The following is a 57,671-nucleotide window of genomic DNA, read 5'->3' as shown; positions in this document are numbered from 1 at the left end:
CCGTTCGTTGAACTGGCTGCGGGGGAAATGATTTTTAAGGCTTATGCTGTCGCCGGCGCAGGCTACAATATCGGAATCCAGCTGCACCTGCGGCTTGTTCCGGACTACTACCTGTTGCTGATAATAAGCAGGCTGGCCTTGCCGGAATATCGTTAGCAGTACCGTAAAGTTACCCGGATTTCTGAATACATGGTTAGGGCTCAAACCCCTGGCAAAATTCTGGGCCCCGCTGCCGGTATCGCCAAAGTTCCAGGTTGCCGAATCGATGCCAAATGACAATGGTATGCTGAAATACAAAGGGTTTCCGGCACAGTTCCCAATATATTCGAAGCGGGGCGGATTAAAATAACCGGTAATGAAATTAGGCAACCCTTCGAAACTGTTGCTGGGCAACACGAGGTTTGGGCCGAACATCGTTAAATTACAGGAAGGGCCGGGCGCATTGGGTTGGGATATCTCGGCCAAAGCGTTCTGGCCGGGCCGGGCAATGTATATTTTCCCGTTAGGGGCCAGCTGCATGGCACCGTAATTGCTCATGGGGTTCAGGCTGGTTCTGGAAGCCAGAATTGATGCCGGATTACCACTATTAAGATTAAATTGCTGGATTAGCCAGGAATCGTTGGTGTAAAGTTTAGACTCATCCGGCGAAAATTCAAGGCCGTAATAGGGACGGGGACTTGGGTTGGTAAGCTGCAGCGGGTTAGATACCGATCCGGTTTTGTTGTCGAAATCGAAAAGATAGCACCCGTTGGAACCAAAGTTGCCGGCCAGGTAATTTCCCAGGGGCGAGGCTTTAAGATACCCGGTCTTGATGTTCTGGCTGCCCGCCACCGCCGGTAATACGCTGATAACCGGTGAAGCCGAAATACCGGAAGAAGTAACCAGAAAGGCAATAAATTCCTGCTGGGTAAGGCTGACATAACTCTGCACAATTACCCATACATCGCGGTTGTTAAAGTGTTTAACGGCAGTCAGCTTTTCAGAGACTGGTTTGGTGGCGCTGCCGTAAAGTGCTATATTCTTCTGCCCGGAAACAACTGCACCCAAAGGCCAGTTTGCTTCCATATCTACTACGCTGTAGCGCAGCCCGTTGGCCAGGTTATTCTGTACGGCATCGGTGGTGAAAACGTAATAGAGCGAGTCGCTGCCGGGTCTGGGTACAATAAGGCTCGATTGGGTCGAAGAAACGTGTCCCATCAGGCTATGGCCGTTGAGCATGATGTTGTTGCTGCGGTCCCAGATGGTTTCGCCGTTGGTGTAAAAAAGCAGTTGCCCGTTCTTATCCGAAATGCTGGCGCAGCCTTCTTCGGCGTTGGTCATGGCGCTGGTAAAAGTACTCACCGGGGAGCCCGTGCCACTGAATTCGAAGGAAGCCTGGTTGCCGAAATGCCAGTTATTTGCTTCGCCCTGCGCCAGGGCCATGGAAGCGGAGCAGCACAGCATTAAAATATAATATAGCTGTTTCATAGTTTTTCTGTTCAGGGAAGTACCGTTGTTAATGAACCACCTCGATCCAGCCTTTGCGGCTGATACCAGCTTCCGGTTTTCTTAAAAGGTAGTAGTAGATGCCGGCAGCCGGAGCTTTCTCCGGCCAGGTATTCCGGTAATTTTTATCTTCGAAGATCGGGGTTCCCCAGCGGTTGAAGATCTGGAGCTGCCAGCCTTCCGATATGATGCCGCGCAGCATGAGCTTGTCGTTCTGTCCGTCGTTGTTGGGGGTTATTATGTTAGGCAGAACCAGGAGTTCAGGGCATTCTTTAAATACCACCTGCACCGAATCGGTAAATTTGCAGCCATCATAAGGTACGGTAACTTTATACCAGCCTTCGCGGTTTGCCCATAAGGTAGAGTCAGTGCTGCCATCTCCCCATTTGTAGGTACTGCTGCGGTAACTGGTGCGGAGCTTAAGCGGCACAAACGCACAGGTTTCCAGCAGCTTCTGCTGAAAAATAACCGGACCCGGTTTCGGTAAAATGTTAACGGAATCGCGGTTTTTGCAGCCGTTTTCGTTCTCGACTTCCAGCCAGTAAATACCGGGTTTGGTTACTTTAATTTCCTGGGCGGAACTCCCGTTGCTCCATTGGTAGCGCGCCATCTCTTCCGGACCTTTAAGCTTGATTTCGCCTGTAGGGCAAATCCACTGGTCCATGCCAAGGAATACATTAGGCAAGGGGGCAATAGTAACCGGAATGGTGAGGCTGCGGGTGCGGTTATTGAGCAAAGTTACCGTTAAGGTTACATTATAGGTGTTGGGCTTGGTGAACTTATGGGTGGGGTTGTCCTGGGAGGAAGTGTTGTCCGGGCCGCTGTCCGGATCGCCGAAATCCCAACGGATGCCTTTTATCTGGCGGTTGATGATGGAGGAAAACTGGGTAAGGTCGCCGATGCAGCGGTATTTGAATTTAAATGCCGGAAGCCACAAATAGCTTTGGTTAAAGTTAGGCAGGCCCTGCTCGCTAAAGCGCACGGGCGTATGGGTATTAGCGTTCAATTTCAGGGAGTTGAGAAGGGGTTTCGATTTGCTACCCAGGCTGTCGGGTGCGTTGATCACGCCCAGGTATTGACGGTCTTTAGCATCGGCATCGGTATTGGCCACGTAGATCTTGCCGTCTATTCCGAGTTGTAAACTTGCTGCAAACAAAGAGCGCGTAATCAGAATCCCTTGCATCGAAAGCCTGATCGAGTCCGGATGCCCTTTCCCGGCCTGCAGGTTGAATTGCAGGATTTCCTGCGTTTCGCCCTGGGTGCTTACGTAGAGCTTGCTGCCGTCGCGGGAGAATTCTATTCCGTAAGCGCCGGGAAGTTTGCGGAGCCGGACCGGGTTGGAAACCACTCCCGATGAATCGTTAAAGTCATAAATTTCTATCAGGCTCGAATCCTGCATGGCAAGCGCCAGTTTCCGGCCGTCCGGAGAGGCTTTCATGCAGCCGATGGTCTTGTTATTCGGGAAACTGCCGGCGTGGGAAATGCCAACCCGGCTTATTACCGGCGGCCGGATCGCCGAAGCGCCCGGTTGCTGGGGTTTGGTTACCCGGTAAGCGTAAAAGTTGTCGTTCTGCGAACCGGAGCCATGCACAATAACCCAGGCATCGCGGGTATAGCGGTGATCTACGGCCGTAATTTTTTCGGAAACGGGACTTTGCAGCGGAATATTTTTAGCTACCACGTTTCCTACAGCATCGGCATCTACAATGGAGTAGCGCAGGCCGTTGCCGCCGCCTAAAGCATCTACCGTGAAAAGATAGTACCGGGAAGTGCTGTACGGTTCCTGCACAATTACCGAAGATTGTGAGGCCGATTGGTGGCCGGTAAGGAGCCAGCCATTCGACATTTTTACGTGGGATTTATTGAAAACAGTATCGCCGGCGGTATAAAAAAGCAGGTTGCCCAGGCTGTCGGAAATGGTGGCGCAGCCTTCGAGCGCTTTCATTTTGCCGTTGTCGCGTAGGAGGGTCTGGTTACTAGAAGTGAAGTAGAGGCCCGCTTTATTGCCGAAATACCAGTAACTGGCTTCCTTCTGGGCTTTTGCCGCAAAACCAATGAAATAACAGAAGAAAAAAAGCAGGTAAACAGGCGCCGGAGTTTTCATGCAACAATTTCGTAGAGTGGGAGCGGTTTGTAAACGGAAGACGTGCATAAGACCACAATCCGTTGCCTGAATAACAGAATTTATTTAATATTTTTCAAATAATGTTGTAGGAAAGTTTGTGTGGGTAGGAATGGTAGGGGGTAAAGCAAAAAAGTCCGGCCGCCTTTTCAGCAACCGGACTTTCCAGTAAATAATCATTCAGAAACCTATTCCGACTTCATTAGCTCCTCCAGGATCTTCTGCGCCGCCACCGAAATAACCGTTCCGGGGCCAAACACGCCCGCCACGCCTGCGTCGAAAAGAAACTGATAGTCCTGGGCCGGAATTACGCCGCCGGCAATTACCATAATGTCGGCGCGGTCCAGCTTTTTCAGTTCGCCGATCAGTTGCGGAATCAAGGTTTTGTGGCCGGCTGCTAAGGAAGAAACCCCGATGATGTGCACGTCGTTTTCGGCGGCCTGCAGGGCTACTTCTTCCGGCGTCTGGAACAATGGTCCTATGTCCACGTCGAAGCCTAAGTCGGCAAAGGAGGTGGCGATTACCTTGGAGCCGCGGTCGTGGCCGTCCTGGCCCATTTTGGCTACCATAATCCGTGGGCGACGGCCTTCGGCTTCGGCAAAGGCATCGGCCATTTTACGGGCGCGTTCAAAGTTTTCGTCGTCGGAAAGTTCGGCGGAATACACGCCGGAAATAGCTCTGATCACTGCTTTATGTCTTCCGTAAATTTTTTCTAATGCGCTGGAAATTTCCCCTAAAGTTGCTCTTACCCGCGCCGCTTCTACGGCTAATGCCAAGAGGTTTCCCTGGCCGGTACGCGCTGCTTCGGTTAAGTTGTCCAGGGCGTTATCTACTTCTTCCTGGTTGCGTTCAGCTTTCAGTTTTGCCAGACGTTCGAGTTGAGATGTTCTAACCGCGGTATTGTCGATGTCCAGGATCTCGATGTTGTGGTCTTCGCTTTCGAGCTGGTATTTGTTTACGCCTACAATTACATCTTTGCCGGAATCGATGCGGGCTTGTTTGCGGGCAGCTGCTTCCTCGATGCGCATTTTCGGCAGACCGGTTTCAATCGCTTTCGCCATTCCGCCGAGTTCTTCCACTTCCTCGATCAGGGCCCAGGCTTTGTCCGCCAGTTCATGCGTAAGCGCTTCCACGTAATACGAACCACCCCACGGATCTACGGTTTTGGTGATGTTGGTTTCCTGTTGCAGGTAGATTTGCGTATTGCGGGCAATGCGGGCGGAGAAATCGGTAGGCAAAGCAATGGCTTCGTCCAGCGCGTTGGTGTGCAAACTCTGGGTTCCGCCAAGTGCTGCAGCCAAGGCTTCTATCGTGGTTCGGGCAACGTTGTTGAAAGGATCCTGCTCGGTTAAACTCCAGCCGGAAGTCTGACAATGGGTTCGAAGCGCTAAGGATTTTTCGTTTTTCGGGTTGAATTGCTTGATGAGCTTGGCCCACAACATCCGGGCGGCGCGCATCTTGGCAATTTCCATAAAATGGTTCATACCAATAGCCCAGAAGAAGGAAAGGCGCGGGGCAAAGGTATCGATGTCCATGCCCGCTTTCAGGCCGGTGCGCACGTATTCCAGACCGTCGGCCAGCGTGTAGGCCAGCTCGATGTCGGCGGTGGCTCCTGCCTCCTGCATGTGGTAGCCCGAAATGGAAATGGAGTTGAACTTCGGCATGTTTTGCGAGGTGTATTCGAAAATATCCGCAATAATTTTCATGCTCGGCTCCGGCGGGTAAATGTAGGTGTTGCGCACCATGAACTCCTTCAGGATGTCGTTCTGAATGGTGCCGCTCAGCTGCTCCGGTTTCACGCCCTGCTCTTCGGCGGCCACAATGTAAAACGCCAGGATCGGCAACACCGCCCCGTTCATGGTCATGGAAACCGACATCTGATCCAAAGGGATCTGATCGAACAGGAGCTTCATATCCAGAATGGAATCGATAGCTACGCCGGCTTTCCCCACGTCACCCACTACGCGCGGATGGTCGGAATCGTAGCCGCGGTGCGTGGCTAAATCGAAAGCTACGGAAAGGCCTTTCTGACCGCCAGCCAGGTTGCGGCGGTAAAAAGCGTTACTGGCTTCAGCAGTAGAAAAACCGGCGTATTGCCGGATGGTCCAGGGGTTGCGCACGTACATGGTGCTGTACGGACCGCGTAAAAAAGGCGCAATGCCGGCGGCAAAATCCAGGTGCTCAAACGTTTTGGTATCCTCTTCGGTATAAAAACTCTTCAGTGGAATTTGCTCGGCAGTTTGCCAATCGGTTGGCTGGGCGGGCCCTTCGTGGGCTTCCTCCCAAACCTGGTTAAAATCTATCTTGGTAAAATCAGGCTTCATTTTCGATTTTTCGATTGTTCGATATTCGATTGTTCGACTTTTTATTAATTCGACTTCGGACTTTTTATTATTGTCATCCGGAAGCTGTTCAGCATTCGCTGTATTTTATCGGTTTTTTCAAGCAAAGTAGTAGCGTTTTCTGCAGGAATAAATCCAAAAGAATTGGCCAGTAAAACCTGGGTTTCAAGTTCAAAAGCGGAGCCTAAAGCAATATTCAAAAATTGCGCAAAATCTTTGTCAGTACTTCTGCCGGAGCCTTCCGCAATATTGGAAGGAATTGAAACGGCAGCCCGGTTTATCTGTGAAGTCAAACCAAATTTTTCTTCTGCCGGAAATAGCTTCGTAGTTGCATAAACCACTTTCGCCAATTCCATTGCTTCTTGCCAAACTTTCAGCTCCTTAAATCTATGCATTTGTTAGACTGTTCGATTGTTCGATACTCGATTTTTTGCTAGACTGTTCGATTGCTCGATACTCGATTTTTCGACTTTTTTCATAAATTACAAACTAAGAATTAAAAAGTCGAAAAATCGAGTATCGAAAAATCGAAAAATCTAATCCAACGGATTTTCCTCGTGTACCATTTTCTGCTGGATGCAGGAGATGATGGAATCCATGTTGCAGCCCTGGAAAATGTACTGGTCGAAGCCTTTGCTCATCATTTCCTCTTCCATGTGTTGCGGGGTGGCGGCCAGAATTAAAATTGGCTTGTGGGCGTGGTTTTTGATCCGGGTTGTCAGGGCCTGGTCGAAATACTGGTATTGTTCGTCGGAGCCGGAAAGCACTACTACTTTGGCGGCATCGTTCTGCAGCACATTCAGGGCAGCTTCTATGGTTTCGAAATGGAAAACGTGGGTTTCGAAGTTGGCGCAATCGAAGAATTCTTTGGCAAAAGAGGCGTGCAGGTGTTCAGTTATTTTGGTGCCGATAACGGCAATTACCGCCCGCGCTTTCTTCTGCTTCTTCCGGAAGTGCAGCTCCGAGGCCAGGCGCATGATCTCGAACGGATAGGCGGCCCGGCTGGTATCGAAGTACTTGCTTTGCATGAGTTGCTCCGGATCGAAATCTACTTTCTCGTGCAGGTTCGGGTATTTGTTCGTGCCTACTAAAATGTTTTCGCGGATCGTATAAGCCCGGAATTTCTCTTCGGTTACTTTCTTGATTTCAGCCGCAATAAAGCCGCTTTCCAGCGCCTTCCGGAAACCGCCTTTGCTTTCCAGGGTCTGGAAGATCTGCCAGGCATTTTCCGCAAGCTCTTTGGTTAAGGCTTCCAGGTAATAAGAACCGGCAGCCGGATCGATGGCTTTATCGAGGTACGATTCTTCTTTCAGAATTACGGAAATGTTGCGGGCAATGCGTTCCGAAAAATCGTCCGGGGTTTTATAGATCTTATCGAACGGCGCCACGGAAATAGAATCGGAACCACCCAGAATAGCGCTCATGGCTTCGGTGGTGGTGCGGAGCAGGTTTACGTGCGGATCGAATACCGTTTGGTACCAGCGCGAAGTGGAGGAGTGCACGCGCAGACGGGAGGCAAGTTCGCCGGCCAGACCGTAGCTGTTTACCAGGGCGCTCCAGAGCAAACGCAGGGCGCGTAACTTCGCAATTTCGAAGAAATAATTGGTGCCGGCGGCTAAATGCATTTGAATATGGCCGATCACTTTTTCGGCCGGAACGCCTGCTTTTTCGGCGCAATCCAATACGCTAACGGCGGCGCTTAAGGCAATGGCAATTTCCTGGCTTACCGAAGCGCCTTTGTTGCTGAACTGGTGACCGCTGATGGTTACCGGGTATAAATTAGGTGCATCTTTCACCAGTTCCAGCATTTTCGGAATGGCAGCGTAAGGCGGGAAACCGAAAGGCTGGTCGTCGATGGGTTCGAACTGGATAAAACCTTTTAGTAAGTTCAGGTCGATGTTCAGGTCGCGGGCTGCCTGCAGGTATTGGTGCAGGTAGGTTTCCGGCGAAACCGGGAAGGTAAAGCTGATGGCCGAACCCTGCACGCCGGGCTGACCGAGTAAATAGACGAAATCGAAATCCAGGGATTCGCGGAGCACAAAGTGCAGGCCGTCGGCGCCGCGCTGCAGGGCGGTGATCCCTTTATCGATGAACGGCCGGCTGTCTTTGCGCACGTAAATGGTCTGGATGTTTTCCCAGCAATTATCGCGGGTGCGGGCGGTGCGTTCGTACGGGAAATCGTCGGGCTTTTGGGTGCGGTTTTCCGGCAGGTCGGCTTTGGTATAGAAGGGCTTTACGGTAAGGCCGTCTTCGGCTTTCCAAAACAGCGACTGATAAGGCACATCGCGGAGGTCTTTGCGGATGCGGGCTTCCCAGGCTTCGGCGGAAACCGGTTCAAAGCCGGGGAAAAGAGGCGTTTTTGCGTTCGCTTCGGTCATGGAGTATTACTTTTTGCAGCGGTAAAGATACGGTTTTTAGCTTGCCTGCACCGAAATTCAGCGAACAAATGCTAAAGTTTCGGCAATCGGGCCGTCGCTTGCGTACAAGGCACAATTAACTTTTTCCCATGCAAACCATACCGAATTTATACATTGGCACCAGTGGCTGGAGTTACCGCTGGAAAGGCCTTTTTTACCCGGAAGACCTGCCCAGCGCCGATTTCCTGCCTTTTTACGCCGGCCACTTCAACACCACCGAAATAAACAGCAGCCACTACCATTATACCATGGTTAAAACCATCGAAAAATGGCTGGCCACCACGCCCCCGGAATTCCGGTTCGGTGCCAAAATGCACAAGGATATTACCCACAATAAACGCCTGCTCGATACCGGTCCGGAACTGGAAAAGTGGATGAGCCGCTATTTGCTGATGGGCGAACGCCTGGGGCCGGTACTGGTACAGATCCCGGCCAGCCTTCGCTTCGACAGGCCGCTGGCGGAAGACTTCTTCCGGTTGCTCCGCGACAAGTACCCCGACCAGCTTTTTGCCTTTGAAGTACGGCACAAAAGCTGGCTCGAAGAAGAACCCCTGGACCTGCTCCGCGACTACGAAATTGCCTTTGTAATTGCCGATTCGCCGCGCTGGCCGAAGCTCGACATTACCACCACCGACAAAGTTTACCTTCGCCTGCACGGCCAGGAACGCCTCTACTCCGGCCCGTACTCCGACGAAGCCCTGGAACGCTACGCCTTTATGATAAACGACTGGCTCCTGGACGGCAAGGAAGTGTGGGTTTATTTCAACAACACCATGTTTGGGAGTGCTATTACGGATGCGAAGCGGTTGCAGGAGATTGTTGCGAATATTTAATGTGCTAATGTGTTAATTTGTTAATGTGCTAATGAGGGATTTGAAAATTTGAAGATTTGGAGATGGGTAAATTAGAAAATCAGGGAATGTGAAAATTGGGAAATGAGGGGATCGGGAAAGTATGGGGTCGGCTGATGTAAAAGCGAAATGTCTGGATTTAGCAGAAAGCAAGTCCCCCTTTGGAGGGGGTAGGGGGAGGACAGGAGAATTATTTGAATTTTTAAAATCAGATAATGTGAAAATCCTCCCCCAGCCCTCCCTCCTTTGTCGGGACGGGCTCTCCAAAGGGGGGACACGCCGATTTGCCGGATGGCTGCTTAAATATTTTGCGCCTGCCCTTAACACCATGTAGCATGTTTTGCGGAAAGCAGTATCTTTGAGCTTTAACAATATCTGTTTAGTCCGAACTTATGAAAAAATATTTACTACCCTTCCTGTTCCTCATCCTTGCTTTGCCGGCTTTCTCCCAGTTTGTGCACCGGAGTACTTTACTTGGAACTGGTTTTACCAATACTGCTGCTCAAGGAATGGCATGCGCCATTTCCGCAGATGGCAATGTAGCTGTAGTTGGCGCCGAAGCTGATAGTTTAGGCAAAGGTGCAGCATGGGTATACACCCGAAATGGTCATCAGTGGAGTCAAATGGGTAAAAAGCTAATTCCAAATGATGCAGTTGGACAGTTTGTTTCTTTTGGTTCAAGCACCGCAATTTCTGCTGATGGGAACACTATTGCCATAGGTGGTTATTATGAAAATAGCCAGAAAGGGGCCACTTGGATTTTTGTGCGGAATGGAAACAGATGGGTACAGCAAGGTCCTAAATTGTTTGGAACTCAAGGTACAAATGCTAGTTGGCAAGGCGAATCAGTTGCTTTATCAGCTGATGGGAATATACTTTTAGTAGGTGGCAGTGAAGATAATGGAGGAAGAGGTGCAGCCTGGTTTTTTCAGCGTATTGGCACTAACTGGTCACAGCAAGGAAATAAAATAACTGTGAGCCCAAACAATGGGTCGTTACTTGGAGGTTCTGTAGCACTTTCTGCAGATGGGAATACTGCCTTAATTGGCGCTAGCTTAGAAGGAACAACCACAAATAAACAAGGTTATGGGTATTATTATAAACGAACTGGCAATACTTGGAATTTTGTCCAAAAGGTTACTGATGCTACAATAATAAATGGCAGAATAGGTGAAGGAGTCGCATTATCTGGAAATGGGCAAGTGGCAGTATTAGGTGCACCTTCTTACAATTCCAGAACAGGTTTAATAATTATCTATCGATATAACCAAACTAATCAACAGTGGGGGCAGGAATATATAATAAATCCAGTAGGGGCAACGGTAGATGCCCGATTTGGAAGAAAAGTTTCCCTTTCTAAAGGTGGTGATACTCTTGTGGTATCTGGTTATATTGATAATAATTGGGAAGGTGCAGTTTGGACCTATGTCAATAATAATGGAATATGGAGTCAATTAGGAAATAAAATCACCTCACCAATTAGTGGAGGAACCCAACCTCAATTCGGTCGCTCTGTAAGTCTTTCAGCTGATGGTAAGCTTTTACTAATTGGTCGGCCTAATGGAAGTGCCCAAGGAGCAGCCTTCATTTACAGCGACTCTTCTTTTGTAATGAGCACAAATAAAGAACTGCAGCCGGAACTAAGCCTTTACCCAAACCCGGTAAAAGATTTCCTGCAACTGCCTGCCGGCACTTCTTTCAGCCAAGTTACCGTTTCCGATCTCAGCGGCAAAGTTCTCCTTCAGCAAACCACTCCAACGCATCGCCTGGATTTGAGTACTTTTTCGGCCGGAATCTATATCGTTTCCCTGCAACAAAAAGATAAGGTGCGGCATGTAAAAATAGTGAAGGAGTAGGAAATTTGAAGATTTGTAAAAGCGTAAAATTGTAAATGCGGAAACGCTATCTAAAAGCATAAAAAAAAACCTGAAGCATGCTTCAGGTTTTTTTTTATTTGTCTGGCTTACCGGAATCTCCGGCTGCCGTTTACCTGGCCTTCGCCGGCGAACATGTGTTTTTTAGGGACTCTTTTTTTAGCGAAGGTTTTTTTGTACTTCTGTTCGCTGTACGTGATCTTGGCTTTTGGCTGGTTTTTATGTTTTCGTGGTTTGCTTCCCTCGTCGGCCTCCGCCAGCGTTAAGCTGAACATAAAGACCATTCCTAACAGTAACGTTTTCATAGTATTTACAAATTAAAATGTTGGGTATTCATGTAAAGCTGTAAACGTTCTGTTCATAATATTTTGCGTTTGGTTTAAGGTTCATATAGTTTTAAGTTAAGGGAGCAGTAAAACTCCTTTAACCGGCTATACGCAACCTTTTATCTGGCGGTAAACCAAACGGCAGAAAGCAAAGCGGATGTTTTTCGGGTGCTACATTTTTCTTGGAAAAAGTCTGTTTCAGGAAAGATAGGCGTTTGTTATTAACCCGTTGAGGGCTACTAATTTAAAGGTCGGAAAACCGGGGATGAAATTAATCGGTGTAGCGGTTCAGCCCGTTCACCCGTCCTTCGCCGATGAACATGTGGGTTTTCGGTTTGAATTTTTTCACCACGCTTCTTTGAATTTTCTTGTCTCCGCGGTACACAATTTTTTTCCGGGACTTGATATAGAATTTCTTGGTGCCTTCCCCGGAAAAGTTTCCGGAAAAATCCGGCAGGGTAAGCAAAATAGCCAGCGATAGTAATAAAGTTCTCATAGTAAGACAGGTATAAATGAAACAGACAATTGTGTCCCGAATTGGGATTTATACCGGAAGTGCAGGCTGAAAAAGAGTGGCTGTAAAAACCGAAGTTTTGCTATTTAATACGGGAAAGAATGGCTTTAGGAATATTTAATTGTATTATTGTAATAATAATTTAGGATATAGGTGGTTTTATTAGGGTAAAGGTTATTAATTCAATTGTTATCTGTTGAAAAGGTATAGGAACAGCGCGGTAAACCCTGTACTTTAGTACTGGTTTCTGAAAGCGGAACCTTGTACCTTTGTTTAATAGGTTTCTAAAGAAATTCCATGCGCGTTTTCCCGCTCCGAATCGTTTTACTTTCCCTGGTCCTAAGCCTGGCTACGGCCTGTCAGCGCACCTGGCACCCGCAACCCAAACTGCAGAAATCGCTGCTGGGCGTTTCCGATAAAATTGCCGCCGACCCGGCCGCCGAAAAAACGATCGCGCCTTACCGGCAACAGGTAACCAGCCGCATGGCCGAAGTAATTGGCGTGGCGCCGCAGCCTTTGGAGAAATTGCCGGTAGAATCGCCGGTCGGGAATTTTGTAGCCGACCTGCAGCGCACCCAGGCCGAGAAAATAACAGGTCGTCCGGTAGACATTGGCCTGATGACAAGCGGCGGCATCCGCACTCCTTTAAAACAAGGCAACCTGACCTTAGGCGATGTGTTCGAGCTGATGCCTTTCGAAAATGAACTGCTGGTGATAACCGTAACGAGTCCGGCCCTGCAGCAACTCCTGAATTATGCTACGCAACCGCACATTTACAAAGAAGCCGGCAAAGTAATTTCCACTTCCAACGTAACCTACAGCATTAAAAACAACCAGCCGCAGGAGGTCTTTATCGGCGGTCAGCCCTTAGATTCCATCAAAACCTACACCATAGCCTTATCCGATTACCTGGCCAACGGCGGCGACAACCTGGGCTTCCTGAAGAACCCGGTAAAAACCGAAAAAACCGGCGCTTTACTTCGTGATATAATTGTGAAAGAAATCCGCGAACTTACGGCGCAAGGCAAAGTGGTAGAAGCGAAGGTTGAAGGAAGAGTTAACGTGGTTAATGCAGCGGTTCCGCCAACTTCTCCTGCTGACTCGCCTTTGCCTAAAGAACGGAAGAAGTAGGATAATAGTTGAAAGGAAGGATTTCCGGGGATTCTCCCCTTGAGGGGAGTTAGAGGGGTGTTTACACCTGCTGATCCTTATCAGAAACGTCCTAACACACCTCCAGCTCCCCTCAAGGGGAGAGTGCCGTAGAATGCTTTAACTTTGGAAGCCGCAGCAGGTGTAAACCATCTGTCTAAACTTTAGGTAGCATGAAAAATCCGATCATCCCATATCGAAAAGATCTTCGGGCCAAAGCCAAGGAACTAAGAAATAATAGTACCTTATCTGAAATTCTTTTATGGAACGAGATTAAAAACCGACAGATAGATGGAGTTCAGTTTCACCGGCAAGTTCCGATGCTCGATTTCATTGTTGACTTTTATGCTCATGAATTGAAACTGGTTATTGAAATTGATGGTGATAGCCATAATGACAAAGCAGATTATGATTGTTTGAGGCAGGAAAAGTTAGAAGCGCATGGCATAAGATTTCTGCGTTTTGAAGATTTAGAGGTGAAGCGAAACATGCGGTGGGTTCTGGATGAAATCTGGAATCAGGTTCATGATTTGAAGAAATTGTTTACCTGAATATGGGCAACATCTTTACAAAAGCTTAAAAAGATATTTCACTCTTTATCGAGAGTCTCCCCTTAAGGGGATTATAGGGGTGTAAGCACTTTGATGATAAATCCGCAGATGTACACACCCCTCTAAATGCTCAAGGGGAGAATCCGCAAGAATGAACCGGCTTTGCCTTAAGGGAGAGTTTTTAAACTTGAGAAAAAAATTTAACTTAAAGTCGAACATTCGAACTACGAAAATTCTAACCTACAAACTACGAACCTACGAACATTCGAAAATTCGAACCTACGAAAATGAATAGAAGAGATTTCCTCCGCAATACGCTGTTGGGTGCCGCCGGTCTTGGTTTGCTTGGTCTGCCTTCCGTAGGCGAAGCCAAAGGCAAAACCAGGAAGCTGGTAATTCTGCACACCAACGACATGCACTCGCGCATCGATCCGTTTCCGAACGACGGGCGGAGCAACGGCGGCATGGGCGGCATGGCGCGGCGCGCGGCTTTGGTAAAGGAGATCCGTTCGAAAGAAAAGAATGTGCTGCTGCTCGATTCCGGCGATATTTTTCAGGGCACGCCTTACTTTAATTTCTTCGGCGGTGAACTGGAATACAAGCTCATGACCATGATGGGTTACGATGCGGCCACGTTCGGCAACCACGATTTCGACAACGGCTTGGAAGGTTTGCAAAAGCAATTGCCGCACGCAGGTTTTCCATTCCTTTCTGCCAATTACGACTTCAGCAATACCATTCTGAAAGATAAATTTCAGCCTTATAAAGTGTTTGAAAAAGACGGTCTGAAGATCGGTGTGTTCGGCCTGGGAATTGAACTGAAAGGGTTGGTAGCGGATAATATGATCGGCCAGACCGTTTACCTCGATCCGGTGAAAAAAGCGAAGGAAATAGTAAAGATCTTGCGGGAAGAACAGGAATGTAATCTGGTGATCTGCCTTTCGCACTTGGGTTATAAATACGAAACGGATAAAGTAGACGACCGGAAACTGGCCGCGCAGGTTGGCGGAATTGATCTGATCCTGGGCGGGCACACGCATACTTTTTTAGAGAAACCCGATACCATTATCAGCCCCGGCGGAAATGAAACGCTGATTAATCAGGTAGGCTGGGCCGGCATTAACCTGGGCCGCATCGACTTCGAATTCAGCCGCGACGGACGGAAAAATGGCTACGCAGCTGCCGTTCTGCCTGTAGATGAACGCACTGTAATAAGTTCGTGATCTAAAAATTTTTTCTTTAAAATTAATTGATCAAATTTGTAGTCCTTCGGCGAATTACGAAGGAGTTCCAATCAGAAGAAAGAAGACGCAGCGATGTTGATGGTAAAGGACGCTACTACCGTATGGGGTAATTGTTTGCAGGTGATCAGGGAGAGCATTGGGGAGCAGAGCTACAAAACGTGGTTCGAGCCCATTGTACCTACGTCGCTAGTTAACAACGTGCTTACCATTCAGGTGCCCAGTCAGTTCTTTTATGAATGGCTGGAAGAGCATTATGTAAGTTTGCTGAAGAAGGTGATCTTCCAGGAACTGGGCAGCGAAGGCCGCCTGGAGTATTCTATCATCGTAGACCGCGGAAACGCAGCCAACAAACCGCAAACCGTAAACCTGCCTACGAAGAAAATTCCGCAGGCCGTGGTAAATTCTTACCAGCCCGAGCAGCAGGTTATCCGCAATCCGTTCGAGTCGAAAACCATCGACCGCAACTATCTTAATTCCCAACTGAACCCGAGCTACGTTTTCGAAAACTACATCGAAGGCGACTGCAACCGTCTGGCCCGTTCGGCCGGTTATGCGGTGGCGAATAAGCCGGGCACCACTTCCTTTAACCCGCTGATGGTTTACGGTGGGGTAGGGCTTGGTAAAACGCATTTGGTGCAGGCAATCGGAAACCACATTAAGAGCCACGCGCCGGAAAAATTCGTGCTTTACGTTTCTTCCGAAAAGTTCGTGAACCAGTTCGTGGAATCGGTGAAAACGAACAGCATGCAGGACTTCGCCAACTTCTATTTGCTGGTAGATATCCTGATCATCGACGACGTACAATTCCTGAGCGGCAAGGAAAAAACCCAGGAAATGTTCTTCCACATTTTCAACCACCTGCACCAAAGCGGCAAGCAAATTATCATGACTTCCGATTGTCCGCCGCGCGACCTGAAAGGTCTGGAAGAACGTTTGCTTTCCCGTTTCAAATGGGGCTTAACCGCCGACCTGCAAAGTCCGGATTTCGAAACCCGGATGGCCATTATCCAGAAGAAGATGCAGAGCGACGGCATCGATATTCCGGAGAACGTAATCGAGTACCTTGCCTACAGCGTAGATACCAACGTGCGGGAACTGGAAGGCGTGCTTATTTCTTTAATTGCGCAGTCGAGTTTGAACCGGAAAGAGATTGACCTGGAGCTGGCCAAGAACGCGCTGAAGCACATTATTGAAGACGTAGAAACGGAAGTAAATCTCGATTTCATTCAGAAAACGGTTGCCGAATATTTCAACGTTACCTTAGATTCGCTGAAAGCCAAAACCAGGAAGAAGGAGATCGTTACCGCGCGCCAGGTGGCTATGTATTTTGCCAAAGAGTACACCAGTCATTCGCTCAAGTCTATCGGTTACCATTTCGGCGGCCGCGACCACAGTACGGTAATCCACTCGGTGCAAACCGTTTCGGATCTGATCGATACGGATAAGAAATTCAAGGCTTCTATTCAGGAATTGCAGAAGAAATTCAAATCGAAAAATTCGTAAGTTCGAATTTTCGATTGTTCGAATTTTCGTAGGTTCGACAAAATAAAAAACGCTATACTTTTCGGGTGGAAAGTATAGCGTTTTTGTTTATTGTCGCAATAACGTGGGGACAGGTCAAGCCCTGTCCGTACACGAGAATCTTCAAAGTCGCTTATCCTCAAATTTTAAAATTTCCAAATTCTGAAATCTTGTAAATCATAAAAATCCCAAAAATCATAGTTCAGACAAATTTACTGCGCCGGCACGGTGGTGTTCGGGAATAAAATGTCGATGATTTCGCGTGGCACCGTTTTAGGTTTTTCCTGCTCGTGTTTGCGCCAGTCGTATTGGGTGTCGTAGCCCTGGTCGCCGTACAAAATGAAGGCGCCGTCGGTTAAGGGGGCGTTGGGCGGAAGGCCGTTACGAACCGGGGCTGGCTGGTGTCCGGGCGGGCGGTTCGGGTACCAGATGCGGTAGTGGCCTGCCGGCGGATAATGGCCCGGTGGCACTTTTACGCTGTATGGTTTGCTGTGCGGGAATTTCTTAACGGCGCTTTTATCTTTCCCTTTAAATTTATTCTTGCCTTTTCCGTTGCCTTCCTTGCCGTTTTGTTTGGTTGCTTTGTAAGCTTCTTTCTGGGCCTTTTTTTCCTGGCCTTTTCCGTTTCCTTGCGCCATTGCCAGCGGGGAAGAGAGCAACAGCGCGCCGCCGGTAAAAGCGAGCAGCAGGTTTTTCGTAAGTGTTTTCATGGTGCGAAGTTTGGTGTTGCGTAAAAATTTATCTCCCTACGCAATAGACAAGCTTTATGCCATAAATCCTGAAAAAATAAATAAAAAAAAGGAGCCATCGCAAGATGGCTTCAGGACTTGAGCTTTAAAAAGGAAGAAGTAGCGTGATTAAAGCACTAAATGAATTTAGTCGAAAAGTTCGGAAAACAGTTTGGCGCCGCCGAAGAAAATGAACAGCCAGACCAGTCCTTTAATGAAGAAAAACATAAAACCGGCTAGTCCCAGCTTTTTCATGCGTTCTTTAAATTTCGACATGCTTTCCCCGCTTTCAATAGTTAATGGATCTGCCTGTAAAACGAAACTTAGGGCATCAAATTGTCCTGCAGCTCAAAACGGTGCCGCTCGGCCATAAGCTCCAGATTCTCTTTTACCAGGGCAATATTCTTTCTCCGTTTAATCGATTTAGTGTCCATATTTATTACCTCCCCGTTTTTCAGCGTAAAGCGAAGCAGGAACGGCAGGATCTGAACTTTAGCCACATCTTCGAACGCAATAACCAGCTTCGGCCGGAAATGGCCCTTTTTCTGAACAATGTAAGCCGGCGTAATTTCCAGGTAAGACTGCAAACCGAAAATAGAAGTGTTCTGGGCCAGGATGTAGACCAGGTAAAGCAGCGTGAGCGCCAGGAAAACATAATGGAGGAAGTTGCGGTCGTTGGTGGCGCTTTCGGTGAAAAGCATAAAACCTACATAAACCAGCCAGAAAAGCACCAGCGCCAGTTGTACGCTAAACGAAATGCGCGCATTTTTCATCGGACGAATTCCGACCCGCAGCAATGACCTCATATATTAAAACAGCCTGATTGAATTAAGACGCAAGGTAGGAAAAATTAACGGCAACTTTTATAAGTTGCCGTCTGGTTTTGTTTGATCATGGCTGAAGCATTCTTAATCTTCGTCGCGGAGCACAGCCGAAACGGTAATTTCCGGTCCTCCTGCCAGGGCTTTGCTTACCGGGCAATTGGCTTTTGCTTCCTGCACATGTTTTTGAAAATCGTTCTCTTCAATATCCTTGATTGCGGCTTCCGTTTTCAATTCTATGTGAGTAATGGTCGGGCCGTTTTCTCCCACGGTTAGCGTTACGTGCGCATCGGTCTGGATGTGCTTTGGTTTGTGGCCGTGCTTTTCTACCAGGCTGCTCAGGAACATGGAAAAGCAACCCGCCAGCGCCGCGCCGATCAGTTCTTCCGGGTTCGTTCCCGAAAGATCGTCTTCGAAGCGCGTGCGGTAAGAATAAGCCGCGTTCAGCGCCCCGGATTGTGAACTTACGTTTCCTTTGCCTTCTTTCAGGCCGCCGTGCCAGATGGCCGAGCCGGTGTGTTTTGCCATAGCTTTTATTTAAAATAATTGGTTGAAGAAATGAGTTTAATTTCAGGCAGTACGAATACTTTTTCCTTTCAGGCCATGTAGGACAGCTTGCCGCGTGGCTGAAAAAATAAAATTTACGTATCTGTTCCTGAAAGCTGTGCTTACGAAGTTAAGTGCCGGTGGTTTTGGTTAACCTTTTTCAATTTGTTAAATCCTTCCTTTCAGCAACTTCTTACTTTTTGAATTCCTATGAAACCGCTGTTGCTTTTAATTTTTGCCCTTCTGTTTTCGTGGCAGGTTTTTGGGCAATGTTCCGACCTGAAACCCATGTTCGGCGACAAGTGCGTGAAGTCCGCGTCTGTGCGGAGAGCAGACGCCCGTTTCATAAAAGCAGAAATAAAGCTTACCGGCAGTGCCGATTCAGCGGCCCGGAAATACGTTTTAATGGGCTGGCAGGAGTTCTTCCGCCAGGACCCGAAAACGGCCATGAAGCGCTTCAACCAAGCCTGGCTGCTCAACCCGAAAAGCCCGGACGTTTATTTTGCTTTCGGTCATTTAACCCGGTATGCCTTTGATAAAAATGCCGCCGAAGCCGTTAAATACTACCGCCTGGGCCGGGAGCGCGACCAGAACCGCCAAGCCGAACCCAAAAGCCTGGCCCGGTTGCTGCCCGTTCTGGAAAGACGAAACGACCCTGATGCCGTGATCGATGTAAGTACGCAACTGGTTCAGGGTTTTCCGGAATACGGCAAGGGACTTGGTTACAAACAAAGAGCCTATTATTACATTCAGGCCCAGCAATTCGACCGCTCCATAGACGACAGCAATAAAGCCCTGCAGCTCGATCCGACGAACCCCAGTATTTACCTGAACCGGGGTTATGCCTGGTCGTGGAAACGGGACCACCAGAAAGCCCTGGCCGATTTTAATAAAGCCATTGCCCTGGATCCGGGTTTTGCGCGCGCCTTTTCCAACCGGGCCATCCTGTACGCCGACTCGCTAAAGCAACCTGTTCAGGGCTTGGCCGATATTGATAAAGCCCTGACACTGGAGCCCAAAACCCTGGAATTCTACCGCATTAAAACCGACATCCTGTTTAAGCTTAACCGAAAACAAGAAGCCTGCACCTTCCTGAGAAACGCTATCGCCAAAGGCCAAAAAGGGCTGGAGCCCATGCTGAAAGCAAGATGCGGGAGGTAAGCGGATTTGAAGATTTGAAAATTTGGAGATTTGAAAATGAAGGTATGAGTAAATGTGAAGATGAGTAAATAGATAAATTTAGTTTACCCAACTCTACCCATTTCTTTTCTGTCATTCTGGAAGAATCTTGTGAATTTTGTGCATTGACTTATGCATTACCTACAGCAGGACAATCGAAGTAGTTAGAAGTAAATATGTCCGGTACTTATAAATGAGAAAACTCTAAACTACTTCAGGAACCGGAATTCCTATCATAATTTTCGTACAGGTGAATTACTCTGAATGCTTTCTATTGCTTAACGGAAATTGTGATCCCGTCTTAACCGAGCCGTGGGATTTGTAATCCCACTTTCTAAAAATTAACTTGACTATGTACTAGTTTGTACAGGTAAGTTCCTCTGAATACTTCCTAATAATTGAATAATCAGCCCCATCGTCAAATTGCCAAATTTCCCCATTCCTACATTCTCTCATTTTCAAATCTCCAAATCTTCAAATCTTCAAATTCCTCATTCTTCAAATCTTCAAATCTGCAAGTTCCCTCAAAAACAGTATCTTTACCATTCAAATAACTGCCGATGGGAATTAAAGCCGCTCTAAGTAAACCGCTTGCCGCCTACACGCACGCCCGCGACCAGCAATGGCTACAGCATCCGGAAAAAGCGCAACAGGCTATTTTTCAGCAGATCTTAAAGCAAGCCGCCGGTACCGTTTTCGGCAAAGACCATCAATTCTCAAAAATAAAATCGCACGCCGATTACGTTAAGGCTGTTCCCGTGCGCGACTACGAAGGCCTGAAACCGTATTTCGATCGGGTTAAGAAAGGCGAACCGGATATTCTCTGGTCCGGTAAACCAATCTATCTGGCCAAAACTTCCGGCACTACGTCGGGCACCAAATACATTCCCATTACCAAGGCCAGTATTCCGAACCACATCAACGGCGCCAAAAATGCCCTGCTTAGCTACATCCACGAAACCGGCAACAGCCAGTTCCTCGATGGTAAACTGATCTTTCTATCGGGAAGTCCGGTGCTGGAAGAAGTAGGCGGCATAAAAACCGGGCGCTTATCAGGCATTGTAAACCACCACGTGCCGGGTTATTTGCGCACCAATCAGATGCCAAGTTACCAGACCAATTGCATTGAAGACTGGGAAACGAAGCTCGACAAAGTGGTGGAAGAAACTCTGCCGCAGCGCATGACCCTGATCTCCGGCATTCCGCCCTGGGTCCAGATGTATTTCGATAAGCTTACAGCCAGAACCGGAAGACCCATTAAGGATATTTTTCCAGATTTTTCGCTTTTCGTTTACGGCGGCGTAAACTTCGAACCTTATAAAGCCAAGCTGTTCCAGAGCGTAGGAAAGAAAATAGACAGCATCGAAACGTTTCCGGCTTCCGAAGGCTTTTTTGCCTACCAGAATTCGCAGCACGATAACGGCCTTTTGCTTTTGCTCAACAGCGGCATTTTCTACGAATTCATCCCGGCCAGCGAATATTTCAACGAAAACCCGACCCGTTTAACCATTGGCGAAGTGGAGTTGGGTGTGAATTACGCGCTGGTACTAAGCAGCAACGCCGGTCTCTGGAGTTACTCCCTTGGCGACACCGTAAAATTCGTATCGAAAAACCCGTATAAAGTAATTGTAAGCGGTCGTATCAAGCATTTTATTTCCGCTTTCGGCGAACACGTAATTGGCGAAGAAGTAGAGAAAGCTCTCCGCGAAACCATGCGCCATTTCCCGGAAGTTTCCGTAGCCGAATTCACTGTAGCCCCAAAAATAAGCAGCACCGAAACCGAACCGTCGTACCACGAATGGCTCATCGAGTTTGCCAGCCAGCCAACGGATTTGAAAGCCTTCGAACAGGAACTGAACACCCAACTCTGCAAACTGAACAGCTACTACGACGACCTGATAAAAGGCAATATTCTGCAGAACCTGAAAGTTACCGCCTTACCCCCGGCAGCCTTTCAAAGTTACATGCAAAGCCAAGGCAAGCTCGGCGGCCAAAACAAAGTACCACGCCTAAGCAACGACCGGAATTTAGCAGAAGGTTTGCTGAAAGTTTGAACACGATTTTAAGGAAGGATGAGGAAAAGGATTTCGTCTGAACGGTGATTTTTTTGATTGTAGGGACAGGTCGCGACCTGTCCGCACGCATTCCTGATCACGCATTCCTGAATCAGAATTTTCAGAATTATAGAATTTTCAGAATTGGGGAAACGAAGTTCGGCGGAGCCAATTTTCAGAATTAATGAATTTGAAATTTCCGTGTACGGACAGGGCTTGACCTGTCCCCACGTTATTGCGAAAAAAATACGACAGGTAAAACAGGAGCGTTTTGAGCTGGAAAAGGCAACCACCCCCAACCCCTCCTTGGAAAGGAGGGGAGCTTGAGTTCCTGCTGAAGTCAGGCTTTGGGACTAAAACGCTACCATTTTAGAATAAAAAGTAACCTAAGAACCGCCGGAGTTAAAACTGGCAGCAAAAGAAGCGCCCCTCCTTACCAAGGAGGGGGTGGGGGTGGTTAATCTGCTACAAAGTGAAACCAGCCTGAAACAGTACCTAAATTTGAATAAGCATTGAAAAAAAGAATCGCCATACTCGGCTCCACCGGTTCCATCGGCACCCAGGCCCTGGAAGTAATAGAAGCCAATCCGGAAAGTTTTGAGCTGGAAGTATTAACGGCCAACCACAACGCCAAACTCCTCATCGCCCAAGCCTTAGCTTACAAACCCAACGCCGTAGTTATTGCAAACGAAGCGCTCTACGACGAAGTGTTTGATGCCCTGGACCCGCACGACATAAAAGTGTACGCCGGCGCCAACGCCCTGAACAGCATCGTGGAAATGGAAACTGTAGACCTGGTACTTACTGCTATGGTAGGTTATGCCGGTTTGCAGCCAACTATCCGGGCCATTCAGGCCGGTAAAACCATTGCTCTTGCTAACAAAGAAACCCTGGTGGTAGCCGGAGAACTCATTAGCAAACTGGCGCGCGAAAAAGGCGTGAACATTTATCCGGTAGATTCCGAGCACAGCGCCATTTTTCAGTGCCTGGCCGGCGAATTTCATAACCCGATCGAAAAGATCATTTTAACCGCTTCCGGTGGACCGTTCCGCGGCAAAGACAAAGCCTTTTTAGAAACCGTGACCAAAGCACAGGCTCTGAAACATCCGAACTGGAGCATGGGCGCCAAAATTACCATCGATTCGGCTTCGCTCATGAACAAAGGCCTGGAAGTGATCGAGGCGAAATGGTTGTTTGGTTTAAGACAGGATCAGATAGAAGTAGTGGTCCATCCGCAAAGCATTGTTCATTCCCTGGTGCAGTTCGAAGACGGAAGCATGAAAGCGCAAATGGGTTTGCCCGACATGAAACTGCCGATCCAGTACGCCATGGGGTACCCGAACAGACTAAAATCCGATTTCCCCCGTTTTGATTTCCGGAACTTCAGCCAGCTAACCTTCGAGCAACCCGATCTGGAAACCTTCCGCAACCTGCAGCTTGCTTACGATGCGCTTGCCAAAGGCGGAAATGCCCCTTGCGTACTGAATGCCGCCAACGAAATTGCGGTAGCCGCTTTCCTAAACGATGAGATCGGGTTTTTGCAGATGCCGGACCTTATTGAAAGCTGTCTGGCCAAAGTTGCGTATATTGCGCAGCCTTCGCTGGAAGACTACGTACAAACCGACGCCGAAACGCGCCGCCTGGCCGAAGAGTTTATTTAATGTGCTAATGTGCTGATGTGGTAATGTGCTAATGTGGCAAAATTTATTTTTCAATATGAAAGAGAATACCACATTACCGCAATGCCACATTTGCACATTAAAAATTTAAACCATTAGAACAGCACATTAGCAAATTAACACATTAGCACATTAATTAAATGGATGCATTGATCATGGCAGGCCAGCTTATTCTGGGCCTGACAATTTTAGTAGGATTACACGAACTCGGCCACATGCTAACCGCCAAATGGTTTGGCATGCGGGTCGAGAAATTTGCAATAGGATTTCCCCCGAAAGTAGTTAGCAAACAGATTGGCGAAACCGAGTACATGATCGGCGCTATTCCGTTAGGCGGCTTTGTGAAAATCTCCGGCATGATAGACGAATCGCTGGATACGGCCGCTTTATCGAAAGAACCGGAACCGTATGAATTCCGGGCCAAACCCGCCTGGCAGCGCCTCATCGTGATGATGGGCGGCATTATTGTGAACGTGATTACGGGTATTGTAATTTTTGCCGTAATTGCTTACAAATACGGCGAAAGCTACCTGCCTGCTTCCGAAGCGAAATACGGTATTGTGGCCAACGACCTGGGCAGGCATATGGGCTTCCAGACCGGCGACAAGATCGTGAAAATTAACGGTCAGCCTTTCCAGAACTTCGACGAAATTTACGACCAAGATGTGCTGCTTTCGCGCGGGGGGTATTACACCGTGGATAGAAACGGCCAGCAGATCGATATTCAGGTCCCGGTAGACCTGATGGATAAAATGGCCGATAAGAACGATGCCCGTTTTGTGGAAACCATCTTCCCGTTCGAAGTAGGCCAGGTAATTGCCCAGGAAAATGCTGCCAAAGCTGGCGTGAAAACCGGCGATAAATTTGTGAGTGTAAACGGCCAGCCAACGCCATATTTCCATAATTTTCAGGCAGCTTTAAAAGCCAATGCGGGTAAAAAAGTGCCGATGGTGGTAAACCGCAACGGTCAGGAAGTAACGCTTAACGTGCAGGTTGATTCCGATGGAAAGATCGGTTTTGCGCCGGTTCCTCTCCTGAAAATGGCTACCAAAGAATATACGGTATTAGAAGCCATTCCGGCCGGAACCAAACAGGCTTTCGGCATTGTAACGGCCAATATCAAAGGTTTCGGCAAGATCTTCCGCGGCGAAGTTTCCGCCTCCAAATCCCTGAGCGGCCCGATCGGCATTGCCAAGGTTTTCGGCGGTGAGTTTCAGTGGCTGAAGTTCTGGTCTATTGTGGGCATGCTTTCCATGGTACTGGCCTTCATGAACTTCCTGCCGATTCCGGCGCTGGACGGCGGCCACGTAATGTTCCTGACCTACGAAATGATCAGCGGCCGCAAGCCTTCCGACAAATTCCTGGAAAATGCCCAGAAAGTAGGGATGGTGCTGCTGTTAGGTTTAATGGCTTTCGCGATCTTCAACGACGTGTTCAAATTGTTCATGTAATTCAGGACGCCAAAATAAATTGCAAAGGCAGGAACGTACCCAGGTGCGTTCCTGTTTTTTTAGGCAAAACCCTACCGTTCCGGTAATAAAATGAAGGACATTGGTATCTGGATGTTAGTATCAAGACTAAAAATATCCAGGGCTTTATGATTCAGTAGAGTATATAATTGTATTTGCTTTCAGATTATGCGGTTATTTTAGTCTTGCTACTTAAATTGAAACAGAAGAAAATGAAATTCCGGCTTTACACCCTCATTGTTTTGGCTTTGCTAGGCATTGGTCTGAGAGCGGAAGCGCACCCATACCACGTAAGCATTGCGGAGGTAAGCTATAACCCGAAAAGCCAGGCGTTGGAAATAGCCATAAAAGTGTTTACCGACGATCTGGAAAAAACGCTATCGGATGCCGCCAAAAAGCCGGTTACCCTTCAGCAATCTCCGGATGTGAAAAGCCAACTAGCAGCTTATCTGAAGAAAACCTTTCAGGTGGAAATTAACGCGAAGCAGGTTCTGCCCCAGAAATTCTTAGGCTTTGAAACCGAAGATGATGCTCAATGGCTTTACCTTGAAATACCGGTGAAACCAGAGCAATTGAAACAACTTACCCTTCGCAACAAAGTGCTGTTCGAAACTTTCGAAGACCAGATGAACCTGATGAACGTTACCATGAACGGCCAGAAAAAAACGCTGCTCTTCAAACACAACGATTTCGTGCACGCGCTTCTGTAAGCTTTTGGGAAGTCAGAGTTTACAATTGTTGAAGTTTTCACCATAACCGTCAGGCTAAACTAATTTATTGCGTCATCCTGAGCATTCCTGAAACGAGAGACGAAAGGACCCAGCGTAGCTTCCGAGGTAACTATTGCATACCGAATCTGAACGGAAGGCATTTTTTGCTACGCTCAAATGCCATAGATGTATGAATAAGTTTTCTCGGCTTCGCTCGAAATGACGCAATTCCCCTATAGATAAGCCCGAAGTGAAAACGCTACCAAAAGCCAACAAAAAACCGCTGAAGCTTCTCAAATGCTTCAGCGGTTTTTTTTATGCGATCAACAATTTAACAATCAACAATTAAACAATTAAATTTAGTCCCAGCCTTTCATCTGTTCCTGATTTTCGGCTTCCGGTTTCAGGAGCTTGAATTCTACCCGTCGGTTAATTTTCATGTCTTCATCGGTTACCTCATCTTTCAGCGGCTCGGTGCTGCCGTAGCCAAAAGCTTCTACCCGCTCTTCCGGCATTTTGCCTTTCGTGATCAGGTACTTCTTAATCGAATCGGCCCGCTTTTGCGATAGTTCCATGTTCAAATCCGGGTCGCCGGAGCTGTCGGTGTGGCCGCCGATCTTTAAGCGGAAGGTCGGGTGGTCGGCCAGGAAGAGTACGATGCGGTCGAGGATCGGTTCCATGTCCTTTTTAATGGTAGCTTTCCCTTCGTCGAATTCGATGTTCTTGAAAATAAGCGGCAGTTTGTAATCGATCATCGTGGTCATGATCTTGAAAACCGTATCGGTAGCCAGGTCAAAAGTCTTTTCCACGGTAAAAAAGTCCGGGCTTTGAATGAGCATGGTATACCGGTTATTGTCGATCAGGTCAAAATCAAACGTACCGTCCGGGCGAATGTATTTCGACGCTACTTCCACGCCGTTGTCTAAGTCAATAATGGAAATAATACCCGTTAATGGCTGGTTGGAAACCGAGTCTGTCAGGATACCTTCGATGTGTGTAACGGCCAGCGGGTGCGCTTCCATGGGTAACGGGAACGAGTAAAGATCCAGGTTTTTAGGGTCTTTGGGCTCGGCTTTGGCGTAATACAGGTTCGTAGATTCGGCATCGATGCTGAAATAGTATTCGCTGCCTTTCCCGTTTACCAGCGGACCGATATTGCGCGGTTCCTGCCAGCGGCCGTTCACGCGGTAGGTCTTGTAAATGTCGAAATCGCCGAAGTTCAGCAACTGCCCGCGGGAACTGAAATAGAGTACCTGGTAAAGCGGGTGGAAGAAGGGGCTCACCTCGTTTTCGCGGGTATTTACCACCGGGCCTAAATTTTTGGCCGGTGCCCATTTTCCGTTTTTCAGTTTATGCGTGAAATAAATATCGGAAAGGCCGAAACCACCCAATCTATCGGAAGCAAAGTAAAGCGTATCCTCATTTTTGGAAAGCGTCGGTTGCGAATCCCAGCCCGGGCTGTTTACTTCCGGCCCCAGGTTTTTGATCTTGCCCCAGGTGCCGTCGGCGAGTAAATGCGCTACGTACAGGTCACAGTTACCGTGGCAATCCGGGCATTCGCAACGGGCAAAATAAAGCGTTTTGCCGTCGCGGCTCAAACAGGCCGAGCCTTCGTTCCAGATCGAGTTTATCGGCTTGCCAAAAGATTTCGCTTCTTCCCATTCACCGTCAACCATTTTAGAATAATACAGGTCTTCGTTCGGAACCGCATTCAGGCCGCGAAAAGTGCGTTTGGAGGTAAAGATCAGCTGGTCCTCGCTCGATCGTACGGCCGGTCCGTAATCTTCGGCTTTCGAGTTTATTTCCGAGCCCATGTTCACGTTAACCCCTTTGGGCGGCAGGAACTTGGCTACGTGCTTGCGGTATTCAACCAGTTTGTAGTAATAGTCGAGCGGTACGTAATAATCTTTTTCCTTCTGTTCCAGCGAATCGTAGTACAGCTGTACTTTTTTAACGTCGGTGCGGTGGTGTTTCAGTACCAGTTTGTAAAATGCCTTGGCTTTATCCAGCTGGCCGTTGCGTTCATAGAGCTGCCCCAGGCGCCAGAGCATGGGCGTATCTTTGTAAAAGTTCTCGATCCCGAAATTGGTCACGTAGGCTTCGAGCAGGGGCAGGGTTTTCTGCCAGTTTTTCCGGCGCTCCAGTTTGCGGATCTGGGCCAGCTTTTTTTTATCGTAGTAATACGGAATTTTATTCAGGTTCGGGAAATCGACGGCCACTTCGGCTTTAGGAGCCAGCTGGCGGGTAGAGTCGGACAGGAGCTTGCTTTTAAGCCGGACCTGTTTGGTTTTTTGTGCCAACGCCGGCTGGCATGCCAAAGCAGCCAGCAGAAGAAACACAGCCAGATAGAAGCGGAAAATCATATGATAACAAACGATTCCTTTTCTGGAAAACGTAAACAAATTTATAACTTATCTGCATAAAAACTAAATTAAAATGCAATTAACTTTGTTTAAACGAGAAGCAGAATCCGGAAAAACCGGGTGGTTACGCCTTTGCCGGAATTAATCTTGCCGATAACTTGGCATAGGTCTTGCGTTTTTAGTAATTTCCGCAAAAAGTAACCGTTCTGTAAGCATATACCTGTCATTTTGACACTGGTTTTAACCTACTATGATAAATAACACATCTAATTTTCTTCATCAGTTGTTGTTGCAAGACCTTTCCGACGACGACGGGGGAGAATTAATTTCTATAGTTGCCACCCCCGAAGACGAAGAGCTGAGCAAGCTTAAAAAGCCGGCTTCGTTGCCGATCCTGCCGATCCGCAATACCGTTTTGTTTCCGGGCGTGGTTTTGCCTATTACCGTAAGCCGGAAAAAATCGATCCGGCTGGTGCGCAAAGCCTACCGCGGCGATAAAATTGTAGGCGTAGTGGCCCAGAAAAACACGGCTGCCGACGATCCTACTTCCGAAGACCTGTTCCAGGTGGGTACCATGGCCAAGATCCTGAAAATGCTCGTGCTGCCAGACGGCAATACGACTATCATCATTCAGGGCCAGAGCCGGTTCAAGATCGAAAAAGTGCTGCAGGAAGTTCCGTTTTTAACGGCGCAGGTTTCGCATTGTAAAGAAGATTTCCCGAACAAGAACAGCCGTGAGGTAAAAGCGCTGGTACAAAGTCTGAAAGATGCGGCCGCCAAAATGCTGAAGCTGAACCCGGAAATTCCGCAGGAAGCCCAGATCGCGCTGGATAATATCGACAGCCCGGGTTTCCTGACGCATTTCCTGTCTTCGAACATAAACGTGGAAGTGGCCCAGAAGCAGAAGCTCCTCGAAATCAACGATGGCGTGGAGCGCGGTACCACTTTGCTCGAACTGATGATGAAGGAAATTCAGCTGCTTGAGATCAAACAGGAAATTCAGACCAAAGTACATACCGATATCGACCAGCAGCAGCGCGATTATTTCCTGCGCCAGCAGATAAAAGTGCTGCAGGATGAACTCGGTTTCGATGGTCCGGATCAGGAAATCGAGAAGTTACGCGCTGCCGCGGCCAAAAAGAAATGGCCGGAAGCCGTTGCAAAGCATTTCAACAAAGAACTCGACAAATTGGGCCGCATCAATCCACAGGCTGCCGAGTACCCGATTGCGCTGAACTATTGCGAATTCCTGATCGAGTTGCCGTGGGGCGAATACACGAAGGATAATTTCAACCTGAAGCGGGCCAAGAAAATTCTGGATACCGACCATTACGGTTTGGAGAAAGTGAAAGACCGGATTATTGAATACCTGGCGGTGCTGAAGCTGAAAAACGACCTGAAAGCGCCGATTTTGTGCTTGTTCGGTCCTCCGGGCGTGGGTAAAACTTCGCTGGGGCGTTCTATTGCCAAATCGCTGGGCCGGAAATACATCCGCATGAGCTTAGGCGGCGTGCGCGACGAAGCCGAGATCCGCGGTCACCGGAAAACCTATGTAGGCGCGATGCCGGGCAAGATCATCAACCAGATCAAAAAGTCTGGCTCATCCAACCCCGTAATTATTCTGGATGAGATCGATAAGGTAAGTTCCGATTTCCGTGGCGACCCGTCTTCTGCCTTGCTGGAGGTTCTGGACCCGGAACAGAACAGCACGTTCGTGGACAATTACCTGGAAGTGGAATACGACCTTTCCAAAGTGCTTTTCATTGCTACCGCGAACGCATTAGATACCATTCAGCCTGCTTTGCGCGACCGGATGGAGATCATTGATATTACCGGTTACACGCTGGAAGAAAAGACTGAAATTGCTAAACGTCACCTGGTGCCAAAGCAAAAATCAGAGCATGGTCTGGAGGAAAAAGACGTAAAAATCACTACCTCCGCGCTACAAAAAGTGATCGACGATTATACCCGCGAATCCGGCGTAAGAAGTCTGGAACGCAAGATCGGCGCGCTGGTACGGAACATTGCCAAGGCGAAGGCTATGGAAGATGAATATAACCATACCCTGGATGCGAAAGATGTGGTGAAGATCCTTGGGCCGGAACCGTTCGATAAGGAAATTTATCAGGAAAGCGATACCGCCGGGGTAGTTACCGGCTTGGCCTGGACTTCTGTGGGCGGCGATATTTTGTTCATCGAATCGATCCTGAGCCGGGGCAAAGGCAAGCTTACGCTTTCCGGCCAGCTGGGCGACGTGATGAAAGAATCGGCTATTACGGCCCTTTCTTACCTGAAAGCGCACGCCGAACTGCTGGACATCGACTACCGTTTGTTCGACCAGTACGACCTGCACATTCACTTCCCGGAAGGCGCCGTTCCGAAAGACGGTCCTTCGGCGGGTATAGCTATTTTCACCTCCATTGCCTCTATTTTCACGCAACGTAAAGTGCGGCCGAAAATGGCGATGACGGGTGAAATTACGCTTCGCGGAAAAGTGCTTCCGGTGGGCGGCATCAAGGAGAAAATTCTGGCAGCCAAACGCGCCGGTATTACCGATATTATTCTGTGCACCAAAAACAGAAAGGATATTTCCGAGATCCCGGCCGTGTACCTGAAAGATGTGCGCATCCATTACGTAGATTCGGTAGACGATGTAATTCAGTTTGCGTTGCTTCCGGAGCAGGTTAAAAAGCCGCTGAAACTTGAATTAACGAAAGAAGCGTCTTTGGCCGGCGCGTTGGAACAATAAAACCGGATTTCGTGCGTGTAGCATTTGGCAGGTAGCCTTTTATTTGGTGTTTTATGCGGAAGATCTTTTACGCCTTTTGTACTTTTTTTGCCCTCAGCCATACGGTTTCTGCCCAGATCGGCGGTCAGCGGAGCTTTGGTTTCCTGAACCTGCCGGTCGGGGCAAAAACGGCCGGCCTGGGGGGGATAAACGTATCCTCGCGGAGCCACGACGTAAACATGCTGTATTCAAATCCGGCCTTACTGAACCCGGAATCGGATTACCAGCTTTCCTTTACGCATACCGGCTTCCTGAGCGACATCAAGCAAAACGGCCTTACCTTCAGCTTACCGAATAAAAAAGGGGCGCACTGGGCAGCCGGCATTCAGTACGTGAACTACGGCGACTTTGTACAGCGCGATGCCACCGGGCAGGAGCAGGGCACTTTTTCGGTGGCCGACTATACCGTAAACCTGACACACGCACAATCCATCGACCATTTCACCCTGGGCGCTACCGCGAAGCTGGGCGTTTCCCGCATTGCGGAGTACAAAGCGGTAGGGGCACTGGTAGATGTGGGCGGTATTTTTCAGCATCCGGAGCAGGATTTTACGGTTGGCCTGGCCCTGAAGAATATCGGTTATCAGCTGAAAACCTATAACGGAAACCGCGAACCAATGCCTTTCGATGCGCAAGTTGGGATGAGCTATAAACTGGCGCACATGCCGCTGAAATTCTCCCTTACCGCGCACCACCTGCATAAATTCGATATTGTTTACCTCGATACCACGGCAACCGGCAAGCTCGATGAATTCAACAAGGAAATTAAACCGAAGAAGACGTTTGGCGACAAGTTAGCGCGACATTTTGTAGTGGGCGGCGAATTTATTCTGAGCAAAAACTTTAACCTCCGCTTTGGGTATAACCACCTGCAGCGCCGCGAACTGCGCACCGAAACCAAAGCCGGCGGCGCCGGAATGTCGTTCGGGGCCATGATCCGGATCAAGAAATTCGAACTGGATTATACCCGGGCTTATTACCACGTTTCGGGCGCCAGTAATTATTTTACCGTAAGTACCACGCTGGAAGGTTTGCTGAAGAAGAAAAATAAAAGCAGCGAACGTCCGGCCCCTGACTTTAACAAATAAATAGCTTAATTGTTAATTGCTGATTGTTAATTGATTAATTAATTATGAATCGGGTTTTATAGGTAAAAATGATAGCATTTTCTTCTAAAATCAATTCAGGTTTCAATTTTCTAAATCCAAACAAGCAGCAATTAACAATCAGCAATTAACAATTTAATTAATGATCGATTCAAGCCAATATTTAACGCCGGCCCAGATTGTGGCCGAACTGGATAAATACATTATCGGGCAGCACGATGCCAAACGCAACGTAGCCATTGCCTTGCGTAACCGCTGGCGCCGGATGCACGCGCCGCTGGAAATGCAGAAAGAGATCGTGCCGAACAATATTCTGATGATCGGCGCTACCGGGGTGGGTAAAACCGAAATTGCCCGCCGCCTGGCTAGCATTGCCGATGCTCCGTTCACCAAAGTAGAAGCCTCTAAATTTACCGAAGTAGGTTACGTAGGCCGCGACGTGGAAAGCATGGTGCGCGATCTGGTGGAACAGTCGGTAAATATGGTACGGATAAAAAAGAAAGAAGAAGTAAAACAGCAGGCCGCCCAAGCCGTGGAAGACATCATTCTCGATGCTTTAATTCCGCCGGTAAGCCAGCCAAACAACCGCGTTTCTTCTACGCTGGGCTATCAGAATAACGAAGAAAAAGAACCCGAAACCGATCAGGAACTGAACGAACGCACCCGCGAGAAATTCCGCCTCATGATCCGCAACGGGGAACTGGACGAGCGTAAAATTGAAATTAAAGTTTCGCAAAGTGCCGCGCCGGGCATTGGCGTAATGGCTCCGGGCATGGACGACGTTTCCATGATGAACATTCAGGAAATGATAGGGGGCATGCTGCCGAAGAAAAGCAAAAAGCGGAAAGTAACCATTGCCGAAGCCCGCAAAATTCTGCTGGACGAGGAAGCCGCCAAACTCATCGACATGGATGAAGTAAAGGAAGAAGCCATTAAAAAAGCGGAAAATGCCGGGGTTATCTTTATCGATGAAATCGACAAAGTTGCCAGTGCAGCCAGCAAAGGCGGCGGTGGTGGTCCGGACGTAAGCCGCGAAGGCGTGCAGCGCGACCTGCTGCCGATTGTGGAAGGAAGCTCGGTAAACACCAAGTACGGCGTGATCAATACCGACCACATCCTCTTTATTGCCGCCGGTGCGTTCCACGTAGCCAAACCTTCCGACCTGATCCCGGAATTGCAGGGCCGTTTCCCGATCCGGGTAGAACTAAACAGCCTTACCAAAGACGATTTCTACCAGATCCTGAAATTCCCGAAAAACGCGTTAACCAAGCAATACGAAGCCTTATTAAAAGCGGAAAACGTAACCTTGACTTTCAACGACGAAGCGTTGGAGAAAATAGCCGAGATCGCTTTTGAAGTGAATGCAGAAGTAGAGAACATCGGCGCCCGCCGTCTGCACACCGTCATGAGCCGCCTGCTAAACGATTTCCTTTTCGACGTGCCGGACAAGATCGGCGCCAACGCCCACATTGCCGTTACCAAAGAAATGGTAGAAGAGCGCCTGAGCGACATGGTGAAAAACCGCGACCTGAGCCAGTATATTCTGTAAAAGAATCGCTATCTTTTTAAACGGAAAACCTTAACTGCTTTTGAGTAGTTAAGGTTTTTTATTTGAACACGATTTCAAGGATTTTATACTGATAAAGAGGATTCCCTGTACGGACAGGGCTTGACCTGTCCCCATGGCATTGCGACAACATTTCAAAAACACTTGCAAAAAACGGTAGGGGAAATGCTCAAAAAGCCGTGAATCTTAAGCATGCATTAATTCTCTCATTCACGTAATCAAGCAAACTATGGAATACTACTTTATCACCGGCACCGGCAAAGGAATCGGGAAAGCCTTAGCAGAAGCCTTGCTCGAAAACGAGGAAGCATTTGTAACTGGCATCTCCAGACACCAGACCATCAATCATCCGCGCTACCGCCACCTGAACATGGACTTAAGCGAAACGCAAAACCTGCTAACCCACTTGCCGGAAATTTTCCAGCAAGTTCAGGATGCAGATAAATTGGTGCTGGTAAACAATGCCGGCGTACTGGGTGAAATCGGCTACGTAGGGGAGAAGCAAAACGAAGATTTTAATTACGTGTTCTCGGTAAATGTAACCGCCCCGGCTATTTTAATGAATGCTTTTCTGCACACTTACCGGGAGGTTAAAGCCGAAAAAATAATCCTGAACATCAGTTCCGGCGCTGGTAAATACCCCATGGATGGCTGGGCTTCCTACTGTGCCTCCAAAGCCGCACTGGATCTGTTTTCCGAATCCGTGCAGCTGGAGCAGAACCTGCTAAATTCCGGCGTCCGGGTTTTCTCGCTTGCTCCCGGCATTGTAGATACCCAAATGCAGGCTCAGATCAGGGAAACGCCATCAGCACAATTCAGCCAGGTGAGTAAGTTTAAAGATTACAAAGCTTCCGGTAGTTTGGCCAGTCCGGAAACGGTAGCTAAAAAGCTGAAAAAACTATTGAAATTGCCGCCGGGAAACTTGAAGGTGGTTTGCCGGATTGATGAGTTGTAAAGAAAAAGCCGGCCTGTAATCAACAGGCCGGCTTTTTAATATGCAATAATATAATTATTAGTGCTCATCTTCTGGAACACCAGTTCTGCGGTGACCGCTAACTCGGTAGGTAAATCCATCAGTATCATCTTCGAATTTAATGAAGAATGCAATACTATCTACGGTTTTACCTGATGCTGTACGTCCTGCATCTTTCAAGATCTTACCATCTGTAATATCTACAACGATATCATATTCGGGTACAGCGCTTTTTTGACCAGTAGAAGAAAATGTGCGGTTTCCTGGATCCAGATTGGTTTTTACCCGATAGTCCCAGAAGTTATGCTCATCGGATACCCACAATTTATCACTTACGTTATCAGCTGTGTTGTAAGTGTACAGGTGTGTATAACCAGCTCCATAAATATCTGAATAAACACCGTCCTCATCTGCAACCTCATATTTTACCCACCATTCACCTGCATTGTCCTTAGCAGCTGAAAGTTCTACCTTCGGATCGTCGTCTTTATCGCAGGCAGTAAATAATCCTGCAGAAAAAACAAGGGCTAATACACCTAGAAATTTTATTTTCATGATAATTTAAGTTAAAGTGGGCTATTGTTTTACGAAAGTACGTGGAGCTGCACCATAACCGGCATTTATAACCGTCCAGGTATAGCTTGCCGGTACAGGAGGGGTGGCTGCGGGGTCACCAAAGTTGTAAGAGGCATTGATAGCTGCGAATGTGCCACCGGCATTTTCCTGTTCTGGTACAATTAAAGTTTTACCAGTTGTATGGAAAAAATGAACCGTGGTTGCAGGACCACCTACTGCTACACCACCAATATTATCGGAAGTGTAATGTCCAGGACCTAGCTTTGTAACTTTTGAAACTCCCAATGCACCAGCATTACGTTTGTAATTGCCTGTTAAATCTAAAGCCTCAGCATCAGGGGCTATTACTCCAACATAACGGTTTGCTGAAACTGAGAATCCGTCTGGATTTGTGGCAGTATAGGTAATAATATACACACCAGGAGTATTAACGTCAACTGCATCTCCAGATTTAACTGATTCAATTTCAGCGCCTCCAACTGTTGCAGAAACCCCCTCATCTTTGAAAGTACCTCCTACAGGGATGGACGTAAATTGCTCCCCTTTCACTGCAATTATCGGGTAAGTAGTTATCCTAGATAGGTTGTCAGTCTCTTCTTTATCGCAACTCATGAATGAGAGAGAAAAGAAGGCCAGGATAAATAAATATGAATATCTAAAATGGTTTTTCATATATCGTTCTTTTTAAAATATTAATTTTTTCTATCCCACCAAACACGTTCATGGATGTCAATTATAGCAGGGGTGTTGCTGTTTCTTAATGACTCGCTGCTTGAGAACAATAAACGATTCGGCATTAAGGTGCTTCCTAATACACTGCTGGCAGAAGGTTTGATAAAGCTTGGATAGCCAGTTCTTCTCAACTCAGTCCACGCTTCAAAACCTTGGCGGCCACTCATTGCTACCCATTTCTGAGTAATAATTTTCTCCAGGTTTTCTTCCAGAGTTTCTGAGCTGCTTAAAGCTGGAATAGTAACGCCTGTTCTTGAAACGTTGTTGTAAGCAAAAGAAGCATTTACACCGTCCTCATAGCGCGCCTGTGCATTGGCAAATGAGCCATAGCGTAATTCAGCCTCAGCCTGTAAGAAGTAGCTTTCAGCAGCGGATATAAATGGCACTGGTGCAGTCGGACCTGCTACAGCACTACTTGGTTTAGAAAAAGAGGAAGCCAGAAGAGATGATTTAACCCCGGTTCCTGTTATCCCCTGATCCAACCCAGCAAAATTTCCGGCATTCGGGGCAGAAGCAGCCCGCTTAAAGAAAGCTCCAATTCTGGTATCGTTGTTTGTATTTAGATAATTCAGGATCGTATTACTGGCAACGATGTTAGCTGCGCTGAAAGTAGTTGTTTCAGTCTGATAGATCGGATTTCTGTTTAAGCTCTGATCTACGAATGGTACTTCTGCATCTTCACCCGTTTCAATAAATTCGTTCTTGGTTAAGAGAGCCGCCACACCAGTCTGAACAGCTGACTGGTTTTCCGACACATATGCCTGACGAAGATAGATTTTAAGCTTCAGGGTATTGGCAAACTTTCGCCACATATCCATGTCGCCCTGATAAACAAGGTCACCTCCTTCTGGTAAACTGCCTTCTGTAATTTTGTTTACGCCACCATCAATCATCGGGATTAATGCAGCATAGATATCCTTACCGGCATCATATTTCGGATTCAGGTTATTTGAACCTTGTAACGCTTCAGAAAAGGGTACCTGGTCATAACCATCAACCAAAACCTGGTAAACGTAGGCCATCATAATATCTGCAATTGCAGCATGGTTAGGCCGGTCTACTTTTGCAGATTGCTCAGACACATACTTAAAATCGTTTAAAGCACCTGAATACAGATATTGCCAAGGACGATCATAAGTGTTGGATTGAATTCTATAAGAGTCGAGATCCCGGAACTGGCCAGCGCCGTAGGATTGTGTCCAGTGCTGTGACCAGAAATTGCCAAGAATCTGGAATTGGTTACCCATGGTATAGGCGGTATAACCAATACCGGTAGATAAAGTAAGTTCCGGTGTAGATTCAAGCGGATTGTTCGGGTCTGTATTTACATCCAGGAAATCCTTCTCGCATGACGATAAGCCAAACATGCTGGCGAATATACATGCTACTAAATATTTATTAATTCTTTTCATTTCTTATTTAAACTTTAAAAAAGTTAATTAAAAAGTAACCCGAATGTTGGCGCCATAGCTTCTGGTTGTTGGGGAACCAGAGAAGTCGTATCCCTGAATGTTGCCATTACCAAAAGTATTTTGTTCCGGATCCACATAAGTGTTTTCATCAGGAGTCCAGATAAACAGGTTTCTTCCTGAGACACCTAGTTCAACATTGCCGAAAGGGGTTTTGCTGATAAGGTTAGCTGGGAGCACGTATCTTAAAGAAATCTCTCTTAACTTAACGTAAGATGCATCAATAATATTGGTTTCTTCCGGAAGATTGCCCCAATACTGATACAAGTTGTTGTTCGTAACAGGAACAGTGTTTTCTACAAAGTTATCGCCTACAGCAATTACGCTGTTTGGAATAATAAACGGATTGCGGTCATTATAAAGCGTTAATGGATCTGTACCGGCAAAACGCATGGTAGAAGCAGTTCTGGAATAGAACTCACCACCTTGTTTTGTGTCAAATACTACGTTCAAAGACAGGTTCTTGTAAGTGAAGGTGTTTGTCAGACCAGCCATGTAATCAGGCTGGATGTTTCCTTTGATAATGTTTTCAGAAGCATATAAAGGCATACCATCTTCACCAACTACAATACGGCCCTGCGGGTCGCGACGGTAAGCCTGAACACGGAATGAGCCATATGGTTCGCCAACTCTGGCAACCAAAGCCGCACTGCTTAAAGTAGTCTGGTTGCCATCCTGGATACCAATTTCTTTAGTATCGCCGAATAATTCCTCTACCATGTTTTTGTTTTTAGTGTAGTTAGCGGAAATGGTCCAGTTAAAATCATTTGTTCTGATCGGAGAAACTGAAACTAATAATTCAACCCCTTTATTGGTCATTAAACCGGTGTTGATGTATTGTGCAGTATATCCGGAAGACGGAGCTACCGGTACAGCTACGATCTGTTCTGTATGGCGGGCGCTGTAGTAAGAAAAATCTACATTCACACGATCATCGAAGAAACGCATGTCAGCACCAACTTCCCATGACTTGGTAATTTCAGGCTGCAGATTAGGGTTGCCAATTACGTTGCCTTTTTCATAACCAGCTATGCCACCAAAAGGAAAATCAAGGTCGGTGTCGTTGTAGCCGTCAGTAATATTACCGGATCTGAAAACAGGATCGATTACATACGCCGGAGCATCATTACCTACCTGTGCATAGTTAGCCCGGATTTTACCGTAAGAAATAAGATTATTATCGGTTAAGCCCAGAGCCTCAGTAAATACCAAGCTGGTGTTTACTGAAGGGTAAAAGAAGGAGCGGTTTTCTTTTGGTAACGTAGATGACCAGTCATTTCTGGCAGATAAGCCTAAAAACAGGTAATCTCTGAAACCTAAATCAACTGTAGAATAAATACCATATAATCTTCTCAAGCTCTTAGAGCCAGAAGAAGTATAAGTCCCGCTATTGTTCGACAGGTTATCGAATCCGGTATTAAATGCAAGCTGGGTAGCAGCAGTGCTTACGGAGCTCGATTCACGCTGGTTAATGTTATGACCCACCAACACGTTCAGGTTTAGGTCTTCATTCAGGTCCTTATTATAAGAAGCCATGATGTCGGAAGTTAATTCTCTAACAAAGTAAGAGGCATTTACTATCTCTCCATCGTTGTTTCTGTAGCCACCGTTAATACCTTCAGCATCTCTAACTCTTACAAACTGGAAACGTCTGTCGTTATAGAAATCGGTACCTATACGGCCCATAATCTTAAAGTTGTCATTAACGTCGTACCCTAACTGCACATTACCCAATAATCTGTTTACATCGTTGGTATATTTGTTCTCGTTGAGGATCCAGTAAGGGTTTTCTGTGAATGGAGAATAATAGCCTTCCAGGTCATTAAAAGGGTTTTTATAATCTCTTAGTTCAAGTAAGCTAATGTTGCGAGGGGTCTGAATAAGCTGGTTAAATGCGCTGTTACCCTGGCCCGATGTAGCAAGATCACCGCCAGATTTGGTATAGGTAATGCTTGCAGTACTGTTGAACTTGTTCGTTAGTTTGGTGCTACCTGAGAATGAAACAGTATTTCTGTTATATTCTGTGTTTGGCACAACGCCTTTTTGTTTCAGGTCGGAAAGGGAAATTCTGTAAGAGCTTGTTTCGTTACCACCATCCAAAGAAATAGTGTTTGTGAATACCGAGCCAGTTTCGTAGAATTCTTTTACGTTATCCGGAATAGCACTGTATTCTCTGAGGCGCTGCTGGTTGTTAACAATGCTACCCCAAGGACGTACTACGCCGTCAAACCGTGGTCCCCAGCTGGTGTTCTCACGAAGGTCTTCACCGCCGTAAAAGCCTTGTCCGAATTGGTTCTGGAAATCAGGCAGTTTTAAAACGTTTTCAAATACATACGAGCTAGACAAACTGATCTCAGCTTTTTTGTTTCTAGCCGCTGCATTTTTACCCTTCTTAGTAGTGATAATAATAGCTCCGTTCGCTGCTCTGGAACCATATAAAGCAACGGCCGCTGGTCCTTTCAGGATGTTCATGGACTCAACGTCTTCCGGGTTAATATCATTTGCCCGGTTACCGGCATCCACACCATTGTTTAGGGCATCGCCGGTGTTAATAGAAGAGTTGTTAATTGGAATACCATCTACCACAAATAAGGCCTGGTTATCACCACCGAACGATTTTGTTCCACGAATTACCACGCGGGTAGAGGAACCAACACCACCAGACTGGCTAGTGATTTGTACACCAGCAACTTTACCTTGAATGGAGTTCAGAACGCTTCGATCGCGACCTTGAGTAATTTCTTCGGTATCAAGTTCCTGAGTGGCATAACCAAGGGATCTTTTTTCTTTTTCAAGACCCAACGCTGTAACAACCACTTCACCCAGCTGTTTAACGTCTGGTTCAAGGGTTACGCCAATGTTGGTCTCTGCTCCGATCGGACGCTCTACTTTACGGTAACCAATAAAGCTAAACTCCAACGAAGTTGCGGTTGCGGGTACACTTAACGTGTAAGCGCCGTTGATGTCGGTACTGGTTGCAATGGTCGGCGTACCCTTTACCATTACAGTCACGCCAGGTAAACCGGTATTGGTCTCCTTGTCAATGACAGTACCTGAGATTGTTCTGTCCTGTGCCATTGCCTGATTCAGCAAGGTCAACACCAGGAAGAAACTCAGAAAGAGGATTTTTTTCATTGTGTTTGTTTTAGGGTGAAAAAATAGATAATTGTACAGGTTACTATGTCAATAGTATAAAAAAGTATGTAATAAACAAAGCGCTGCAAGCATGATTTTTTTGCCTGATTTTGCGGTCTGAGTGCAAAATATTCTGGAAAATTATAACACGTCCTTATTTAGTGTCTAATTTGTCCTGTAAAGTGCTAAAATAGAGGAAATTGTATGTCTGCCCGGAATATTTATAGAATGTTGTAAATCGGATAGGCAGACCTTCTTGCGAGTAGGATAGATGTGCGTTTGTTGCCTTATAGAATTCAGGTTTAAGTTAAAAATTCGTTTTCCAGATCGTTATTAACGTCAGAAAGCCCGGTTATTAACCGGACGTTCTGCCTACGTTATTCTTTTAAATTAGTTTTGCATTAAATAACCTTTTATATATTCATCCAGGTCGCCGTCCAGCACTTTCTGCACATCGGTGCGTTCTATACCGGTGCGGAGGTCCTTTATTAATTTATAAGGGTGTAACACGTAATTCCGTATCTGGGAGCCGAAGTCGATGCGCTTTTTGGTACTTTCCAGTTTATCGCGCTCCTCGTTGCGCTTATCCACTTCGATTTGGTATAAACGCGACCGCAGCATATTAATTGCGTGTTCTTTATTCATTAATTGCGACCGTTCTATCTGGCATTCAATTACAATACCCGATGGTTTGTGCTTTAACCGGACGGCCGTTTCTACCTTGTTCACGTTCTGCCCGCCGGCCCCGCCCGAGCGGAAAGTATCCCATTCGATATCGGCCATATTTATCTCAATATTAATGGTATCGTCTACCAACGGATAGGCGAACACCGAAGCAAACGAAGTGTGCCGCCGCCCGCCGGAATCGAAAGGCGAAATGCGCACCAGCCGGTGCACCCCGATCTCCGATTTCAGGTAACCATAGGCAAAGTCGCCGCTTATTTCCAGCGTAGCCGATTTAATACCGGCGCCGTCGCCGGGCTGGTAATTCAGCTGCCTTACCTGGAAATTATGACTTTCGGCCCACATAATATACATCCGCATCAGCATTTCGGCCCAATCCTGGCTTTCCGTGCCCCCTGCTCCCGGATTTATCTCGAGAATGGCGCTCAGCTGGTCTTCTTCGTTGCTGAGCATGCGCTTAAATTCCAATTGTTCCACGGCTTCGGTAACCGCCTTGAATTCTGTGTCGATCTCCTCAGCAGAGCCTTCCCCTTCTTTGAAGAATTCATAAAGCGTTTCAAAATCGGCTAATTTCGCTTCCACGGCCTCATAATCGTCGGTCCAGAGCTTTACCGATTTTATTTCCCGTAAAATGGCTTCCGCTTTCTTGGAATCGTCCCAGAAACCCGGGGCCGTGGTTTGCTTCTCCGTTTCTAATACCTGTTCTTTCTTGGCATCGTAGTCAAAGATACCTCCTCAGAGCCTCTACGCGAGCCCTTAAATCTTTCACCTGTTCGTTGGTCATAATTGTATTAATAAATATTTAGAGCCAAAATACAGGTTGAAGCCGAACATACAAAGGTAAATTCAATATATTCCGGAATTCTAAAGTTCAATGCTCAGGAAACTAGTCCAATTTGGTAGGGTAGAAGTGTGGAAATATGAATGGTGTTTTTGAATGAATGTAACTTAAATATATCTTTTGTATATACCCCAATAACGAAGTTGTTGATTGGGTATTGTGTCTGTAACTTAATTATAATCAGTAGTTTAAAGTTCCGGGTGTGGCAAGTATTTCTTTCTGGAAAGTGAAAGGTACAAAAAAAGCAGCTCCCGGTCAGGAAGCTGCTTTTTGTACTTAAAACGGTAACCTTTCGGCCCGGAAAAGTATAGAGGTTAAATTCGTGCCATCCAGTTGTGCAAATCCGGGGCCTCGTCGGTTAATTTTTGACAAGGTAGGTATAGCAAGAGATACTATCTAAGCTGCTTTCTGATTAAAAGCATAAATCACACTTATGCCTTATAAGGAGGTTGCCTGAAAGGAAAAGGACCAGCAAAGGAAAGAGAACCATTTACAGGTTACGATTTAGAAACCAGTACAATTTGGGCCTTATCTGCCGCCGTTATTTTATGGTAGAATTCCCTTAATTCATTATAAAGAGTACCAGGGTAGCGACCCTTCTCCGTTTTCAGGGTACGGATATAAATAAGTTGTTTCCCATCGAATTTTACCAGGGAGGTATATTCACCAAAAGCGGACTTAATAAATTGCTGTTCCGGTAAAGACTCGGGATGAAAGCCTCCGGCTGGCAGCGCGAAGACGAGTGTATCGCTGGAAAAGGAAGCGTAATCCTGAATTATATCCTGACTGCGGTTATTATCCTCCGGAAATACAAAGGTGTTTTTATTAAATAAATTTGGTGTAATAAACATGCGCTTACTGCTGGTTACCCCACATTTGTTTATAATCAGAGTAGCTTTTTCCGTTACTTTTGGTATTCTTTCTTTTGTCCTGGAGTACTGAAGGTGCTTAATGGAGTAATTAGACAGACGCACATTCTGGTAGAACCAGGCTTGCTGATCCGGGGCTCCGGCAGCAGAAACCATAGCCGGTTCATCCTGTTCCAGGCCGGAATATATAGTTTCTAATTCGGCATTTGCATTTCCGTCAGATTCCAGTCGGATCTTTGCTTTTCGGGAAACAGTATTATCTTTTCCGGAATAAACCGGCGTTTTAACAATTTTCCCGCCTTCCGGGGTAATAAGTAAAGCATGGCGGTTGCCGGTAAAGGAACCACCATAACCCATTGCTTCCGTTTGGCTGGTACATTCCAGCCAGATGGTATCCTGCTTTAGCGGAACACATAAAACCACATGATTAAATTGCATGCTAGGGAAATCTTTCTGAAGATCAGGCTCGTCTTGGCCGCCAGTAATAAGGGTGTAAAAGGAATTGATGCCAACAGCCCGGAGCATTGCACCCATGTAGTTTGAAAGGGCTTTGCAGTCTCCATATCCTTTAGAATCTACAAAGCTGGCCTCGAACGGTCTCCAGCCACCAATCCCTAATTGTATGCTCACATACCTGGTATTATCCTGCAAATACTGGTACAGGATCTGAACTTTCGATTGATCATCGGGAGCAGAGGCTGTTAAGGCCTTAAGTTTGGCAATAGTTGGTTCCGGGAGTTTATCCCTATCCTTGTTCAGTTTATTTACCCAAAGACCAAAGTCCTTCCAGGTGGTCATATTACCAGAGAAACCATCTATTTCAAACGTAGTTGGTGCGGTATACACCTTGGCTGTCAACTCTGATAATGATGGTTGCCAGGGCATTTTTTCCTTAGCTTTTACTTGTTTAATGGTCCAGGAATAAGTGTCCGCTTTTTCAGCTTTATATTTTTCCGGTTCCGGGCAGTTTACAGGTTTATAACGAAGTACCTGGCCGGCCGGAATATTTACCTGAAAGCTGGACTGTTCAACGGCTAATCTGTAATCTGATTGCGGGTGCCAGGTAGGATAAAAGAGTAAGCCTGAGGAATTTATCTCGTACTCGAATTCGACTGTAACCGGATAGGAAGCATTCGTGAATTGAGCAGCTTTTACTCTGGTGTCTTCAATAAGGCTAGTGCCGCTTATGCCGCCAATGTCCTGTATTTCATTATTCTTAAGATGTTTAATTATTAAGCCATCCTTGTTGTAAAGCGTGCCCTTTATATTGGTAACCTTCGTGAATTTATCGTAAGGAATTGCCAGGGTGCTATAACTGGCTGCATTTTTATTCAGAATGGTAATTGCATAATGTACTTTTTGGGTAGCATTACGCTGATCTTTAACGGTAAAAACCAATTCATCCTGACGTAATACAGCATCCGCATTCCGAGTTAATTCTTCGGGAATAGCGCTTACCTGATACCTGGCAGGTGGAGCCACCATGTTCAGGTTACCAATAAGAAAGATTTTTAAAAGTATATTAAATAGCATAATGAAATTCAGGAACTGAGTAATTCAGACAAGAAAAGTTCTTAAAGTTTTTTCAATACAATTTGCTCTGAATGCTTGGCTGCCACCTGATTAAAGAATTCCTTTACAAGTGCATAATCTTCGGCCATGAAAACAGCGCGGTTTATGCTTATCTTGCTCACGCAGCTTAAGGTGTTGCCCGTGTAATTAATGCTGTATACAAATTTACCCGCATTATCCGGAAGCGTTACAGAAACATTCTTTGGTTGTTCATCAATTCTAAATCCTTCCGGAAGGGTATAATTGAAAATGTAAGTCTGTTCGATGGGAGTCCCAAAATCAATAGGGAATAAGCGGTTTTCTAATTTAAATGGATTTCCCTGTTCGGCCTGGTCCTGAAACGGACTCAGGTAAATGATATCTGCTTTTTGCGCCTGGCCAGGGTTTTCGATTTCCACATCCATTTTTAAAGCTTCCTGTGGTAATGTTGAATTCTGTACTTTAAAGTTTTTGAAATTCAGGTTGTGGTTTTTTTGTCTGAAATTCTCAATGAATTTATCCTCTCCGTTTCTGGAAATACTATTGCGATGGCTTAAAGCGACATATCCGGTACTAGAAAGCTGTATTTTGCCTTTCAGTGAGTTGTTGTTACCGATCGTTAATTGTGAATATAACATTTCGCCGGATTTGGTGGGAGGAGCAAGAGAAACCCACCGGGAGCCTTCTGAAGTAAGCAGCCTTCCTTCTCCGTTCACGCATTTAATGGGCAGCAAATTTGGCAGAGCAAAAGGCTCAGTAGCATCTAAAAGAAATTCCTTTTCATTTATTTGAACATGACCAATTACATAATTAAACTTAGCAAGGTTTGCCTGCATGTTTGTGTTTACGAATCCATGGTCTCGGGTACTAAGAATAACCGGGTTTGCCGTTAGGCCTGCTTCCCGGAGCATGGCAATAAGGAGCAGGTTTATTTCGGCGGAATTCCCGGTTTTTGTTTCCAGTGTTTTCTTAATCGGTGATTTAGTAGCGATATGCTCTATATTGTTGTATTTTATATTTTCCTGAACAAATTTATAAATAGCCACCATCTTTTTTTCCGGATCGGAAATGTCCTTTATTAGAGGTACAACTTTTTCGCGGGTAAAGGCTGTTTTATTAATATGATCACCAAAGTGGGAGTTCTCCATCAGCATGGTGCTTATCTTTTCCCAGGTATTGTTAAACGTTTCATACATAAATCCCGGAATCACAACCTCATTTATTTGAAATTCAATTTTGGAACAATAATTATTAATTGAACTCATAAATGGCTCTTCACGGATGGCGGGCACGTCCTTCATCGCCCATTTGGTTTCACTATGGGGCGCTAGTGGCTGCAAGGCAATATTTAAGTCAACAGGTTTGGTTTCATGGAGAAAAAGACTATTGTAGCCTTGCATCATCTTAGAGTAATTTAGTTTATTTGGAATCTGGGTGGTATACTCACTCCAGACAACTGGAATAGTATATTGAAATTGCCATTCACGGAGATTGTAAATAAATTTTGATTGTATCCTGTAAGTGAATTCGATTACAGAGCCCTCTTTTACATTTGGCATCGTAAATTTTTGAGTTACCCAGTTATAAGTATTCTTCTCCTCAAAAACAGATTCATCGGTAAGTTTGGTAGCTACAATTTTGCCATTTACCAGATTGTAGGTATTAGCTTTCAAATTTGAAATAGCCTCTTTCGTATAGGTGTTTTTCTGATAAAGAGGTACAGAAATGTTAGCCCAATCATAACCGCTCTTTTTCAATATTTTAATAATCAGATGCCGATCATAATTAAGAACTAATTCCCCTGTATTATTTACATCAAAACGGGATCTACCGGCATCATATAAAATTACGGCAGCAGCACTGGTGTCTTTGTCGTATTTAGACATTTTCAGGTCATCCAGGGAAATGTTGCCTGATTTTAGAAAAGCTCTGCCGGATTGTTTCTGGGCCTGAACTGAAAATGAAATAAAGAAAAGAAGAATAAAGAGAAAGTATAGTTGCTTCATAAGTAAGCGCAGTTTTTTTATTGTTAAGTAAAATTAATGGCTTATTTTTAAATTAACAAAATATAAAGTGCTTAATTTGATTCTCATTCTTAATGTAGGAAACAAAAAAAGCAGCTCCCGGTAAAGAAGCTGCTTTTTGTACTTAAAACGGTAGCCTTTAGGCCCGGAAAAGTATAGGGGTTAAATTCGTACCATCCAGTTGTGCAAATCAGGGGCTTCGCCGGTTTTAATTTTATCCAGTTCAGCGGCAACCTTGTTCGAGAATTCGCGGGTTTCCAGGGCCGGCAGATCATAATCCTTGCCTTCGTAGCCAATGGTAATGATCGGGGCAATAACGGCTGCCGTGCCGCAACCAAAGGCCTCCTGCAGGGTACCGTTGGCGTGCGCCACAATAATTTCATCTGCTGCTATTTGGCGCTCTTCCACCGGCATGCCCCAGTCGCGGGCCAGTTGCAGTACGCTGTCGCGGGTAATGCCGGCCAGAATGGAAGTGCTTAGGGCCGGGGTGATCAGTTTGCCGTCTATTACAAACATCAGGTTCATGGTGCCGCTTTCTTCCAGGAATTTGTGTTCTTTGCCATCGGTCCAGATGAGTTGGTGATAGCCTTGCTGCTGGGCAAGTTTGGAAGGCAGCATGGAAGCGCCGTAGTTGCCGGCAGCTTTGGCGAAACCGGCGCCACCTTCTACCGAGCGGGTATAATCGGTTTCTATTTTCACGCGTAACGGGTTGGCATAATAAGCACCTACCGGACAGCAGAAGATCATAAACTTATAATTGGCCGAAGGACGCACCCCCACAAAAGCATCGGTGGCGAACATGAACGGACGGATGTAAAGTGCCGTGCCGGGGGTTGGCGGTACCCAGTCTTTATCCAGCTGGATCAGTTCGGAAAGGCCCTGCATGAATAATTCTTCCGGTAGGGTTGGCATGCACATGCGTTCGGCGGAAAGGTTCAGGCGGCGGGCGTTATCTACCGGACGGAACAACAGCACTTCGCCGTTGGCATCTTTATAAGCTTTCATGCCTTCGAAAATTGCCTGGCCGTAATGCAGCGCCGAGGTAGCCGGGCTCAGGGAAAGATTTCCGTAGGGTAAAATTTGCGGGGTCTGCCACTGGCCGTCCACGAAATCGATCATGAACATGTGGTCGGCAAAAATTTTTCCGAATTCTATATTGTTGTAATCCAGCTCGGAAATACGCGAGGCCGGCGTGCGGGTAATATTTATACTAGCGGTTTCAATCATGAGAAAAAAAGTAAAAGGATTGAATTAGTGAGTAAGTGGTTTTGATATTTATAAACCGAAGAATGTTAGTGTGTAGAAAATGATTTTATGCTGAAATTAGGCTTTATTTAACTGGATTACAAATATTTGAAACTGAAACGCTAGTCTTCCCTCGGGAAAAAGTAAGGGCTTTCGCTGCTTTTAAGTATTCAAATTTAGGATTTGTGCCATTCGCTAAAAGCATTACTTCACTTTACATTCTGGGTTTCCAGGGCACTTCTTCGGCGTTCAGTTCCTGGGCCATCTTGCGGCTTAGTACGAATAAATAATCGGAGAGGCGGTTTAAATATTGAATTACCAGGTCGGCCACAAAACTTTCTTCCTGCAGGGCAATGGTAAGGCGTTCGGCACGGCGGCAAACGCAACGGGCCAGGTGGCAAAACGAAACCGACTGATGACCGCCGGGCAGCACGAAAACCCGTAAAGGCGGTAGTTCTTCGTTCATCTGGTCGATCTCTTTTTCCAGCAGGGTAATGTCTTCCGTATGAAGATCCGGAATTTTCATTTTCGATTTCTCCGGGTCCGAAGCCAGGGAAGAACCGATGGTAAACAAACGGTCCTGAATTTCTTTCAGCAGGTCTTTGCGCGCCGCATTCACTTCCTGGTCGCGCACTAAACCAATGTAGGAATTCAGCTCATCGATGGTGCCGTAGCTCTCGATCCGGACGTGCGATTTTTTTACGCGGGTTCCGCCAATCAGGGAAGTTTCGCCTTTGTCGCCGGTTTTGGTATATATTTTCATCAATTTTTAGATGCGGTTTGGTTGGAATGGGTGGTAACTTCGGTATTCACAATATCCGATTCTACTAGGCCGTCGCGGAGGCGCACAATGCGGTGGGCGTACTTGGCAATGTCTTCCTCGTGGGTAACCATAATTATGGTGTTGCCTTTGGCGTGCAGGTTCTCGAAGAGCTCCATAATTTCGTAGGAAGTTTTGGTGTCGAGGTTACCGGTTGGTTCGTCGGCCAGAATAATGCTCGGGTCGTTAATTAAGGCGCGGGCAATGGCCACCCGTTGCCGCTGACCGCCGGAAAGTTCGTTGGGTTTGTGCTTCGCCCGGTCGCCGAGGCCTACACTGGCAAGGACCTGCAACGCTTTTTCTTCGCGCACCGATTTTTTATAGCCGGCATATACCAGGGGCAGCGCCACGTTTTCCAGCGCCGAAGAACGGGGGAGGAGGTTGAAGGTCTGGAACACGAAACCGATCTCTTTGTTGCGGACTTCCGCCAGTTCGTTATCGGTCATGTTGCTCACGTCTTTCCCGTTCAGGATATACTGCCCGCCGCTGGGCGTATCGAGGCAGCCAATGATGTTCATGAGCGTGGATTTTCCGGAGCCGGAAGGTCCCATGAATGCCACGTATTCGCCTTTGTTTATGGTAATGGTAACCGAACGCAAGGCATGGATCGTTTCGTTGCCCATCCGGTACATCCGGGAAATATCTCTGGTTTCGATGATGATTGGTGCCATGCGTTTTGGTTTATTCCCAGCCCTGGGTTGCAGCCTGAATTTTGGCTAGTTCTGCCTGGTAAACTTGGTTAAAGGTAGCGTATTCTTCGGCCGGAATCAACGTTTGCAAATGCTCCATGCCGGAGGCTGCATAACTTTCGAAACCGGTTTTCAGGCTTTGCAGCACGTAGGCTTTATACAGCGGCGCCGAAAACGGATTGTACGTAATGCCGGTCATGATGATGGTGTAAGCCTGCATGTCGTCTTTCACCTGGTCGCGGTAAAAGCGGGAAGCGGCTAAGATGGCATCCGGGTTAAAAGGGGCCAGTTTTTCGGCCTGATTGTATAGCGTTTTGGCTTTTGCAGTTTGCTTTTCCTTTTCTGCCAGCAAGGCCCGGTAATAAACTTTTTCACCTTCAAATTCCGGCTCCAGGTACATTTTGTCCAGATTTTGATTCAGGGCGGTAAGGTTGCCGGTTTTGCTCCAGACCATAGCTAATAAGCGGTTTCTTTCGGCTTGTTCCGGCGTTTTGTTTTCCGGGTTCGCATTCAGGTTTGCCAGAAACTGTTGCGCCTGAAGCAGGTTGTTTTGCTGCAGGTATCGCGAAACCAAAGCATTTTTCCCCGCCATTTTAATTTCCGGATTCTGGATGGAAGAAAGCAAGGGCAGGAAATCGATGGTTGCGGAAAGCGGCTGCACCTGCATGTACTGAACCTTATGCGCCTCGTTTTTAAAACTTAAAGCCTGTTCCGGACTAGTTTCCAATAATACGAGTAATAGTGTGGCTTCGCGGGCCTGATCCGGGTTATCGGAAGTAAGTTGCGAACGAACGGCTTCCAGGGCTTCGGCTTTTTTGCCGGCAAAGGCCAGCGCCCAGGCTTCGTGCAGTGGTGCTTCCGGGAAACCGTTATTGCGGGCTTTGGCAAAGTAATCGGCTGCCGTTTGGTTCAGGCCGTATTTCAGCATCCACAAGCCCAGAATGTCCTGGTAATAGCCGGTTCCGTGCGCGGAAGTGCGGGACAGGTTTTCGAGCGTTTCTTTGGCCTTTAGGGGTTGCGTATGGTACTGCTGCAAAGCGCCTTTCAGCAAACTGAAATCTTCGGCGTAGTTCGCATTTTCCGGCTTTGTAATATATCCGTTCAGGTGACTGATGGCCGTGGTATCGGAGGTGTGGAGACGGTTTAAAACCGTATGGTAAAGCTTCGCAAAAGTACCCGGATTAAATTCCGTTTCCGGCTGAGGCCACTCCGGCGCCGGGGTTGGTTGCCCGGTTAAATGCTGGAGTAAAATGGCATTGCTTTGCAGCGGAATGTGCTCAGATGATGTATTTGCTTCGGCAACTTTCTTTGCTTCTTCGGGCAGGCCGTTCTTAATTAAAAAAGCCAGCTTGTTGCTCTGGATAACTGGTTCCTTTTCATCGAAGTTTTCGGCCAGAGAATAATAATACAGTACCGAATCGAGCAGCGCGGTTTTGTTGTAAAGCAAGGCCATGTTGTTATACAGCTTCGCGCTCCTGGGGAATTCCCGGATGGCTGCCTTCAGAGTGAACTGTTGCTCAAAAAAGTATTCCTTCTCGTTGAACATGGCGCTTAAACGGGCGTAGATCTTTTCGTTGGGGCCGCGGCGGAGAGCTTCTTTCAGGTACACGATTTCGGTGCTCCGGAAATTCTTTTCGCGGCTGATGCCGGCCAAGCTGTAATTCGATTTAATGTTGTGGTGGTCGAAAATGCTGCCTTCCTGGTAAAATTTATCGGCAAGAATTTCTTCGCCGGTAACTTTATAAAGGTCGCCCAAATAGTTGTAATAACCGGCTTTTACCTGGCTATAGGTGTACGCATTTGTTTTTACAAATAAACCCACCGTAGCAATGGTGCCCATGATGTAAACGGTGAAAATAGGCAGCTTTTTGGGGTCATAAATCACCTTGTAAACCTGCAGTTTCTGGCCGATCAGCCGGCCAAAATTCACCATTACGTACAGGAAAAATAGAAAACCGATAGCCAGGTGCACATATACAATAATGGAATTGTACCCTTCGATCATCGGGTCATTAGCCGTAGCAAACGCGTAGCCGATATTCAGAAACGTAAGGATGGCGAAAACCAGGAACAGAAAGGCCGCGCCCGGCCAGAAGTTAACCAGGAAGCCGTAAATTTCTTCGCGCTTGCGCAAACCCCAGAAACCGGCTAAAGAAGACAAAAACAGGATAATGAACGGGTCGAGGTAAACCAGGTCGAGGTCATATATGCCGGCTTCTTCCAAGTAAATGAGCGTCAGGTTGGCCAGGTACAGCAAAGCCACCAGTAAAAAGTGCCAGACACCAAACCGACTGGCCGGGTTTTTCGCCTGCGTATTGATCCAGACAAGGAAATGAATGTTCTCGTAGGCTACCCAAAAAATAAACAGAACCGAAGCCACCAAGGCCGCCTGGGTGCCGTGGTTCACCAAATGCATGACCGTAGCCGTAGCCGGATATTGGCTCTGGCTGAAAACAAAAAAGCCAATAATGCCCACCAGAACCGCGAAGGTTAACAAACGCTTCGGAAAAGATACGTGCGGATAAAACGCATGAAATGCATAAGCCGGCAAGGCCAGACCCAGCATTACAGGCAACAGAATAAAGGATTTCGCCTGGCTGATGAGCCCCAGGCCTTCGAGGTTTACGGTTACCAGGAAGAACATGAGCAGCACCATGGCGCCTAAAAAGGCCCAGCGTTTAAGTGTGGAGGCGGCCGCCAGAAAAAAGACCAGGGCCAGGGAAAGCAAGGTCAGGTAAAAATAAGCCGCCTGCACATTTATAAACGGCAGACTGGTATCGAAACGTTCGGTTAAAAGATAGCCGTTGGCTTTGATGTTAAATTCCTGCCCGGCTACTTTAAACTGATCGATGTACGCATCTACGGGCTGCAAATGAGGCACCGTAACCCACCGGATCATGGCGTCGTCGCCGGTGAAATAATGGTAAAGGCCTAAGCCTACGGCTGCTAAAGAGATAAAAAGCAGAAAAAGGTACGGGTACTTTAAAGAAGCCGGCTGATTCTGCCAGAATGTGGTTGTTCGTGGTTCGTTGTTCGTTATTCGTTGTGCACTTTTGGGAGGTAAAAACATACTGTTTTCTATCAATAATCTGAAGAATTTTAAATCGGAGGCTTCCTTTTTTTAGTTTTGCTTTTTGAGGTTTCCGAATAACGAACAACGAATAACGAAGAACGAAAATTACTCAAGCACTTTTGGTACCCGGAAATAATCGGAATCCTTTTTAGGCGCGTTGCGCAAGGCTTCTTCGTGGGTAACCGTGTTCTGGGCAACGTCTTCCCGCATTACGTTCACTTCTTCGCTCATGTGAATGAGCGGTTCCACGTTTTCGGTATCCAGTTCACGGAGTTTGTCTACCCAGTTCAGGATCTTGTTCAGGTCGGTGAGCATTTCCTGTTCCTGGGTTTCGTTAAACTCCAGCCGGGCTAAATGAGCCAGGTTTCTGATTGTTTGAATATTGGTTTCCATTCTCGTTTATTACAAATTCAGATTTTATTAAATTAAATACGTGGGCTTTCAGCGGTTCCAGATCGTCCATGGTCATGTTGGTGGTATCGATGGGCTCATGAAAAACGATCTTGAGCGGATGCCAGTTTACAACGAACTTCCCTTTCACATCGGGCAGGAAAATGTGGTTAAAAGGCATGGTAACCGGCACCAGCGGAATTTTACGGTCGATGGCCAGTTTAAAAGGGCCGTCTTTAAAAGGCGCCAGGTCCTGACCCACATTGGCGTCCGGAATTTTGCCTTCCGGAAAGATCACAATGCTACGGCCCTGGTCTATACTTTTGTTTGAGTAAATATAAGTTTTGGCGCGGCTCAGCTGACTGTCGCGGTCTACGGAAATGTAAAGCGCTTTGAAAATTACGCCCCAGAGCGGCACCCGCGTAAGCGAAACCTTGCCCACAAAATTCAGGAAACCCGGTACGGTGCTGAGCAGCAGCGGAATATCGATGTAAGAAGTGTGGTTAGGGGCGTAAATGTACACCTGTTTCGGATCGAGCGGCGCTTTGTGCACTACTTTCACAGGAATGAAATACATCCGGAGCTGCAGCCAGCTCCAGATCCGGTTCAATAGCCCGGCGTACTTATACCATTTCTTCCGGAGAATGAAGATCCGGAAAAAAGGTAAAAAAATAATAAACGGCAGCAGAAAACTGAAAACGCACCAGATCCTGTAAAGTAAATTGCCAAACTTCTTTAATCCACGCATACCGCCCAAATTTACGAATAATTCGGAAATCGTTGCTTAAATCGTTGTTCGTTATTCGTTGCTCGTTGTTCGGTTTTGTTTGTAAAGGATGGAAGTTTGGTGATGGATTTTCAGGCAGGGCAGATTTTTTGTTCTGATCCTTAGCCTTTCATGCGCATCGCGCAAGTTTAGCGAAGCGTAACTTGTGGGTAGCCATTTGGTCAGTTTGTAACTGACCTTGCCTGCAAGGAAATCAAAAGCGGCTGACGATGAAAAGGACAGGTTTTGCAGCAGAATGCAATAGAAAAAACGCAATGCTTCCGCCAGTTACAAACTGGCTATCAGGAAAAGTCACAAGTTACGCTGACGCTAAACTTGCGACATGCTTTGGCATTAATTTACAACTTGGTTTCCCTTTCATTGCCGTCTGCTTTAGCGGACGGTCCCGTCAGCTAAAGCAGACGGCAATGAATAAGGTACAATGAAATCTTGCGTAAGGTAAGTTTAGAATCCGAACAACGAACCTATAAGCCAAGCAATCGGGCAACTTTCAGGATACCGGCTACGCTGATGGCATCGGTTATTTCGTCGCGCATTACCATTTCTACGGCTTTGTAAAATGGTATTTTTTTTATTTGCAGATCTTCGGTTTCTTCAAATTCGGTTTCGCCGGCGGTCAGATCCTGGGCCAGGAAAACGAAGCCTTCTTCGTCGGTAACGGAGTTGGAAGTGTGCAGGCGGCAGACTTTGGTCCATTTGGCGGCGGTAAAACCGGTTTCTTCTTTCAGTTCGCGCCTTGCCGATTCCAGAATATCTTTTTCTACCGGGCCGCCTCCCATGGGAATTTCCCAGGAATATTCGTTCAGCGAATAGCGGTACTGGCCAATCAGGTAAGTATTATTTTCTTCATCCAGGGGAATGATGCCGATGGCTTTGTTTTTGAACGAAACCACACCATAAATGCCATTGCCGCCTTTGGGGTTAATAACCTGGTCTTCGCGCACGCTGATCCAGGGATTTTTGTAAACCGGTTTGGTAGATAAGGTGGTCCATGGGTTTTTTACTTCTTCTGCCATAAAATTGTGCTGAGCTTTGATGCAAATAACGTAATTTCGAATTGAAATTTTTTATTCCTGAAGATTGTCTTTAAAGCATGTTGTTGTCTAATCATAGCGGAAAAATACTGGAAGCCGGCCTCGACGAGGCTGGACGGGGTTGCCTTGCCGGTCCGGTAGTGGCCGCCGCCGTTATTTTACCGCCCGATTATCACCATCCAGTGCTGAACGATTCGAAACAATTATCGCAAAAGGATCGGGAAAGCCTTCGGGAGGAGATCTGCAAAGAGGCCGTACAGTGGGCCGTAGGCGTGGTTTCGCACGAAGAGATCGACCAGATCAACATCCTGAACGCTTCGTTTCTGGCGATGCACCGCGCGGTGGACCAGTTCTCGTTAAAGCCGGAATTTCTGATCATCGACGGCAACCGGTTCAATAAATACCAGGATATTCCGCACGCCTGCATTATAAAAGGCGATGGCATTTACCTTTCCATAGCGGCTGCTTCCATTCTGGCTAAAACCTACCGCGACGACCTGATGCACAAGTTGGCCGCTGAATTTCCGGGGTACGGCTGGGAAACGAATGTCGGTTATCCTACCCCAAAGCACCGCGAAGCCATTTCCCGATTAGGTACTACCCCATATCACCGCAAAACCTTCCGTTTATTGCCTGATCAACTGGAGTTCTGCCTTTAAAACGGTAGTATTTCAGGTAAAAAAGCATTCTGAGCCTGTAACCGGTAAGTTGCTCCTGTTTCCGTGAAATTTTTCAAGTCTGCTCTTCCGGATCTATTGATCCGGAAACATCATGTTGCGGGTTTATTAACCCGCGTGGGCCATTTTTAGGCTAAAATCCGGGGATCAATAGATCCCCTACAGGAAGTTCTCGGATAGAAATATCCGAAAAAGCTGATTTAGGATAGACATTCGTCAGACTGAAACGGTCTAACTTTTTAGGTCTCAGGCAATTTTCCGACAGCTGACCAGGCTGCTTAAGATCATTTTTTTGTCGCTTTTTCGAGCACTTCTGCAATGGCGGTGAAGTTTCGTTTTTTTGCGTGTTGCAGGGCGGTTACGCCATCTTTGTCCGGAATATTAACGTCGCAACCGGCCGCGATCAGGGTTTTGGTAATTTCCAGGTATTTGTTGCTGCCGTCGCCGAGTACTACGGTTTCCATCAAAGCCGTCCAGCCGAGTTTATTTACGTGGTCTATGGGAAAGCCTTTGGTGTTGGCCAACAGTTTTACGGTTTCCACGTGGCCGCGTTCGCAGGCCGGGATCAGAGCGGTGCCGCCGTACCGGTTGTAAACATCGAAACGGGCGCCGTTTTCCAGAAATAATTTCACGAAAGGCGTGTAGCCAGAGGCCCCTGCATAAAGGAAAGGGCTATCCTGAATTTCATCCTGCTGGTTTACGTTTGCACCGTGGGCCACCAGTAATTGTGCCATTTTCAGGTCATTGGCGTGCGTAGCAATGAGTAAAAGCGAACGCTTGTTCCTGTCGGTAGTATTCACGTCGGCGCCATTTTTCAGGGCAGCTTCCACTTCGTTTAACTTTCCGTTTTTTACGGCTCCAATTAAAGATGCATGGTTGTTCTGGGTTTGCATAGCGGTTTCTGAGTGGCAGGTGGTGAAAAATAAAAAAGATAGCAGCAACAGTAGGGTATTCATAAAATAGACAATGGTTAACAACCTTTCCTTCATACTTCTGAGTTTTCAGGTATTAACGTATACGGTTTTGCCTGAAAAGGTGCTTTGGCGGTAGTTAAAAGGTAGGGTGAAAAGCAGGTAATACCCGATAATTTCTTGGGCATAAACGCCAAAGCTGTCAGGCTAATTGCCGGAGCAACCTGTAGAGACGTAATATATTACGTCTTTTACAGCATTGCGACAAACAGGCAACCTCTGGTACTCGCCTGTTAGCCGGCTCTGGCGTTAACCACCAGCGTTTGTGCCCCGAATGGAGACGTAATATATTACGTCTCTACAGGTAAAAATCACAATAAATCAGCTTAGCCTGACGACTATGACATAAACGCCCAAGAGCAATTTTAAGAGCTTTCGAACTTTAAGAGTCCTGAGTCCGGAGTGTTACCTTAAACCCGTATCGTTTACCACAAAAAAGCAGGGGAAAGCCAGGTAGCTTTTCCCGGTTTTAACTTAAAAGTTAGTTTCTTCCGAAATGGGTTGTTTGCTTACCTGCAGGCCGAAAAGCATGATCAGGCCGGTAAGAATGATCACAAAAAAGAGCACACCTTCCGAAAAATTAGGGATCAGGAATTTAGCCGGGATGCTATAGTAAAGCAGAATGGTTATCAGGCCTTTGGGGGCAATGAAAAGCTCCGGGAAAAGGCTGGTACGGGAAATAAAACGAAGGTAAAAAAGGCGGATCAGCGTAAGCGTGGTAACAATAAGGCTGCCGATAAAAAGCAACTGGGTATCCAGGAGCTTATGCAATTCAAAAGAAAAGCCGAAGATCAAAAAGAAAAACGTCCGGATAAGGAATGCCGATTCGGCCGTAATGATCTTAAGCTGGTTTACTTCTTCTTTTAACTTTTCGGTCCGGATAAAGCCTTTCAGGCGGCGCTTTACGATCAGATCAGTATTATTTAAAATTATGCCGAAAGCCATTACGAGTAAAAGCGGGCTGAGGTGGAAGATCTTCGAAGTAGAATAGATCAGGATCAGCACGGCCAGGATGAGGAAAAACTTGGTGTGGTGGGTGATCTGGTTTATGAAGAAAATGAGTACCGTACAGCTTACAATCGATACCACCACGATCAGGATCAGGTCCCATAAAAAAGTCACGATCGAAATGGACTGGGCGAAATTATCCTGAATGGCAAAATTGAAAAGCATAATGCCCAGGATATCCGAGAAAGTAGATTCATAAACAATGAACTCTTTCTTTTCCTTCGATAAGTTCGTTACGCTGGGTATGGCAATGGCACTGCTGATTACGGCCAGGGGCGTAGCATTTATCAGGCATTGCTGAAACGGCACATTGTGAGTGAACTGAATGATAAAAGCAATAGAAACTGCTGAAAGCACCAGGATCAGCAATCCCGCCAGAAAGGATTTCCGGATAATGGGAATCTTTTCGCGGCTGAGTTCCAGGTCTAAAGAACCTTCCAGTACAATCAGAATTAATCCGATTATTCCGAACAGCTCCAGAACCACCCGGGGCAGTACAAAACTGAAACCAAAATGAGCCGCCACATATTGCAGGCCAATGCCACAGGCCAGTAACATGAGCACCGAAGGGATCTTGGTTTTTTTTGAGAGCAGATCGAACCCATACGATATTATTACCAGAACGCTCAGGAAAATAAGTATGGAATACGGATTCATGCAAGGGTTTTACGTGGAACACAGAAATGAAGGCGGTCAGCATTGCAGCGCAATCCGGAC

At 46.9% G+C, this 57,671-nt stretch carries 44 protein-coding genes (1 of these 44 only partly in view); 16 read left to right on the top strand and 28 right to left on the bottom strand.

The window, feature by feature from the left end:
- From F0P94_RS05120 to F0P94_RS05100, 5 genes are all read right to left on the bottom strand, one after another.
- A protein-coding gene (locus tag F0P94_RS05120) for a T9SS type B sorting domain-containing protein (protein ID WP_150902738.1) crosses the window boundary here: on the bottom strand, positions 1-1,467 show its 5' portion. Its footprint begins 813 nt before the window's first position; only the first 1,467 of its 2,280 coding nucleotides appear in the window; the start codon lies at positions 1,465-1,467; its stop codon lies off the left edge, out of view.
- A 28-nt stretch (positions 1,468-1,495) separates the two neighbouring features.
- Positions 1,496-3,589: a T9SS type B sorting domain-containing protein gene (locus F0P94_RS05115; RefSeq protein ID WP_191906922.1), complete on the bottom strand. Its 2,094-nt coding sequence runs from the start codon at positions 3,587-3,589 to the stop codon at positions 1,496-1,498.
- 206 nt (positions 3,590-3,795) lie between these two features.
- Positions 3,796-5,931 (bottom strand): methylmalonyl-CoA mutase, encoded by a 2,136-nt coding sequence (gene scpA, locus F0P94_RS05110; protein WP_150902736.1) that lies wholly within the window; start codon positions 5,929-5,931, stop codon positions 3,796-3,798.
- 44 nt (positions 5,932-5,975) lie between these two features.
- Positions 5,976-6,344 carry a four helix bundle protein gene (locus tag F0P94_RS05105; protein WP_150902735.1) on the bottom strand — a complete coding sequence of 123 codons (369 nt, stop codon included), beginning with the start codon at positions 6,342-6,344 and terminating at the stop codon, positions 5,976-5,978.
- Between the two features lie 141 nt (positions 6,345-6,485).
- Positions 6,486-8,327, bottom strand: coding sequence for a methylmalonyl-CoA mutase family protein (locus F0P94_RS05100; protein WP_150902734.1), 1,842 nt, complete (start codon positions 8,325-8,327; stop codon positions 6,486-6,488).
- A 128-nt stretch (positions 8,328-8,455) separates the two neighbouring features.
- Here F0P94_RS05100 and F0P94_RS05095 point away from each other — a divergent pair, with 128 nt between their 5' ends.
- Positions 8,456-9,199, top strand: coding sequence for a DUF72 domain-containing protein (locus F0P94_RS05095; RefSeq protein ID WP_150902733.1), 744 nt, complete (start codon positions 8,456-8,458; stop codon positions 9,197-9,199).
- Between the two features lie 410 nt (positions 9,200-9,609).
- Positions 9,610-11,073: a T9SS type A sorting domain-containing protein gene (locus F0P94_RS05090; protein WP_150902732.1), complete on the top strand. Its 1,464-nt coding sequence runs from the start codon at positions 9,610-9,612 to the stop codon at positions 11,071-11,073.
- Positions 11,074-11,180: 107 nt separating this feature from the next.
- Here the strand turns inward: F0P94_RS05090 and F0P94_RS05085 are convergent, their stop codons facing one another.
- A complete protein-coding gene (locus tag F0P94_RS05085; protein WP_150902731.1) occupies positions 11,181-11,396 on the bottom strand; it encodes a hypothetical protein in 216 nt (71 codons plus the stop codon).
- A gap of 292 nt (positions 11,397-11,688) precedes the next feature.
- A complete protein-coding gene (locus F0P94_RS05080) occupies positions 11,689-11,913 on the bottom strand; it encodes a hypothetical protein (protein WP_150902730.1) in 225 nt (74 codons plus the stop codon).
- Between the two features lie 315 nt (positions 11,914-12,228).
- Between F0P94_RS05080 and F0P94_RS05075 the strand changes: the two genes are divergently transcribed.
- From F0P94_RS05075 to dnaA, 4 genes are all read left to right on the top strand, one after another.
- On the top strand, positions 12,229-13,062 hold the full coding sequence (locus F0P94_RS05075; protein ID WP_150902729.1) for a 5'-nucleotidase C-terminal domain-containing protein: 834 nt from the start codon (positions 12,229-12,231) through the stop codon (positions 13,060-13,062).
- A 191-nt stretch (positions 13,063-13,253) separates the two neighbouring features.
- Positions 13,254-13,631 (top strand): endonuclease domain-containing protein, encoded by a 378-nt coding sequence (locus F0P94_RS05070; protein WP_150902728.1) that lies wholly within the window; start codon positions 13,254-13,256, stop codon positions 13,629-13,631.
- Positions 13,632-13,918: 287 nt separating this feature from the next.
- On the top strand, positions 13,919-14,854 hold the full coding sequence (locus F0P94_RS05065; RefSeq protein WP_150902727.1) for a bifunctional metallophosphatase/5'-nucleotidase: 936 nt from the start codon (positions 13,919-13,921) through the stop codon (positions 14,852-14,854).
- Between the two features lie 99 nt (positions 14,855-14,953).
- Positions 14,954-16,378 (top strand): chromosomal replication initiator protein DnaA, encoded by a 1,425-nt coding sequence (dnaA, locus tag F0P94_RS05060; protein ID WP_225307134.1) that lies wholly within the window; start codon positions 14,954-14,956, stop codon positions 16,376-16,378.
- Between the two features lie 230 nt (positions 16,379-16,608).
- On the opposite strand, the gene F0P94_RS05055 is transcribed toward dnaA, so the two are convergent.
- From F0P94_RS05055 to F0P94_RS05045, 4 genes are all read right to left on the bottom strand, one after another.
- Positions 16,609-17,106, bottom strand: a complete 498-nt coding sequence (locus F0P94_RS05055) for a hypothetical protein (RefSeq protein ID WP_150902725.1) — start codon at positions 17,104-17,106, stop codon at positions 16,609-16,611.
- A 165-nt stretch (positions 17,107-17,271) separates the two neighbouring features.
- The gene (locus tag F0P94_RS19955; RefSeq protein ID WP_262714324.1) at positions 17,272-17,400 is read right to left on the bottom strand and encodes a hypothetical protein; all 129 of its coding nucleotides are present in this window, start codon (positions 17,398-17,400) and stop codon (positions 17,272-17,274) included.
- A gap of 47 nt (positions 17,401-17,447) precedes the next feature.
- Positions 17,448-17,930, bottom strand: a complete 483-nt coding sequence (locus tag F0P94_RS05050) for a hypothetical protein (RefSeq protein WP_150902724.1) — start codon at positions 17,928-17,930, stop codon at positions 17,448-17,450.
- Between the two features lie 102 nt (positions 17,931-18,032).
- Positions 18,033-18,473 carry an OsmC family peroxiredoxin gene (locus F0P94_RS05045; RefSeq protein WP_150902723.1) on the bottom strand — a complete coding sequence of 147 codons (441 nt, stop codon included), beginning with the start codon at positions 18,471-18,473 and terminating at the stop codon, positions 18,033-18,035.
- A gap of 228 nt (positions 18,474-18,701) precedes the next feature.
- Between F0P94_RS05045 and F0P94_RS05040 the strand changes: the two genes are divergently transcribed.
- From F0P94_RS05040 to F0P94_RS05020, 5 genes are all read left to right on the top strand, one after another.
- Positions 18,702-19,652 (top strand): tetratricopeptide repeat protein, encoded by a 951-nt coding sequence (locus F0P94_RS05040; RefSeq protein WP_150902722.1) that lies wholly within the window; start codon positions 18,702-18,704, stop codon positions 19,650-19,652.
- 578 nt (positions 19,653-20,230) lie between these two features.
- Positions 20,231-21,724 (top strand): GH3 auxin-responsive promoter family protein, encoded by a 1,494-nt coding sequence (locus tag F0P94_RS05035; RefSeq protein WP_150902721.1) that lies wholly within the window; start codon positions 20,231-20,233, stop codon positions 21,722-21,724.
- A gap of 512 nt (positions 21,725-22,236) precedes the next feature.
- Entirely contained in the window at positions 22,237-23,385 is a 1,149-nt protein-coding gene (locus tag F0P94_RS05030) for a 1-deoxy-D-xylulose-5-phosphate reductoisomerase (protein ID WP_150902720.1), read from the top strand.
- Between the two features lie 158 nt (positions 23,386-23,543).
- Positions 23,544-24,854 carry an RIP metalloprotease RseP gene (gene rseP / locus F0P94_RS05025; RefSeq protein ID WP_150902719.1) on the top strand — a complete coding sequence of 437 codons (1,311 nt, stop codon included), beginning with the start codon at positions 23,544-23,546 and terminating at the stop codon, positions 24,852-24,854.
- 230 nt (positions 24,855-25,084) lie between these two features.
- Positions 25,085-25,582, top strand: a complete 498-nt coding sequence (locus tag F0P94_RS05020) for a DUF6702 family protein (protein ID WP_150902718.1) — start codon at positions 25,085-25,087, stop codon at positions 25,580-25,582.
- 359 nt (positions 25,583-25,941) lie between these two features.
- Here F0P94_RS05020 and F0P94_RS05015 read toward each other — a convergent pair whose 3' ends face one another.
- Complete coding sequence (locus tag F0P94_RS05015) at positions 25,942-27,945, bottom strand: OmpA family protein (RefSeq protein ID WP_150902717.1); 2,004 nt, start codon at positions 27,943-27,945, stop codon at positions 25,942-25,944.
- Between the two features lie 250 nt (positions 27,946-28,195).
- On the opposite strand from F0P94_RS05015, the gene lon reads away from it, so the two are divergent.
- The 4 genes from lon to F0P94_RS04995 all read left to right on the top strand — a co-directional run bounded on the left by lon (position 28,196) and on the right by F0P94_RS04995 (position 34,361).
- On the top strand, positions 28,196-30,694 hold the full coding sequence (gene lon, locus F0P94_RS05010; RefSeq protein WP_150902716.1) for an endopeptidase La: 2,499 nt from the start codon (positions 28,196-28,198) through the stop codon (positions 30,692-30,694).
- Positions 30,695-30,747: 53 nt separating this feature from the next.
- Positions 30,748-31,821, top strand: coding sequence for a type IX secretion system protein PorQ (gene porQ / locus F0P94_RS05005; RefSeq protein WP_150902715.1), 1,074 nt, complete (start codon positions 30,748-30,750; stop codon positions 31,819-31,821).
- A 160-nt stretch (positions 31,822-31,981) separates the two neighbouring features.
- Positions 31,982-33,388 carry an ATP-dependent protease ATPase subunit HslU gene (gene hslU, locus F0P94_RS05000; RefSeq protein ID WP_150902714.1) on the top strand — a complete coding sequence of 469 codons (1,407 nt, stop codon included), beginning with the start codon at positions 31,982-31,984 and terminating at the stop codon, positions 33,386-33,388.
- A 247-nt stretch (positions 33,389-33,635) separates the two neighbouring features.
- A complete protein-coding gene (locus F0P94_RS04995; protein ID WP_150902713.1) occupies positions 33,636-34,361 on the top strand; it encodes an SDR family NAD(P)-dependent oxidoreductase in 726 nt (241 codons plus the stop codon).
- A gap of 57 nt (positions 34,362-34,418) precedes the next feature.
- Here F0P94_RS04995 and F0P94_RS04990 read toward each other — a convergent pair whose 3' ends face one another.
- The 14 genes from F0P94_RS04990 to F0P94_RS04925 all read right to left on the bottom strand — a co-directional run bounded on the left by F0P94_RS04990 (position 34,419) and on the right by F0P94_RS04925 (position 54,280).
- Positions 34,419-34,934, bottom strand: a complete 516-nt coding sequence (locus F0P94_RS04990) for a lipid-binding protein (RefSeq protein ID WP_150902712.1) — start codon at positions 34,932-34,934, stop codon at positions 34,419-34,421.
- 21 nt (positions 34,935-34,955) lie between these two features.
- A complete protein-coding gene (locus F0P94_RS04985) occupies positions 34,956-35,627 on the bottom strand; it encodes an immunoglobulin-like domain-containing protein (RefSeq protein WP_225307121.1) in 672 nt (223 codons plus the stop codon).
- A 20-nt stretch (positions 35,628-35,647) separates the two neighbouring features.
- Complete coding sequence (locus F0P94_RS04980; protein WP_150902711.1) at positions 35,648-37,099, bottom strand: SusD/RagB family nutrient-binding outer membrane lipoprotein; 1,452 nt, start codon at positions 37,097-37,099, stop codon at positions 35,648-35,650.
- A gap of 27 nt (positions 37,100-37,126) precedes the next feature.
- Complete coding sequence (locus F0P94_RS04975) at positions 37,127-40,291, bottom strand: SusC/RagA family TonB-linked outer membrane protein (RefSeq protein ID WP_150902710.1); 3,165 nt, start codon at positions 40,289-40,291, stop codon at positions 37,127-37,129.
- Positions 40,292-40,681: 390 nt separating this feature from the next.
- Positions 40,682-41,759, bottom strand: a protein-coding gene (gene prfB, locus F0P94_RS04970; RefSeq protein WP_150902709.1) for a peptide chain release factor 2 whose coding sequence is annotated in 2 segments (ribosomal slippage) — positions 40,682-41,707 and positions 41,709-41,759 — 1,077 coding nt in all. Because the reading frame shifts where the segments join, the coding sequence is not laid out codon by codon here.
- A 554-nt stretch (positions 41,760-42,313) separates the two neighbouring features.
- Positions 42,314-44,218 (bottom strand): DUF3857 domain-containing transglutaminase family protein, encoded by a 1,905-nt coding sequence (locus tag F0P94_RS04965; protein WP_150902708.1) that lies wholly within the window; start codon positions 44,216-44,218, stop codon positions 42,314-42,316.
- Between the two features lie 41 nt (positions 44,219-44,259).
- Positions 44,260-46,242, bottom strand: a complete 1,983-nt coding sequence (locus tag F0P94_RS04960) for a transglutaminase domain-containing protein (RefSeq protein WP_150902707.1) — start codon at positions 46,240-46,242, stop codon at positions 44,260-44,262.
- 180 nt (positions 46,243-46,422) lie between these two features.
- Positions 46,423-47,487: a branched-chain amino acid aminotransferase gene (locus F0P94_RS04955; RefSeq protein WP_150902706.1), complete on the bottom strand. Its 1,065-nt coding sequence runs from the start codon at positions 47,485-47,487 to the stop codon at positions 46,423-46,425.
- A gap of 232 nt (positions 47,488-47,719) precedes the next feature.
- The gene (locus tag F0P94_RS04950) at positions 47,720-48,268 is read right to left on the bottom strand and encodes a cob(I)yrinic acid a,c-diamide adenosyltransferase (protein ID WP_150902705.1); all 549 of its coding nucleotides are present in this window, start codon (positions 48,266-48,268) and stop codon (positions 47,720-47,722) included.
- Positions 48,268-48,996 (bottom strand): ABC transporter ATP-binding protein, encoded by a 729-nt coding sequence (locus F0P94_RS04945; protein ID WP_150902704.1) that lies wholly within the window; start codon positions 48,994-48,996, stop codon positions 48,268-48,270. Before F0P94_RS04945 ends, F0P94_RS04950 begins: the two co-directional genes overlap by 1 nt.
- Positions 48,997-49,006: 10 nt before the next feature.
- Complete coding sequence (locus F0P94_RS04940) at positions 49,007-52,084, bottom strand: APC family permease (protein WP_150902703.1); 3,078 nt, start codon at positions 52,082-52,084, stop codon at positions 49,007-49,009.
- A 108-nt stretch (positions 52,085-52,192) separates the two neighbouring features.
- Positions 52,193-52,480, bottom strand: coding sequence for an Asp-tRNA(Asn)/Glu-tRNA(Gln) amidotransferase subunit GatC (gene gatC, locus F0P94_RS04935; RefSeq protein WP_150902702.1), 288 nt, complete (start codon positions 52,478-52,480; stop codon positions 52,193-52,195).
- Complete coding sequence (locus tag F0P94_RS04930; protein ID WP_225307120.1) at positions 52,422-53,225, bottom strand: lysophospholipid acyltransferase family protein; 804 nt, start codon at positions 53,223-53,225, stop codon at positions 52,422-52,424. The genes gatC and F0P94_RS04930 overlap by 59 nt, the downstream gene beginning before the upstream one ends.
- Positions 53,226-53,728: 503 nt before the next feature.
- Entirely contained in the window at positions 53,729-54,280 is a 552-nt protein-coding gene (locus F0P94_RS04925; protein ID WP_150902701.1) for an NUDIX domain-containing protein, read from the bottom strand.
- 77 nt (positions 54,281-54,357) lie between these two features.
- Between F0P94_RS04925 and F0P94_RS04920 the strand changes: the two genes are divergently transcribed.
- Entirely contained in the window at positions 54,358-54,957 is a 600-nt protein-coding gene (locus F0P94_RS04920) for a ribonuclease HII (RefSeq protein WP_150902700.1), read from the top strand.
- 302 nt (positions 54,958-55,259) lie between these two features.
- On the opposite strand, the gene F0P94_RS04915 is transcribed toward F0P94_RS04920, so the two are convergent.
- Complete coding sequence (locus F0P94_RS04915) at positions 55,260-55,931, bottom strand: ankyrin repeat domain-containing protein (RefSeq protein WP_150902699.1); 672 nt, start codon at positions 55,929-55,931, stop codon at positions 55,260-55,262.
- A gap of 489 nt (positions 55,932-56,420) precedes the next feature.
- Entirely contained in the window at positions 56,421-57,611 is a 1,191-nt protein-coding gene (locus tag F0P94_RS04910) for a cation:proton antiporter (RefSeq protein WP_150902698.1), read from the bottom strand.
- Positions 57,612-57,671 lie beyond the last annotated feature (60 nt).

Source organism: Adhaeribacter soli, assembly GCF_008727925.1.
GTDB lineage: Bacteria > Bacteroidota > Bacteroidia > Cytophagales > Hymenobacteraceae > Adhaeribacter_A > Adhaeribacter_A soli.
Note: the sequence above shows the minus strand (reverse complement) of the source record. Positions and strands in the feature narration are given on the sequence as shown.

Excerpts from the sequence above, each read along its gene's own strand:
- hslU (WP_150902714.1), top strand. The coding sequence starts at position 31,982 with ATGATCGATTCAAGCCAATATTTAACGCCGGCCCAGATTGTGGCCGAA.
- F0P94_RS04930 (WP_225307120.1), bottom strand. The coding sequence starts at position 53,225 with ATGCGTGGATTAAAGAAGTTTGGCAATTTACTTTACAGGATCTGGTGC.
- F0P94_RS05115 (WP_191906922.1), bottom strand. The coding sequence starts at position 3,589 with ATGAAAACTCCGGCGCCTGTTTACCTGCTTTTTTTCTTCTGTTATTTC.
- F0P94_RS04915 (WP_150902699.1), bottom strand. The coding sequence starts at position 55,931 with ATGAATACCCTACTGTTGCTGCTATCTTTTTTATTTTTCACCACCTGC.
- F0P94_RS05045 (WP_150902723.1), bottom strand. The coding sequence starts at position 18,473 with ATGGCAAAACACACCGGCTCGGCCATCTGGCACGGCGGCCTGAAAGAA.
- scpA (WP_150902736.1), bottom strand. The coding sequence starts at position 5,931 with ATGAAGCCTGATTTTACCAAGATAGATTTTAACCAGGTTTGGGAGGAA.
- lon (WP_150902716.1), top strand. The coding sequence starts at position 28,196 with ATGATAAATAACACATCTAATTTTCTTCATCAGTTGTTGTTGCAAGAC.
- F0P94_RS04960 (WP_150902707.1), bottom strand. The coding sequence starts at position 46,242 with ATGAAGCAACTATACTTTCTCTTTATTCTTCTTTTCTTTATTTCATTT.
- F0P94_RS05020 (WP_150902718.1), top strand. The coding sequence starts at position 25,085 with ATGAAATTCCGGCTTTACACCCTCATTGTTTTGGCTTTGCTAGGCATT.
- F0P94_RS04985 (WP_225307121.1), bottom strand. The coding sequence starts at position 35,627 with ATGAAAAACCATTTTAGATATTCATATTTATTTATCCTGGCCTTCTTT.
- F0P94_RS04955 (WP_150902706.1), bottom strand. The coding sequence starts at position 47,487 with ATGATTGAAACCGCTAGTATAAATATTACCCGCACGCCGGCCTCGCGT.
- F0P94_RS05065 (WP_150902727.1), top strand. The coding sequence starts at position 13,919 with ATGAATAGAAGAGATTTCCTCCGCAATACGCTGTTGGGTGCCGCCGGT.
- F0P94_RS05040 (WP_150902722.1), top strand. The coding sequence starts at position 18,702 with ATGAAACCGCTGTTGCTTTTAATTTTTGCCCTTCTGTTTTCGTGGCAG.
- F0P94_RS04940 (WP_150902703.1), bottom strand. The coding sequence starts at position 52,084 with ATGTTTTTACCTCCCAAAAGTGCACAACGAATAACGAACAACGAACCA.
- F0P94_RS19955 (WP_262714324.1), bottom strand. The coding sequence starts at position 17,400 with ATGTCGAAATTTAAAGAACGCATGAAAAAGCTGGGACTAGCCGGTTTT.
- F0P94_RS05100 (WP_150902734.1), bottom strand. The coding sequence starts at position 8,327 with ATGACCGAAGCGAACGCAAAAACGCCTCTTTTCCCCGGCTTTGAACCG.
- F0P94_RS05095 (WP_150902733.1), top strand. The coding sequence starts at position 8,456 with ATGCAAACCATACCGAATTTATACATTGGCACCAGTGGCTGGAGTTAC.
- F0P94_RS05075 (WP_150902729.1), top strand. The coding sequence starts at position 12,229 with ATGCGCGTTTTCCCGCTCCGAATCGTTTTACTTTCCCTGGTCCTAAGC.
- F0P94_RS04945 (WP_150902704.1), bottom strand. The coding sequence starts at position 48,996 with ATGGCACCAATCATCATCGAAACCAGAGATATTTCCCGGATGTACCGG.
- F0P94_RS04920 (WP_150902700.1), top strand. The coding sequence starts at position 54,358 with ATGTTGTTGTCTAATCATAGCGGAAAAATACTGGAAGCCGGCCTCGAC.
- F0P94_RS05080 (WP_150902730.1), bottom strand. The coding sequence starts at position 11,913 with ATGAGAACTTTATTACTATCGCTGGCTATTTTGCTTACCCTGCCGGAT.
- F0P94_RS05035 (WP_150902721.1), top strand. The coding sequence starts at position 20,231 with ATGGGAATTAAAGCCGCTCTAAGTAAACCGCTTGCCGCCTACACGCAC.
- F0P94_RS04980 (WP_150902711.1), bottom strand. The coding sequence starts at position 37,099 with ATGAAAAGAATTAATAAATATTTAGTAGCATGTATATTCGCCAGCATG.
- gatC (WP_150902702.1), bottom strand. The coding sequence starts at position 52,480 with ATGGAAACCAATATTCAAACAATCAGAAACCTGGCTCATTTAGCCCGG.
- F0P94_RS05090 (WP_150902732.1), top strand. The coding sequence starts at position 9,610 with ATGAAAAAATATTTACTACCCTTCCTGTTCCTCATCCTTGCTTTGCCG.
- F0P94_RS05055 (WP_150902725.1), bottom strand. The coding sequence starts at position 17,106 with ATGAAAACACTTACGAAAAACCTGCTGCTCGCTTTTACCGGCGGCGCG.
- F0P94_RS05105 (WP_150902735.1), bottom strand. The coding sequence starts at position 6,344 with ATGCATAGATTTAAGGAGCTGAAAGTTTGGCAAGAAGCAATGGAATTG.
- F0P94_RS04995 (WP_150902713.1), top strand. The coding sequence starts at position 33,636 with ATGGAATACTACTTTATCACCGGCACCGGCAAAGGAATCGGGAAAGCC.
- F0P94_RS04975 (WP_150902710.1), bottom strand. The coding sequence starts at position 40,291 with ATGAAAAAAATCCTCTTTCTGAGTTTCTTCCTGGTGTTGACCTTGCTG.
- F0P94_RS04910 (WP_150902698.1), bottom strand. The coding sequence starts at position 57,611 with ATGAATCCGTATTCCATACTTATTTTCCTGAGCGTTCTGGTAATAATA.
- F0P94_RS04965 (WP_150902708.1), bottom strand. The coding sequence starts at position 44,218 with ATGCTATTTAATATACTTTTAAAAATCTTTCTTATTGGTAACCTGAAC.
- dnaA (WP_225307134.1), top strand. The coding sequence starts at position 14,954 with ATGGTAAAGGACGCTACTACCGTATGGGGTAATTGTTTGCAGGTGATC.
- F0P94_RS05085 (WP_150902731.1), bottom strand. The coding sequence starts at position 11,396 with ATGAAAACGTTACTGTTAGGAATGGTCTTTATGTTCAGCTTAACGCTG.
- F0P94_RS04925 (WP_150902701.1), bottom strand. The coding sequence starts at position 54,280 with ATGGCAGAAGAAGTAAAAAACCCATGGACCACCTTATCTACCAAACCG.
- F0P94_RS05070 (WP_150902728.1), top strand. The coding sequence starts at position 13,254 with ATGAAAAATCCGATCATCCCATATCGAAAAGATCTTCGGGCCAAAGCC.
- rseP (WP_150902719.1), top strand. The coding sequence starts at position 23,544 with ATGGATGCATTGATCATGGCAGGCCAGCTTATTCTGGGCCTGACAATT.
- porQ (WP_150902715.1), top strand. The coding sequence starts at position 30,748 with ATGCGGAAGATCTTTTACGCCTTTTGTACTTTTTTTGCCCTCAGCCAT.
- F0P94_RS04950 (WP_150902705.1), bottom strand. The coding sequence starts at position 48,268 with ATGAAAATATATACCAAAACCGGCGACAAAGGCGAAACTTCCCTGATT.
- F0P94_RS05015 (WP_150902717.1), bottom strand. The coding sequence starts at position 27,945 with ATGATTTTCCGCTTCTATCTGGCTGTGTTTCTTCTGCTGGCTGCTTTG.
- F0P94_RS05050 (WP_150902724.1), bottom strand. The coding sequence starts at position 17,930 with ATGAGGTCATTGCTGCGGGTCGGAATTCGTCCGATGAAAAATGCGCGC.
- F0P94_RS04990 (WP_150902712.1), bottom strand. The coding sequence starts at position 34,934 with ATGAAAATAAAATTTCTAGGTGTATTAGCCCTTGTTTTTTCTGCAGGA.